Genomic DNA, 57671 nt, shown 5'->3' on the forward strand with positions numbered 1-57671 from the left:
ACAATCATATGATTGTTCAGTTTTAATTAATAAATTTAATCCTTTAATAATCTGTATCGACTATTTAGGACTAGACACTCATTGAGAATCAAACTTTTTCGTAATGTGAAAATCTGTTTAAATTGACCTTAGTTTTTAAGTCATGAGATTATCACTCTATTAGGTTATTATCGAAACTTCTCGTAATGACTGATTCTTTTAAGCTTCCTCAATCAACACCCATTCCCCTTTAGCAATTAAAGGTTCGGCTTGTTTGTACTTTAAAGTTTTGTTTTCACCATTCATAACGTGCTTAATAGTCACACGGTCGTTACGTCCAATTTTTGGTTTATCACGTACAATGGTTTCCACCACTTCTTGTTGGCGTTGTGTATTTCCTGCAGCTCTATTTTGTGCAGAACGCTCATCTAAATTAGGAATTTCGTCTTTTTGTACGTTAAGCTTTTCTTGCTTTCTAGCTCTAGCTTCTTGGATGGTGTCTTGTGTTTCTTGAGGCAATTCACCTTTAAATAAGAATGAAATAACATCTTTATTCACTTCATCAATCATCGCTTTAAATAACTCAAAAGACTCAAATTTATAAATCAATAAAGGATCCTTTTGCTCATGAACAGCCAATTGCACCGATTGCTTTAACTCATCCATTTTACGTAAATGTGTTTTCCAAGCATCATCAATAATCGCTAATGTAATGTTCTTTTCAAAATCGTTAATTAATTGCTTACCTTGAGTTTCATAAGCCTTTTCAAGGTCAGTAACCACATTCAAACTCTTAACACCATCAGTAAAAGGTACAACAATACGCTTGAATTTATCGCGCTGATTTTCATATACATTTTTAATTACTGGGAAAGCAATATCTGCGTTACGCGCCATTTTTTCTCTGTAATGTTCAAAAGCGGCTTTGTATATTTTTGATGTAATCTCTTGAGCCGATAATTTTTCAAATTCATCTTCAGTAATTGGAGAGCTCATTGAGAAATAACGAATCAATTCAAACTCAAAGTTTTTAAAATCGTTAGCACCTTTATTAGTTTCAGCAATGCCTTCCGAAGTGTCGAAAATCATGTTTGCTAAATCGACACGTAAACGTTCTCCGTTTAAGGCGTTGTAACGACGCTTGTAAACCACCTCACGTTGGGCATTCATAACATCATCATATTCTAATAATCGCTTACGAACACCAAACTGATTTTCTTCAACTTTTTTCTGCGCACGCTCAATAGATTTTGAAATCATAGAATGCTGAATTACTTCGCCTTCTTTCAATCCCATTTTATCCATCATTTTAGCAATACGCTCAGAACCAAATAAACGCATCAAGTTGTCTTCAAGAGACACGTAAAATTGTGAACTTCCTGGATCTCCTTGACGACCAGCACGACCACGTAACTGCCTGTCTACACGACGCGAATCATGACGCTCGGTACCTACAATGGCTAATCCACCAGCGGCTTTAACTTCGTCAGATAATTTAATATCCGTACCACGACCTGCCATATTGGTGGCAATAGTTACTTGTCCTGCATTACCAGCTTCAGCAACAATATCAGCTTCACGTTTATGCTGTTTTGCATTTAATACGTTGTGCGGTATTTTACGAATACTCAACATTTTACCAAGTAATTCAGATATTTCAACCGATGTTGTACCAATTAAAACCGGACGACCTGCTTGAGATAGTTTGGTAACCTCTTCTATTACAGCATTATATTTTTCACGTTTTGTTTTATAAACCAAATCCTCTCTATCATCACGAGCAATAGGGCGGTTGGTAGGTGTTTCAAGAACATCTAATTTGTAGATTTCCCAGAACTCGCCAGCTTCTGTTAATGCCGTACCTGTCATACCAGACAGCTTACGGTACATTCTAAAGTAATTTTGTAATGTTACAGTTGCAAAAGTTTGAGTGGCGTCTTCAATTTTTACATTTTCTTTCGCTTCAATCGCTTGGTGTAATCCATCAGAATAACGACGGCCATCCATAATACGCCCCGTTTGCTCATCAACAATCATTACTTTATTCTCCATTACCACATACTGTGTGTCTTTTTCAAATAAAGCATAAGCTTTTAGTAATTGGCTTAGCGTATGGATACGCTCAGATTTTACTCCAAATTCTTTAAATAATTCTTCTTTAAGCGTCGCTTCTTCTTCAGCCGAAAGGCCTTGTTTTTCAATTTTATCAACCTCAAGGCCAATTTCTGGTAAGATGAAAAAATCTGGATTATCCTTTCCAGAAATGTATTCTACACCTTTATCCGTTAATTCAACTTGATTATTTTTCTCTTCAATAACATAGTACAATTCCGCATCAACCTTTGGCATTTCGCGGTTATTGTCTTGCATATAAAAATTCTCAGTTTTTTGAAGTAGTTGTTTAACACCTTCTTCAGATAAAAACTTAATAAGTGCTTTGTTTTTAGGAATACCTCTGTAAACACGTAACAACTGAAAACCACCTTCTTTAGTGTCACCGTCTTTTATTAATTTTTTAGCCTCGGCTAAAACTCCAGTTAAATATTTACGCTGTACAGAAACAATATCGTCAACTTTAGGTTTTAATTCTGTAAATTCATGGCGGTCACCTTTTGGAATAGGCCCAGAGATAATCAACGGTGTACGCGCATCATCAACTAATACAGAATCGACTTCATCAATAATACCAAAATGGTGCGGACGCTGTACTAAATCGTCTATTGAGTGCGCCATATTATCGCGCAAATAATCAAAACCAAACTCGTTATTGGTACCATAAGTAATATCTGCATTATAGGCTTTTCTTCTTGCTTCAGAGTTTGGTTGGTGGTAATCAATACAATCCACACTCATACCGTGGAACTGAAAAATAGGCGCCATCCATGCGCTATCACGTTTTGCTAAGTAATCATTTACCGTTACTAAATGCACACCTTTTCCTGCCAAAGCATTTAAATAAACAGGTAGTGTAGCCACTAAGGTTTTACCTTCACCCGTTTGCATTTCGGCAATTTTACCTTGGTGCATCGCTACACCACCAATTAACTGCACATCATAATGTATCATGTCCCAAGTAATTGGTTTTCCCGCAGCATCCCAAGAGTTTGCCCAAACCGCTTTATCGCCATCCAAAACTACATAATCTTTTTCACCAGAAACACTTCTGTCAAATTCATTTGCAGTTACAGTAATAGAGGTGTTATTTACAAAACGTTTAGCAGTTTCTTTAACTACAGCAAAAGCTTCAGGTAAAATAGCATCTAAAACATCTTCGGTAATTTTGTAAGCCTCATCTTTTAAGCGGTCAATTTGTTCGTAAATTTCTTCACGTTTATCAATATCTTCAGTAGTTTCAGCTTTTTCTGTTAAATCAGCCATTTGCTTATCAACATCCGCATTAGCTTCAGCAATTTTTGCTTTAAACTCAGCAGTTTTAGCTCTTAATTCATCATGAGATAAAGCTTCTAGTGCAGATTCAAAAGCTTTGATTTTATCAACATATGGAGATATAGCTTTAACGTCTTGTTTGGCCTTATCGCCAACAAATATTTTTAATACAGAATTTAAAAAACTCATGAGTGTAATTTTATATATTTTATCTAGGATTACCCTAGGTTTTCGTTGTTACTAATATTGTCTTTTAAAAGACATTCAAAGATACATTTTAGAACAAAAAAAAAAGCCTCAAATCGAGACTTTTTTAAATATTCTTTATGCTTTATTAATATTCATCTTCATTCCAGAGGTAATCCTCGTCGGTAGGGTAATCAGACCAGATTTCTTCAATAGAGTCATAAGAGTCTCCTTCATCCTCAATAGATTGTAAATTTTCAACAACCTCTAAAGGTGCTCCTGTTCTAATAGCGTAATCTATCAATTCGTCCTTTGTCGCTGGCCAAGGTGCATCACTTAAATACGATGCCAATTCTAATGTCCAATACATTTCTTAGTGTTTAATTTCTGCAAAAATAATTTTTTAGTTTAAACACACAAGAAAAAAATGAATTATTTAATCAATAATTATAAGAACGTATTCTTTTGTACTCTAAACACCTACAAATTATTCCTGCGGGTTAATAATAATTAAGCAAAATCACTCTTTATTAATAAAATTTTGGCGTTACCACAAGGGTCGGGCTTTACGTTCCAAGTCCTCGCACCTCCTACGTCGGGCTGTGGGCTATCCACTTCAATCCCTAACGCGGGCAAGTCTGCAGTCATCAGTATACAGTCAACAGTTTTTGTTTTTTGCATACTTTTTAACTTCAAACTTCTGTCTTCAAGCTTTTTACTTTTTCTCAGGAATCCACTTAACTTCATTTGCTTGCAAATCAGATGACAACTTTCGTGCCAATACAAAAAGATAGTCAGAAAGACGGTTTAAGTACGTTAAAGCATTTGCCTCAAAAGGTTCTAAATCATTAAGTGCAGAGGCTAAACGTTCCGCTCTACGGCACACACAACGTGCTATGTGACAGAATGACACCGTTTGATGTCCACCAGGCAATACAAAATGCGTCATTGGTGGTAAAGCGCCGTTCATGGTATCCATTTCCTGCTCTAAAAGCTTAATATCTTCAGTAGAAATTTTTTCAATATTTAAACGTTCCTTACCATTTTTTAAAATCGCCTTTTCAGGATCAGTTGCCAAAATAGCCCCAACAGTAAAGAGTTTGTCTTGAATAGTCATCAACAATTTTTGGTAATGCAAATTAATATCCTGATCACGAATTAACCCCAAATGCGAGTTTAATTCATCAACAGTTCCGTAGCTTTCAATTCTTATATGGTGTTTTGGTACTCGTGTTCCACCAAATAATGCTGTGGTACCTTTGTCTCCTGTTTTAGTGTAAATCTTCATATCACGAAGTTATAGTATTTTTAAGAGTTTTACAAAGCCTATAAAATCAATAAAAGTTGTTAATATCTTCTTTGTAAATTAAGATTTATCCTGTTAATTTGTAAGTAATTTATGGATTGAAAAAATTAAATTTGTTATAGCTATAACAACAACTCTCTTATTATGAAAAAATTCATATTACTACTACTCGTAATTACATTTTCATTAATTACTGAAGCACAATCACATATTGGGTTTCTTTCAGATAATTACAGTGGGGTTCACGGCGTTATTTCTAACCCAGCAAATATTACCAATTCTCCTTTTAAAATTGATATAAACCTTGGTGGAGTCAGTGTTTTTGGAAGCAATGATTATTTTGGAATAAATATATTAGATGCGACAAAAGATGGTTATAATTTCGATTTGGAGTCAAAAAAACACCCTAAGGATGCAAATAGCGGATTTATAAATGTCGATGCTTTGGGGCCTTCATTTATGTTTAATATTAATAAAAAAAGCACTTTGGCAATCTTTACAAGAGCTAGAGCTTTTGTTAATGCAAATGAGCTTAATGGTACCACAATAGCCTCGATAGATGATGATACAACATACGATTATAATTTTGAAGAGTCTTATTTCAACATATTAGCTCACTCTTGGGCGGAATTTGGTGTTACTTATGCAAGAACGGTTTTAGATAAAGAGCAACACAGTATAAGTGGAGGTTTAACTTTAAAATATTTAAAAGGTTTAGGAAGCGTTTTTACCTTAGGAAAAGAGATTGTAGTTGATTATGATGATGACGGTACAGACCTTGGTGGTGGAGAAACAACAGGTAGTATATCAACTAGCGGAAATTTAACTTATGCACGTTTTGCTGATTTTGATAATGATAATTATGATTATGAAACACCTGATAATGCTAGTGGCTTTGGCGTTGACCTTGGTGTAGTTTATGAGTGGAGGCCAAGTTATGGTGATTATAAAGTTAATGATTCTACTAATAATAATTTCAACCATAAAAATGAATACAAATTAAAAATAGGAATATCTGTTACAGATATAGGTTTTGTAGATTATAAAGACGGTAAAAAAGAAGCTTTTAATATGGCGATTTCCGATTTGAATGAAGATAATTTTGATGGAACCGATGATATAGGAGATTTTCTAAATACTTATTTTACAAGAGCTAATACTGCAACAGGTTATAAAATTGATTTACCTGCAGCACTTCATGTAAATGTTGATTGGAATATAAATGGTAAAATGTATTTAAATTTAAATACAGATTTTTCATTGATGTCTGAAAGTAGAATAACGGCAAACAGAGTGTCGAATGTAGTGTCATTAACACCTCGTTATGAAAGCAAATGGTTTAGTTTTTATTTGCCTTTAAGTGTTATTGAAAATAATGGTTTTAGAATGGGTGCAGGCTTCAGAGCGGGACCATTGTATGTTGGTTCTGGATCTCTGATTTCTGCCTTTACAAGTGATAATAACCGAGGAGCAGATGTTTATGCAGGGATGAAAGTACCTATTTACCATAATGTTCCTAAGGATAAAGATGGTGACGGTATTATTGATAAACTGGATGATTGCCCAGAAATACATGGGTCAGTTGAAAATAATGGCTGCCCTTGGCCAGATACCGATGAAGATGGTGTATTAGATAATGTTGATGAATGTCCACAGGAAGCAGGTCCAGAAGATAACAAGGGGTGTCCATGGGGAGATAAAGATGGCGATTTAATTTTAGATAATGTAGATGCTTGTCCTGATTTATTTGGTCCAGAAGAAAATAATGGGTGCCCATATAAAGATACCGACGAGGATGGTGTATTAGATAAAAATGATGATTGTATTGATCAAAAAGGTACAGTGGCTAATAATGGCTGCCCTGAAGAAGTATTACAAAAACTTCAAAAAACTTTAAATGATTATGCTAAAGTTATACTGTTTAATTATGGAACATCTTCTTTAAGCAAGGAGTCTGATAAAGTGTTGTTAGATATTATAGCCGTTTTAAAAGTATACCCTAATGCTTCATTTACTATTGAGGGACATACTGATAGTATTGGTAGTTATAAGTTGAACAAAATACTATCTGAGAAAAGAGCTAATGCCGTTAAAGATTATTTGGTTAAAAACGGAATAGATGCAAGTAGATTGTCTGCCATAGGATATGGGGAGAGAAGACCAATTGCGACTAATATGTATAAGCACGGCAGAGCTAAAAACAGAAGGGTAGAAATTAACCTAGTTAAATAAAAGTTGTCTCAACTTATGTTTATTAACACGCTGAGATTTTTATATTAATTCATTTACAAATTAGTAACTATCAATATTTTATATTTTAAAAAAATCACAATCTAATACTCTTATTATTAGTTGTTTACGTTATTTTTTCGTGATAAAACACATGGTAATATGCGTTTTGTCGATAAAATTATTACTTTTGTCGATAAAATATATTTTAACCTAAACTAAAATTATGAAAAAAATTACTTTGGCGGTAGTGTTTGTTGTAAGTTCTTTTTGTGTGAAAGCACAGTCTTATATCGGATTTCTTACTGATAACTACAGTGGTGTAAATAGTGTTATTTCCAACCCAGCAAATATTACAGATTCTCGTTTTAAAACTGATATCAATTTAGTTGGTGTTAGTGTGTTTGGAGGAAATGATTATTATGGCGTAAACGTATTGGACGCTATTAAATCTGATTATGATTTTGATTTGAATGCAACAAAATCTCCAAGCAGCGATAATAATATTGGTCTTTATCAAGATGTTTTAGGGCCCTCTTTTATGTTTAACCTAAACGCAAAAAGTTCTATTGCTATTTTTACTAGGGCAAGGTCTGTAGTAAATATTAATGAAGTTAATGGAAACACAATTGATGCAATTGATGATGATGAAACAGAAGATTTTATAGTAAACGAAGGCGATTTTAATGCTTTTGGACAAGCTTGGGCAGAAGTGGGTTTAACCTATGCTAGAGTATTTATGGATAAGCAGCAACACTTTTTAAAGGGTGGATTATCATTAAAGTATTTACAAGGAATTGGCAGTGGTTATGCCTATGGTAGAAATGTTAATGTAAATTATGATGCAGATGGCACCAACCTTGGAGGTGGAGAAACCACAGGAAGTATTAATTCAACTGGAGAGATTACATACGGGCGTTTTGATGATTTCGATAATGATAATTACGATTATGATTTACCAGAAGCTACTGGTTTCGGAGTTGATTTAGGGGTTGTATATGAATGGAGACCAAATCATGCCGATTATAAAACTACAAATGCTGATGGTACATCTTATGTTCATAAACATGAAAATAAATACAAATTAAAAGTTGGACTTTCTATTACTGATATTGGAAGCATAAATTATAAAAATGGTGTTCAAGAAACATTTAATATTGCTAATACAGGTATTAGTGAAGAGGACATTGAAAATGCAGAAGATATTGATGACGTTTTAAATACTTTATATACCCAAACTGGTTCTGAAACTGGATACACAGCAGCTTTACCAATGGCAGTACATTTAAATGCAGATTGGAGCTTTAATAAAAGATTTTATATTAATTTAAATACAGACTTTTCTCTTGTTTCTAAAGATAAGGAAAATGCCAGTCGTATTTCAAATGTAGTGTAATTAACACCACGATTTGAAAGTAAATCTTTTAGTTTTTACTTACCTGTTAGTATAGTTGAAAACAGTGGTTTCCAAGCAGGTTTAGGTTTAAGAGCGGGGATATTATATATTGGGTCTGGGTCTGTTTTATCTGCTCTTACAAGTGATAATTCTAAAGGTGCGGATGCTTATGCAGGTTTAAAAATACCTATATATCAAAGAAAACCAAAAGATAAAGATGATGATGGCGTTATTGATAAATTAGACGGATGTCCTAAAGAAGCTGGTCCAATAGAAAATAATGGTTGCCCGTGGGGTGATAAAGATGAAGATACTATTTTAGATAATGTGGATGAGTGTCCGGAAGAAGCAGGACCAGAAGAAAACAGAGGTTGCCCATGGGGTGATAAAGATGGGGATTCTATTTTGGATAATGTTGACGCGTGCCCAGAAGCTGCTGGTCCAGAAGAAAATAATGGTTGTCCTTGGCCTGATGCTGATGCAGATGGTGTTTTAGATAAGGATGACGAATGTATTGATGTTGTAGGTACGGTTGCTAATAATGGTTGTCCTGAAGTTGAAGAAGCTGTAGTGATAGAGCCAGTAGTTACTAAAGAGGTTCAAAAAATCTTAAATAGTTATGCGAAGACAATTTTGTTTAACTCAGGAAAATCTTCTGTAAAAAAAGAGTCTAATACTGTTTTAAATGAAATTGTTGGTATTTTAAAAGAATATCCTTCAGCAAAGTTCTCTATAGAAGGACATACTGATAGTATTGGTAGTAGTGTTTTAAATAAGAATTTATCAGAAGCTAGAGCAAGTTCTGTAATGACTTTCTTGATTGAAAGAGGTGTAGCTTCTAATAGATTAACCTCAAAAGGTTATGGTGAAAGTAAGCCAATTGCAACAAACTCTACAAAAGCAGGACAATCTAAAAATAGACGTGTTGAGATTAATTTAGTTAAGTAGCCAAAACTGTTTTTTTTGATTAAAATATAGAATCCCAGAGTATAATAACTCTGGGATTCTTTGTTAATCAAGTTTAAATTCTAATATTAAAATGTTCCTTGACTTGTTCTTTTCTGAAGAAAGCAAAACCCCAGAAAAAGGTGTCGATTGTTACCGTAACTTTGGAGTGGGCTTTTATGGTTTCCCATGCCTCAGTCATACCTTCAGACCAATAAATATCATCAAAAATAAAAACAGAATTATTGTTTACGGTTTCTAGCAGTGTTTCAAAATACTTTAAAGTTGCTTCTTTTTGATGATTACCATCAAAGAATATAAGGTCGTAATTATTTGAGTTAAGTTTTTCAACTTCATCATTAAAATTCCCCGTAATCAAAGAAATATTTTTTGCTTTAAGTTTTTTTAATTGAGCTTTAAAAAAATCTGAAGTTTTATGGCAACCTTCAATTGAAGTAATATTGGCTTCGGTATGTCCTAAACTCATCGCATGGGTCGAAATACCCAACGAAGTACCTAATTCTAAAATATTTTCGGGTTTAAGATAATTTGTAATTCTATAAATCAGTTTAGCTCTTTTATTTGCTGTACCAGCATTTTTTGCAATATTGGAAACTAAACGTTCTTGTTGTTTCATGATTAGAGAGCCTGCCCCTAAATCGGTTACCTTAATTTTAGACTTGTTTTTTAGTAGAGATTTTCTATACTTTAAAATCGTGCTATAAGCCTCAAAATGTGTTTTATCATAAAAACATTTAGTCACTAAATCATACACAAAAGGCGAATGTACGCCATGTTGATTGGTTGATTTAAGAAGGAATTTCATGTATTGAGTAAATTGATAAAACATGATTACTCTTCTAGTTTTGAAGACAATTCAAACCACCGTTCTTCCTTTGTTTCAATAGTATCAATAATTCCCTGAAGCTTGTCCGAGAGTTTATTAATATCATCTTGAGTTAGATCAGGATTATTAAATTTGCTCTCTAATTGTTTTTTATCAAAAGTCAAAGAATTCAATTTACTTTCAATATTTCTTAGTTCTTTTTCTTCGTTAAAAGATAGCTTAGAAGCTTCATTTTGTTTCCAAGATTGTTTCTCTTTTTTGTCTTCTGTATCGGTTGTGTTTGAAATTACTGGTTGGCTATCTTCGTAAATTCTATAATCAGAATAATTTCCTGGAAAATCTTCAATAATGCCTTCACCTTTAAAAACAAATAAATGGTCAATAACCTTATCCATAAAATAACGATCGTGCGTTACAACTATAATGCAACCAGGGAAATCTAAAAGGAAGCTTTCTAATACATTAAGCGTTACAATATCTAAATCGTTTGTAGGCTCATCAAGAATTAAAAAATTAGGATTTTGTATTAAAACCGTACATAGATACAAGCGTTTACGTTCGCCACCACTTAGTTTTTCAACAAAATCGTATTGCTTCTTTCTACTAAATAAAAAGCGTTCTAAAAGTTGTTGCGCACTAATTTGTTTTCCTTTTTTTAATGGAATATAATCACCAAATTCTCGAATAACATCAATAACCTTTTGTTCAGGTTTTATAGTGATGCCATTTTGAGTGTAATAGCCAAATTTTACAGTATCTCCTTTTATAACTTTACCTGAATCTGGTTTGTCAGTTTGCGTTAAGATATTTAAGAAAGTTGTTTTTCCGGTTCCATTTTTGCCAATGATGCCTATGCGTTCCCCTTTTTTGAAGGTGTATTCGAACGCATCAAGCATAGTTTTATCTTTAAACGCTTTAGATACTTTGTGGAACTCTAGAATCTTACTTCCTAAACGTTCCATATTAAGTTCTAACTGGACTTCGTGGTCGTTTCTGCGTTGATGTGCACGGTGCTTGATATCTGCAAAATCATCGATTCTAGATTTGGATTTAGTTGTTCTTGCTTTAGGTTGACGACGCATCCATGCTAATTCTTTCTTAAAAAGTTGTTTAGCTTTCCCTGTTTCAACAGCTTCACGTTCAATTCTTGCTTCACGTTTTTCTAGATAATACGAGTAGTTGCCTTTGTAACTATAAAGTTGGCCTTCATCTAATTCAATAATCTCATTACAAACACGTTCTAAAAAATAGCGATCGTGGGTTACCATAAAAAGCGTAATGTTTTCTTTGGCAAAAAACGCTTCTAACCATTCAATCATTTCTAAATCTAAATGGTTTGTAGGCTCATCTAAAATTAATAAATCAGGTTTATTTATAAGCGCATTGGCTAAGGCTAATCGTTTTTTTTGTCCGCCAGAAAGCACGCTTACTTTTTGATTTAAATCTTCAAGTTTTAGTTTGAAAAGTATTTGTTTGTAAAGAGTTTCAAAATCCCAAGCTTGGTGGCGTTCCATAGCATCAAAGGCCGTTTGGTAGGTTTCAGTGTCTTCAGGATTTAAAAGTGCTTTCTCGTAATTCGAAATAATTTTTAGTATGGGGTTGTCACTTGCAAAAATGGTTTCTTCAATAGTTAATGCATTGTCAAATTTTGGGTCTTGGGATAAGAAGGATGCCTTAATGTCTTTTCTGTAAATAACGTCTCCTGTATCTGCAATATCATCACCAGACAGAATATTTAAAATAGAGGTTTTGCCGGTGCCGTTTTTAGCTACAAAAGCTATTTTTTGGTCTTTGTGAACACTAAAAGAAATGTTTTCAAAAAGTGTGAGTTCACCGTAAGACTTTGATATGTTTTCTACTGTTAAATAATTCAAGAGCAAATATTTTTTGCAAATAACGGACAAAAAACCAAAAAATACGTCATAAGTTTTATTCTTCACTGCTAAAACTTATATTTGTGAGAAATCAATTAGCCTCAATATGAAGAGTTATTTACTTGTCATTTTTTTAGTTATAAGTGTATTTTGTACCTCATGTATAACTAATAGGGATGTTGTTTACTTACAAGATAAAGGCGATGGAAGCGGTAACGAACAAGTGTTAACAGAACTACCAAAGCCTTACAAGGTTCAAGTTAATGATATTTTGAGTATTAATGTAAAGGCCTTAGATCCTGAACTTGTTGGTATATTTAACCCTATTGAAGGTACAAAAACATCTACTACTAATGGGGAGTTATATTTTAGTGGTTTTACAGTTGATTTACACGGTAATATTGAATTCCCAATTTTAGGAAAAATCAATGTTTTAGGTTTTACTATTGCTGAAATAAAGACTAAAGTTAAAAATGCCCTTTTAAAAGATTATTTTAAGGAAACGGCCGAAATTTTTGTAACTGTAAAACTTGCTGGATTGAAATATACTGTTACAGGTGAAGTGTCAGGTACAGGCGTTTATACTTTATTTCAAGACCGCGTAAATATTATTGAAGCATTAGCAAATGCAGGTGATATTGCTCAAACTGGTGATAGAAAAGATGTTTTGGTGGTTAGACAATATCCAAATGGACAAAAAATCCATCATATAGATTTAACAGATATTAAAGCTATGCAATCACCGTTTTATTTTATACAACCTAATGATATTATTTTAGTTAAACCATTAAAACGAAAAGCTTTAGGGGCTGGACAAACGGCAATACAAAACATAACTACTATAGCTTCAATTTTATCTGTGTTAGTTTCTACATATTTTTTAACACGGAACCTTTAAATATTTGACTAAATTATGGAAGAAGAATTCGATATTGCAGAGTCACAATCGCAACCTTCATTTGATATTAAAGCATTTGTAATTAGGGTTTTAAGTTATTGGAAATTATTTATATTATTTATTGGCGTAGGAGTATTTATTGTTTACCAGCAAAATATTAGAAAGCAGCAATCGTATAGGTTAAGTACGCAGATTTCAATAGAAGAAGAATCTAATCCTTTATTCACATCAACAACTAGTTTAACGTTTAATTGGGGAGGTGTTTCAGGAAAAGTACAAACTATTATTACATCCTTACGGTCGAGATCTATTCATGAAAAAGTAGTTGATAATCTTCAATTTTATATTACTTACTTAAAACAAGCCAGATTTAGAAAAGATGATATTTATAAAGCATCTCCAATACGAATAAATTTAACTCCTAATTCAAATCAGTTATTAAATAACCCGATTAGAATTACATTTCTTGAAAATAACAGATTCCAGCTTTCAATAAATTTTGAGTCTAGTTTAGCAAGAACACAAAATTTTGATAGTAAGAAAAGATTTAATCTAGATGTTCCTGTAGGAGAATTTCAGAAACAATTTACTTTAGGAGATACCATAAGACTTCCTTACGTAAATGGCGTTATTTATTTGGCAGAAGATCGTGTTGCAGAAATAAATGACGAATACTATATTCAATTTAATGATTTTGATGCTGTATCAGCAAAGTACAGAAATGGATTAGTTATTGATAACCCTAGAAATTCACCAACACTAAATTTAAGCCTCGTTGATGTTAATAAGGCTAAAATTGTCGATTACCTGAATGAAACTGTTTCTGTTTTAAGTGAAGATCAACTAAATAGAAAGAATCAATTTGTAACCAATACCATAGAATTTATTGATAACCAATTAGACAGAGTGAAATCACAATTAACTCTGAATGCAGATTCTTTAAATAACTACAAACAGAAAAATAGAATATTTGATTTAACAAGCGAAAGTGTTGCTATTAATGGTAAATTAACATCGCTTGAAACAGAAAAAGATGATATAAATAGAAAGCTAGCGTATTACAATAGTTTAGATACTTATTTGAAAACGAGTAATTCATTTACCGATGTTCCTGCTCCTTCAGTTTCAGGAATTGATGAAGGGAATATACTTACTAATGTATCTAGAATAAATGCTTTATCCGTACAAAAGTCTAAATATGGAGCAACAGTTAGAAAAGATGCCACGATATTTGCAGACTTAAATAGGGAAATTGAAGGGTTGAAAATGGTTCTTATCGAGAATATTAATTCTGCGAATAACGAGTTAAAAAGGGAACAACAGCTAATAAATAACAAAATAGCTATTGAAGATGCCAAAATTAGAAAGCTTCCCAAAGCCCAACAAAAATTATTTGATATAGAAAGACAATATGCACTTAGCGAAAAAACATATAACGTCTTTTTGGCAAAACGTGGTGAAGCAGATATTATAAAATCGGCAAGTGTTTCAGACATTGTAATAATAGACCCAGCAAAAGATACGGGAGCAACACCAATAGATTTAAAATTGAGCTCAAGATATTTATTCGCTGTTATTGGTGGGCTTTTGCCTCCTTTACTATTAGCTTTTTTGCTCACATTTTTAGATAATAAAATACATAACCCTCAAGTGTTAGAAAACTTATCGAGCATTCCATTGTTAGGTGTCGTAGGGAAAAACAATTTGGAAAATAATATGGTTGTGCATTTAAAACCAAAGTCAACAATAGCCGAGGGATTTCGAGCCATACGATCGAGCCTACAATATTTTTATAAAAAACACAATCTAGAAGGTTCAAAAACAGTTATGGTTACTTCATCAGTTAGTGGAGAGGGGAAAACGTTTTGTTCTATTAATATTGCTACGGTTTTCGCTATGAGTGGAAAAAAAACAGCTTTAGTAGGTTTAGATTTAAGAAAACCAAAAATATTTGGAGATTTTGAAATTAAAAATGATATTGGTGTTGTTAATTATTTAATAGGTCAACAAGATTTTAATGCAGTAGTTCAGCAAACTAAAGTGCCTAATTTAGATGTTATAACTTCGGGTCCAATACCTCCAAATCCATCAGAATTATTGATGAGTGATAAAATGGATGATTTGATAAGTTATTTAAAACAATCTTATGATTTTATTGTATTAGATACCCCACCTATTGGTCTTGTTGCTGATGCTTTAGAGCTCACAGAATATGCTGATGCTACAGTTTATGTTGTTAGACAAGATTATACAAAAAAAGGTATGCTCAGCTTAATTAATAATAAATACGGTAAAGGAGAGATTGCAAATTTAAGTTTTGTTTATAATGGCTACAATCAAAAAGGAAAATATGGCTATGGCTATGGCTATGGCTATGGCTATGGTTATGGTTATGGTAGTTATGGTAACGGATATAATGATGATGGCTCGTATAAAAAATCATTCCTTTCTACTATTAAATCATTTTTTAAAATAGGAAAAACTTAAAAAAATATAATAATTAGCTATATAATACTTTGAATACTAAAAACGAAAATTGGCTCTATACTATTTCTCCAAAACAGAAGCTTATAGACTTCAATTTTAAAGAAATTTGGAGGTATAAGGATTTAATGTTTCTGTTTGTAAAACGAAACGTGGTTACATTATATAAACAAACTATATTGGGACCGTTATGGTATTTTATACAGCCTTTATTTACGTCTGTGATTTTCACTCTAGTATTTAATAATATTGCTAACATTTCTACGGGAGATGGTATTCCATCATTTTTATTTAATCTAGCTGGTATCACGTTGTGGAACTATTTTAAAGAATGTTTAATAGGAACAAGTGATACATTCAGGAAAAACCAAAATATTTTTGGAAAAGTATATTTTCCAAGAGTTATAATGCCCATATCGGTGGTGGTTTCAAATCTTATTAAATTTGGAATTCAGTTGTTGGTATTTGTATGTTTCTATATCTATTTTATATTTTTCACTAATCAAGCAACTCAAGTATCCATACAAAATGAATTATTTTTATTACCGTTACTTGTTTTTTTTATGGGGCTAATTGGTTTGGGATTAGGTATGATTATTTCTTCAATGACTACAAAATATAGAGATTTATCTTATTTGGTAACATTTGGGGTACAATTATTAATGTATGCTTCAGCAATTATGTATCCGCTAGATTTAATAAAAGAGAAGGTAGCTGATGGAAGTATTCCTAAAATAGCAGGAGTTTTAATAGAATATAACCCTATAACAATAATTATTGAAGCCTTTAGGTTTATTACTTTAGGTGTAGGTGATTTTTCTTTTTCAAAGCTCATTTATGTAGTTGCAGTTAGTTTGTTATTATTTTTAATGGGGTTGATTATTTTTAATAAAACAGAAAAGAGTTTTATAGATACGGTATAATGAAAGAAATACAGAGCGAAAGCATTTCAAATATAAATAAGAACAGAGATTTTTATGATAATAAGTATAAAAGTGTCAATGTAAGTGGGCTAATAAAAACCTTAAATAATCTTGATGCATTCTTAAAGGATGCTACCACAACAGATATTAGTTGGGTAGGTATGTATATCAATAATTTTAAAGATACTGTTAAAGGAAAAAAAATAATGGAGTTGGGTTGCGGTAATTGTGCTAATGTTGCTGTTTTAGCTGCTTTAGGAGCTCAGGTTGTTGCTAATGATATTTCTGATTATAGTGGTGATATTATTGAAGCTTTAAATTTAAATTACAAATTTGAATATGATATAACATTTTTAAAAGGAGATTTTACTGGTCATGATTTGTCAAAACAATCATTAGATATGGTTATTGGTAAAGCTTTTTTACATCATTTAACACTTGAGCATGAACTAGAAGTTGTTAAGAAAATTAGTCAGGTTTTAAAACCAGATGGAGAAGTTCGTTTTTTTGAACCTGCAATAAACAGTACGTTTTTAGATACTTTGCGTTGGGCAGTACCAATGGATGATAGACCTTCTAAATTATTCAACCCAAGAGCCTTTAAAAAATGGGAAGATTTAGATCCACATCCACATCGCGATAATAGTTCGAAGCATTTTAAAAGTTTAGGGCAACAATTTTTTAGTAATGTAGAGATTATTCCCCTAGGCGTATTTGAACGTTTTTATCGCATTTTACCGTTTTCAACAAAAACCCTAAGAAAATATAGAAGAGTGGCTTTAAGGCTAGAAAAGTATATGCCAAAATTTATACAATATTTTGGAGCGAGAAGCCAAACAATAATTTATAAAACACCAAAAGTAATAGGGGATGTCTGATGTTATTTTAAAGGCTACAAATATTTCTAAACAATATCGCTTAGGCCTTGTTAGTTCTGGCACCTTAAGCCATGATTTAACCCGTTGGTGGTATAAGGTAAGAGGAAAAGAAGACCCTTTTTTAAAAATTGGTGAGGCCAATGACAGAAGTACTACCGGGAAAAGTGATTATGTTTGGGCATTACAGGATATTAATTTTGAAGTCAATCAAGGTGAAGTTTTAGGAATTATTGGTAAAAATGGTGCGGGTAAATCGACTCTTTTAAAAATACTTTCTAGAGTTACTAGTCCTACCACAGGCGAAATAAAAACTAGGGGGCGGATTGCGTCATTACTTGAAGTAGGCACTGGTTTTCATCCAGAAATGACTGGTCGTGAAAATATTTATCTTAATGGTGCCATTTTAGGAATGACTAAAAAGGAAATTCAACAAAAGGAAAATGAAATTATTGAATTTAGTGGATGTCAGCGCTATGTTGATACACCAGTAAAACGCTATTCTTCTGGTATGCGCGTTCGTTTGGCATTTGCTGTTGCAGCTCACCTAGAGCCAGATATTTTGGTAATTGATGAGGTATTGGCTGTAGGTGATGCAGAGTTTCAAAAGAAAGCAGTTGGTAAAATGCAAGATATCTCAAAAGGAGAAGGACGTACGGTGCTGTTTGTTAGTCATAATATGGCCGCGGTAAAAAGTTTGTGTACCAGAGCCATTGTTCTAGAACATGGGAAAATAGCTTTTGAAGGAACTGTGGATAAGGCAGTTTCGTTTTATTTAGATAAGCATTCTCAGAATCAAGATACAGGTAAAAAATGGGATGAAAATAATGAAGATATTCCCTCTGGAGAGAATATTAAATTATTATCTGCATTTGTTATTTCTGAGAATGAATATGATATTTCTTGTCCTACGTATATTGAATTTGAATATGTATTGGCTGATGCTATTGAAAATTTCAACCTTAGCCTAGTTTTAAGTACTTCAGATAATGTTCCAATTTTCAATTCTATATCACCTGTTATAAACATTGAAAAGGGTGTGCATAAAACAAGATTGATATTGCCTGAAAATTTTTTAAATAATTCGCTATATAGTGTTCGAATTCTTTTTGTGAGAAATTCAAAGGCCATTTTAGATATCGAAGATGTTTTGTTATGGGAAGCAAAGGAAGTTATGAAACGTAATATCGATTGGTATGGAAATATTATAGGTCAGATTAGGCCTCAGTTAAAATGGCAATTTGATTAACGAAGGTATTATGAAGGATTACAGGAATTTAAAATTAAGTACAAATAATATTGATACATATTTTCCATTAGCAAAAAAAGTAGAGGTAATTACAGAGATTTGTAGACAATATTTTTTCGGTGATTTGTTGGATATTGGTTGCGGTGAAATGCCATATAAGAATTTGATTTTTGATTTAGGGAATATTAGTACATATACAGGAGTAGATATAAAAAATGATGTTTATCAGGACAAAATAAAACCGGATATATTTTGGGATGGAAAAGTTTTGCCAAGCACAAATAATAGTTTTGATTGTTCTATTTTAATCGAAGTATTAGAGCATGTTCCAGAACCAGTAATAGTTTTAAAAGAAATACATAGAGTTTTAAAAAAAGACGGGAATTTGTTTTTAACAGTGCCTTTTTTATGGAATTTACATGATGTCCCGTATGATGAATATCGATACACCCCTTTTGCATTAAAGCGTTTGCTTAAGGAAGCAGGTTTTGAAATTATAAAAATGGAAGCGCTTGGAGGGTGGCATGCTAGTTTGGCTAGTATGCTAGCCTTGTATTCAAGAAGAGCTTTATCAGGTAGAAAAAGAAAGTGGTCATCGATTTTGCTAAAGCCAGTAGTTTCTTTTTTGCATAAAAAAGATAAAAAAATGAATAAAACTAAATTTACTGAAAGTCAAATGATTACTGGTATTTGGTGTGTTGCTAAAGCGATTAAATAAAATTAAATTGAAAAATAAAATAAGGGTAACTAAGACGTTTCTTCCTCCTCAGGATGAATATCAATCCATTTTAAGTCGGGCATGGGACAAAAATTGGATAACTAATCGTGGGGTTTTAGTAGAGGAATTAGAAAATAGCCTTAAAACTTTTTTAGAGGTCTCTAATTTAATAGCAACAACTAACGGGACTTTACCATTACAAATTGCTATTAAAGCACTAAATTTAACAGGAGAAATTATTACAACACCTTTTAGTTATGTAGCAACTACTTCGAGTATTGTTTGGCAGGGGTGCACTCCAGTTTTCGTAGATATTGATCCTGAATATTTCACAATAGATGAGACTAAAATTGAAGCCGCAATTACTAAAAACACATCAGCAATTTTGGCAACTCATGTTTATGGTAACCCCTGTAACGTCTTGGAAATTGAAAGAATAGCTAAGAAACATCAGTTGAAAGTTATTTATGATGCTGCACATAGTTTTGGTGTTCGTTATAAAGGAAAATCCATATTTAATTTTGGTGACGTAAGTACATGCAGTTTTCATGCTACGAAAATATTTCATACAGGAGAAGGTGGAGCTATATTTTGTAAAAACAAGTATTATGACGATATGTTTAATTATCATAATTTTGGTCATAACGGAGAAGAGGAATTTCATGGTTTGGGTATCAATGCTAAGATGAGTGAACCTCAAGCTGCTATGGGGCTTGCAATGTTGCCTTATTTGCAATTAATTTTTAAAGAAAGAGAAGTATTAACGAATTTATACAATTCCAAACTTAAAAATTCTAGAATAGAATTATTGAAAATACGTGAAGGAACCGACTGGAATCATAGTTATTATCCCGTAATTTTTAAAACTGAATCACAATTACTAAAGGTTAGGCTTGAACTTGAAAAAAGAAATATTTATCCCAGAAGATATTTTTTTCCCTCATTAAACAAATTGCCATATTTGACCTATAAAAGCTGCCCTGTAAGTGAAAAAATTTCTGCTTTGGTACTATGTTTACCTCTTTATCCTGGTTTAGAGGAATCTGAAGCTAACATTATAACAGATATAATTAATGCCAATGTATAGTAAAATATTAATAATTAGTGATAACATATTTTTATGCAATAAGTTTGAGGCCATTATAAGTGCTTTGAACCTCGATATTGAATATCATTTTGCTATTAGTCCATATTCCAATTTTAAGCAGTTTAAATCGTTGTTTGTTCAGGACTTGAAGATTTATGATTTAACAAAAGAAGCAGATGTTGGCAAAATAATTGGAAATTACGATTTGGTGTTTTCATTGCATTGCAAACAACTATTCCCAAAAGAAATGGTCAGCCAAGTAAAATGTATTAATATTCATCCAGGGTATAATCCAATAAATCGAGGGTGGTACCCACAAGTTTTTGCTATAATTAATGATTTAGAAGTTGGAGCAACAATTCATGAAATTGATGAATTGTTAGATCATGGGCCAATTATAGCTAGATTAAAGGTTGAAAAAAGTAATTTGGATACTTCTGAAAAGTTATATAATAAGATTGTAAATGCTGAAATTACTTTAATTGAAGAAAATCTAAGATCTATTATTGAAAATAAGTATGTTACGTTTTTACCAGAACAGGAAGGTGTACTTTATTTAAAAAAGGATTTTAATGAGGTCTGTAAACTTGATTTAGACGAAATGTTAACAACAAGAAAGTTAATAAATAAGTTAAGAGCCTTAACACATGGTGATTTTAAGAATGCTTACTATATAGATGAGTCAACGGGTAAAAAAGTATTTATTAAAATAGAACTTGAACTTGAAGAATAAACTATTTTATGGAAAAAAAGCGTCAAATAATTCATGTTTTTGATGATGATAAATTTATAGATTCAGCTATTGCATTATTTGAAAGTGTTTTTCCAAACAAATCAATCTATTATGTCATTTCTAATAAAAGGATTGAATCTTTTAAATATGTAAAGTCTAATCAAGTAGAGCCTATATGTTTGGATGAAAATGCTCATTATGAAGAATTTTCAAAACTAATTAATAATTCAGTTTCAAAGATTATTTTCATTCACGCTTTAGATAAAAAAAAACAAAAATTAACTCGTTATTTAAGTACTGATGTTGTTAAGGTTTGGTTTGTTTGGGGATATGATTTATATAATAAATGGAAACCTTTAGAACGTAAATTATACGGCAAGAAAACCTTATCTTTTATTGATAAAAGGAAAAGCTCAAAAGAACGATTAAAGGAAGTGCTTTTATATAAGTTTGATTTATATAAACGTTTTAAGAATTATTCTCAAATATATAATTCAAATTATTATAAAACCGTGCATGAAATAGATGTTTTCGTACCGGTAATACCTACAGAATTTGAAATTATTTCTTCGTTAAATACAAGATTAATTTACGCTCCATTCAATTATGTTTGTTTAGAGCACACTATTGGAGATAAAATGAATAATAGTGTTCAAGGCAAAGAAAATATTCTTGTAGGTAATTCGGCTAGTGCATCTAACAATCATGTAGAAGTGTTTGAAAAACTATCTAGAATAGACTTAAAAAATAGAAAAGTAATAGTACCCCTTAGTTACGGCGGTAGTAAGGAATATCTTGATTTTGTTATAAAAAATGGCAATAAATTATTAGGAGATAATTTTCAACCAATTCTAAGTTTTATGCCTTTGGAAAAATATAATAAATTAATATTAAGCTGTGGGCATGTTATATTTAACCATATAAGACAACAAGCCGTTGGCAATATTATTACAATGGGTTATGTTGGAGCAAAATTATATTTTAATAAAAATAGTGTGGCATATAAATATTATAAATCTGTTGACTTGGAGATTCATAGCATGAATGATGTAAACGACAAGAATCTTAATAAACCCATGACAAAAAAGGGATTTAAGAATAATCAAATGATTTTAACAGGCCTTTATTCTCTTGAAAATGTTCAGAATAAGATTAAAGAACTTTTTGAAATTGTATATCGAGTTTCAAAAACTAAAAAACGGGATCTTTAGTAGTGAATAGTGAGCCATTAATATCAATTATTATCCCTACTTACAATAGGGAGAATACAATTGCTGAGACACTAGATAGTGTATTATCGCAAACGTATGCGAATTGGGAATGTATTGCGGTTGATGACGGAAGTACGGATAGTACGATTAATATACTTGATGTGTATAGTAAAAAAGACAGCCGTTTTCAGTATTTTCAAAGACCAAGTCATAAAGAAAAAGGAGCTAATTCATGCCGAAATTATGGTTTTGAAAAAAGCAAAGGGAGTTTTATACAATGGTTAGATAGTGACGATTTATTATCGAAATTTTGTTTTGAAAAACGAGTGCAAACAATATTAGAAAAGCAATTAGATTTTGTTGTTGCAAGTACAGCATATTTAAATAATAATAACTCTAAAGAGGAGATTGTTAATCAAGACTCAGAACATGTTACGAACGAGGATTATCTAATACAGTTTTTAAGCTATAATTTACCTTGGTGCATTCTAAGTCCAATGTGGAAACGAAGCATTATTAGTGAATTTCATTTTGATGAGAATTTACAGCGTTTTCAAGACGTAGATTTTCATATTCGAATATTAGCATCAAACAAGTTTAAATTTGATAGGCTATATGAGATAGACACGTATTATCGTATTGGGCTTAATAATCCAAAAGGAGACTTACACGTAAAAAAAGTATTGAATAGTTTTGTTCCTTTTTTTAATAAAATTCAACCTTTAACAGATTCTAATCCTCGGAAAAAGCATTTTAGAACTTTTGTTTCTACGTTTTTATTTTCTCAAGGCTTTCCAAATTTTATTCTTTTTAAGGAAGAAGTTAAAGCTATTTTGAAAATAATTTATAAATCAAATACTTATAATTTATATCAAAAAGGGTTAGTTGCAATTGAAAGTTTTATTTTAGACAAAAAGTTATACAAAATAAAAGGGATAGGTTTATATAGATTAAGAACTTGGATAAAATCTCAACTCTTACCAACATGAATAATGATTTAATTTCAATAATTGTTCCTTGTTATAATCAGGCTGAATATTTGCCTGAAGCATTACAATCTGTTTTAAATCAAACATATAATAATTGGGAATGTATTATAGTAAATGATGGGGCTACCGATAATACAGAGACTGTTGCCCAAGAATGGCTAGCAAAAGACAGCCGCTTTAAATATTTTAAAAAAGAAAATGGCGGGTTAAGTAGCGCACGTAATCTAGGTATTGAGCAGGCTAAAGGTGAATATATATTACTATTAGATTCGGATGATAAAATAAATGAGACCTTAATCGCAAAGGCGCTTCCAGAATTTAATAAAGATGATAATATTGGGGTAGTAACGTATTGGTGTAATAGATTTATTGATAATACTATTATTGATGTTTTTAAACCTGCAGGAGGAAATATTACCAATTTTCTTTATAAAAACTCAGCCATTGGGACATCTATGTTCAGAAAAAAATGTTGGAAAATTATTGGCGGTTATGATGAGGAAATGAAAAATGGTTATGAAGATTGGGAATTTTATATTCGGCTAACTCAAAAATGGAATGTATTTGTTATTCCTGAGGTTTTACTTTACTACCGCCAGCATGCCGTTTCAATGAGAAAAGTGGCAGTTAACAATTATGATACAGAAATAAGGAAATATATTTTCTTAAAGCATAAAGCATTGTATATTGAAAATTATGAAGAAACTATTACCCACTTATTAAATAATGTAGCTAAAAATAAAGGATTAGAAATAAAGAGAATAAATTCTATTGATTATAAGTTAGGTAGTATAATATTAAAACCACTCAGGTTTATTAAAAAGCTATTGAAATGAAAACTAATTCAATGGTCACAATAATAATGGCAACTTATAACAGAGCCAATTATATTGCAGAAACTTTGCAGTCTATACAAAATCAAACCTATTCAAATTGGGAGTGTTTAATTATTGATGATGGAGGAACAGATAATACTTTAGAAATAATATCACCAATTCTAAAAACCGATAATAGATTTCAATTTTTTAAAAGGTCTAATAATTATGAGAAGGGTTTGCCAGGGAGTAGGAATTTTGGCTTAGACAAAGCTAAAGGTGATTATGTGATTTTTTTTGATGATGATGATATTGTGCACCCTCAAAATTTAGAGCTTTGTGTTAAAGAATTAAATAATTCAGAATTTGATTTTTGTAGATATGTTAGAGCAGTATTCGTTAAGGATTTTAATTATGATTTTGATTTAACAACAGCGTATACTAAATTTCAAATAGGTGTATCTAATTTAGAAGCTGTCATTAAGAATGAACTTCCAATAAATTCTTGTGCCATAATGTGGAAAAAAAAATGTTTTGAATCGAATAGGTTTACTGAGCATTTAATGTATGCAGAAGAGTGGGAATTATATTCAAGAATCCTTTCTTCTGGATATAAAGGGGTGTCAATAAATAAAACTTTATTTTACGGAAGAAAACATGCTGAATCTAATACAGGAGAATTTTATAAGGGAAACCCTAAAAGGATTCAATCAAAAAAAGAAGCTATACTTTTAATATTTAAAAATTTGATCAATAAAGATTTATTGTCTGAAAGTTTATTAAAATATTTAACAGGCTTGGCAATCATACTTAGAGATTATAAATTATTAAAAAAATTATTATTACTTGACAAAACTAAAACACAGACCAGTTTGTTTATAAAACTTAAATATTTGATGTACCCAATTTGGAAGCGTTATAAAAAAATTTGAAGTTATGTCTATAACTTCAAAACAAACAGCAGGGCCATTTTTTAAACTATGAGTAAAGCATCGTTGAAAATATTAATAATAACAGAGTCTTTGGATGTTAATGCAAATAGTGCAGCCAAGGGACGTTTGGCTCTTATAAACAGTTTTAAGTTAGCAGGATTTTATCCAGAAGTATATCATTATACCCAAAAAGAGATACGTATTGATGACGTAAAATGCACCCCTGTTTTCGAGGAGAAGTTTAGTGCAATGTATCTGTTAAGTAGGTTGCATAGATTATTTTTTCGTTGGTTGAAAATAGATATTGGTAATATTACAAACATTCTGTTTGGGTTTTCTTTTGGTTTTTTTAATGATAGAAATAGTGTTTATAAAGCCATAAAAAAAGTAGATATCGAACAATATCAAATGGTATGGACATTTAGTCAAGGCTCTAGTTTTCGTTCACACGCTGCTTTATTAAAGCTCCCAAAATGGCATAACAAATGGTATGCTTATGTTCATGACCCATACCCACATCATTTGTATCCCAGACCCTATAATTTTATTGAATATGGCTATAAAAAGAAGCGATATTTTTTTATGGATATAACAAAAAAGGCATACAAAGTGGTATTTCCAAGCTTACTTTTAAAAGAGTGGATGGAAAGTTATTATATAGATGTTAAAGAAAAGAGTCTTATTTTACCACATCCATTGGTTACAGCTAAAAGTAGTAAAGATAGCTTGCCCGAGTATTTTGATAGTAATAAGTTTAATGTTTTGCACGCAGGTAATTTATTGAATTTGAGAGACCCACTTCCATTGGTGGAGGCCTATCAAAAATTTTTAGAGATAAAACCTGAAGCTAAAAATGATTCCGCTTTATTATTTATAGGAAAAAAGTCAATTTTTCAGGATTATTTAAATAAAAAACGGCAATATATACCGCAGCTTTATATAAGTAAAGATTATGAGGATTTCAATAAGGTTTTCAGCATGCAGCAATTTACATCTGTTAACGTTATTTTAGAAGCTAAATCTGAAATTAGTCCTTTTTTACCAGGAAAGTTTCCACATTGTGTTGCTGCAAACAAACCTATTTTACTTATTGGCCCACATTATAGTGAATGCAAGCGTCTCTTGGGGAATGATTATTCCTATTTATTTGATTTTGATGATATTGAAAAACTAACAAATAGTATTGTTTTTTTGTATGATACTTGGAAACAAAATTCAAATAATTTGACACTTAATAGACCTGATTTATTACATTACCTTTCGGCAGATTATTCAAAGGAAATTTTAATAAGTGAACTTTAAAAAAGAAAATAGTTAAATGAAAATTTTAATGGTTTCAATGTCGTCAATTCATTTTTTCAGATGGACTAATCAACTAAAAGATTCTGGTCATGAGGTATATTGGTTTGATATAAATGATGGTAACAGAAAAGTTGATGCTATTTCTTGGGTAAATCAAATTGTAGGTTGGAAACGCATTTGGGATTTCCCAGGACGGTTTTTTATAAAAAAAAGATTTCCGAATCTATATAAAAAAATACAGTTTTTTAATGACCGAAAAACATCTAAAGTATTTGAAAAACTTATTCAAGATATAAAACCAGATATAGTGCAAAGCTTTGTTATGTACATGTCTTGTGTTCCCATTTTGAACGTCATGAAAAAATATCCTGATATAAAATGGATTTATTCTGCTTGGGGAAACGATTTATATTATTATCAAAATGAACCAAAATATTTAGAAGGAATACGTAAAACATTACCTCAAATAGATTATTTGTTTACAGATTGTGAGCGCGATTACCACATAGCAAAAAATCATGGTTTTAAAGGCAAATATTTAGGAACTTACCCTGGAGGAGGCGGATATGTAATTTCAGATTACGAAAATTTTGTTGAGCCTTTTGAAGTTAGAAAAATAATTTTAATAAAGGGGTATCAGCATAAATTTGGACGCTGTAATTTGGTGTTAGATGCTATTTATGAATTAAAAAATTATTTAACTGATTTCGATATTGTGGTATTTTCAGATAACGAGTTAGTTCGAAAACATATAGAATTTAAAGGGTTTAATTTATGGGGTAATTTTAAATGCACTGGGAAATTGACACATAAAGAATTGCTAAAATTGATGGGGCAAGCTTATATTTACATTGGTAGTTCTATATCTGATGGTATGCCTAATACATTATTAGAGGCCATAATAATGGGAGCATATCCTATTCAGTCTAACCCTGGTGGCGCAACTTCTGAAATTATTAATGATGGGCAAAATGGTACTTTAATTCATAATAGTGAAGATGTTTCAGAAATTAAAAATAAAATAGAATTTGCCATAAATAATGAGCCTCTATTGGAAGAAGCTTTTAAACTCAACAGAAAATTGCGTCATACTTTGGAGTATTCTACAATTAAAAATAGAGTTTTAAAAAAATATAATGAACTAGAGCATAACACTATTAATTTATAATTCGTAATACAAAATGGGGCTTACAAAAAATATGTGCGAATTAATTTTAAGTGCAAAACTTAAAAGGCATATTAACTTAGGTAAATTAATTATGGTGGGGCGTCAAAACCTGCATTTAAGTCAAGAACAATTAGGGGTAAGCTTAAAGAAGTTTGGATATGCTATTAATAATATTTCTAAAATATTAAATAAGGATAATACTTTTGCAGATGCTTTTTTTGAAGAAATAGGAGGAAAAGAAATTCATTCTATTGATGCTTCAGATTATGAAGATGCAACTATAATTCATGATTTAAATGAGCCGCTTAAGAATAAGCACAAAAACCAATATTCACTTGTGCTTGATTCAGGAACTTTGGAGCATGTTTTTAATTTCCCTCAAGCCATAAAAAATTGTATGGAATTGACTCAAATTGGTGGGCATTTCATGGGCATTTATCCTTGTAACAATTTTTTTGGACATGGTTTTTATCAATTTAGCTCAGAACTTTTTTATAGAGTTTTAAGTAAAGAAAATGGGTTTCAAATAATTGATGTTGTAATTTTTGTTGATGAAATGGGTACCACGTTTTATAATGTACCCGATACAAGTGAAAAACATCAAAGAATTCAATTTGTAAATACCAAGCCAGTTTATATATATGTATTAGCCAAAAGGCTGGAAGAAACTAAAATGTTTGAACATCAACCTTTGCAAATGGATTATGAGCAATTAAAATGGAAAGGAAAGCGGGAGAGTTTAAAAAAACAGACAAAACAAAAACCTTTTAAACACTATATTCCAGTATACTTAAGAAATATTTTAAAAGCTATATTTAATAAATCAAAACAACCCGATAGTATTCATTTTAAAAAGTCTTACTTTTCGGTTTATAATTTGAAATCTGATTAATAAATTTTTAAAATGAATCCTGCTTATACAATCTTATTCGCTTATAGAAATAGAGACCCAAATAGGGTTAAGCTATCTTTGCTATCACTAAAAAAGCAAAAGCGAATAAATTTTGAAGTCGTTTTTATAGATTATGGTAGTACGCTCGATTATTCTAAAAACATAAGCGAGGTAGTCGGGAATTTTGAATTTTCAACCTATTGCTATATTGGTCATAAGGGCTTATTGTGGAATAAAAGCAAGGCTCTTAACTACGGAATTACTAAATCTAAAACTGATACTATTTTTATAGCAGATGTAGATGTGCTAGTTGCTCCCAGTTTTTCAGTTGTTATAGAATCGTTAATAAAACCAAATCAGTTTTCCTTATTTAAAATAGGTTATTTGCCAGAAAGTATTTCTTCAGATACTATTGAAAAATCAAGTTTTGAGGAGTTAAAACCAAAGCATTACGGAGACACTTTTGGTATAGGTTTATTCCCTAAAAAAGCTTTAGAAAAAGTCAATGGCTTAGACGAGTTTTTTCATTTTTATGGTTCTGAAGATGAAGATTTAAATTTTAGATTAACAACCGCTGGTTATAATATGAATAGATGTGAATCAAATTTATTATTGCACCAATGGCATGAGAGATACCCTCAAAAAGCTAAAGAAGAATTGACAATAACACCTCGTTTGTCAAATATTCAGCGTATAAATCAAAGACATTTTTTAAGACATAAAGAAAATCAAGAATTTACATTAGGTGAAGTAGAAAATAGAAAGTACTACACAAAGTCAGATTTCGAAATTCTTAAAAACCCTTCAAAAATAATTGAAATAGATAATATTGAGGCAAAGGTTATTCATGTTTTGAATTATGAACTAAGAACTATTAAAGGTGATATTGCTCAAATTGTATTCAAAGAATCTACATACTATAATTCTTCAAAATACAAAGTTAAATCAGTTCTTAATAAACAGTCGCAGCCCTATTTATCAATGAAACAAGTGAATGATTTGGTATTACAAAAAGTGCTTTTCGATTATAGAAACCATAATTATATTTATGAAGTTTCTAAAGACCTAAAGATTATTGAATTCACTATAGATTTAAGGAATTAATGATTAACCGTAAAAAAATACGATTGTTTTGGTGGAGTGAATCTCTACTTATGGGGAAAGCTAAAGAGAATTATGGAGACGTTTTAGGTAAATATTTAGTCGAAAAAATATCAAATAAAAAAGTGGTTTTTTCACAACCCAAAAAATTTAGTATCCTTGATTTTTGGCAGCCTATTTATGTTACGGCAGGAAGTATTTTGGCGCATGTCAATAAAAAATGTATAGTTTGGGGTAGTGGAATTATTAATCAAAACCAAATAGTAAAAGCAGCGAAATTTTTGGCAGTCAGAGGGCCAGAAACTAGAAGGGTCTTAATGAGTCAAGGTTATGATGTACCAGAAGTATATGGGGACCCCGCGTTGCTTTTACCAAATTACTATAATCCTAAAGTAGATAAAAGCTATACATTTGGTATTATACCTCATTATGTTGATTACGCATTTGTTAAAAATAAATTTGGTCATTTAAAAGATGTTTTGATTATTGATTTAATGACTAATAGTATTGAAGACACAACAGGTCAGATACTACAATGCAAGTATGTTATGTCCTCATCTTTACATGGAATTATAGTTTCTCATGCTTATCAAATACCAGCGTTATGGATTAAGTTTTCAGATAGGCTTTTTGGTGATAATATTAAGTTTAAAGATTATTTTAAATCCGTAGCAATAGAACCGTATACCCCGCTTGGAATTGAATCATTTAACGCTAATGAAGATACTGAAAAGTTATTCAAAAAAGATGAAGCACTTCCAGATCATAATGTAGTTAATTATCTTAAGATAGGCTTAATAGAAGCTTGTCCGTTTAAGTAAGTAAAATATGTATAACTAAAGCTGTTTTCCTTTTATTTCATTCAGATAAATTATTAAATTGCCATATCTCAAATGAATAGTTGGATAGTATGAGTTTAATAATAGCTGAAATTGGTCAAGCACATAATGGGAGTATTGATAGTGCTCATAGTTATATAGATGCTTTGGCAAAAACTGGAGTGGATGCTGTTAAATTTCAGACCCATATTGCAGATGCAGAAAGTAGTATTTACGAACCATTTCGAATAAAATTTTCAGATCAAGATGCAACTCGTTTTGATTATTGGAAACGTATGGAATTCTCACTTAATGAATGGAAAGATTTAAAAAAGCACTGTGATGATGTTGGGCTAGAATTTATGAGTTCGCCATTTAGTAACGCAGCTGTAGATTTGTTAGAGCAGGTTGGTGTTAAGCGTTACAAAATAGGTTCAGGAGAGGTTACTAATTTTTTGCTTTTAGAACGAATTTCGCAAACAAAAAAGCCTGTTATTTTATCATCTGGAATGAGTTCTTTTATAGAACTTGATGCTGCAGTAAATTTTTTAAAAGAGAAACATATCGAAACTTCAGTTTTGCAATGTACAACGGCATATCCTACACAACCAGAAGAATATGGGTTGAATGTAATAACAGAATTGAAAGAGCGTTACAACATTCCTGTTGGATTTTCTGATCATTCTGCTAAAATTGAAACTTGTGTAGCAGCTTTTGCTCTTGGAGCAGAAATATTAGAATTTCACGCGGTTTTAAATAGGCAGGTTTTTGGTCCAGACACGACATCTTCATTAACCATTCAAGAAATAGAAGTGCTTGTAAAAGCGCTTAGAAATATAGAAATTGCAAATCAATTTAACATTGATAAAAATGATACTAGCAAATTTTCGGAATTGAAAGTAATTTTTGAAAAATCACTTGCAGTAAATAAAGATTTAGATAAAGGACATATTATTGAGTTTGAAGATTTGGAAGCTAAAAAACCAGCTAATAAGGGAATGAAAGCATCAGAATTTAGGCGTGTTATAGGAACTCGACTTAATAGAGATATGGTACAATGGGAATTTTTAAATAATGAAGATATAGCATAATGGCAAAACGAAAAATATGTGTTGTAGTTACAGCAAGACCTTCATATAGCAGGATAAAAACGGCCTTAACTGCCATTAAAAAACATCCTGATTTGGAATTGCAACTGGTCATTGCTGGTTCTGCATTATTAGATCGTTATGGTAATGCCGTTGACTATATAAAAAAAGATGGATTTAATATAGATGCCAAGGTTTTTATGGTGTTAGAGGGTGAAAATAAAACCTCTATGGCAAAAACTACCGGTCTAGGTGTTATGGAGTTGGCAACTGTTTTCTATAATTTAAATCCAGATGCTGTGGTTACTATTGCAGACCGTTTTGAAACTATTGCAACGTCTATTGCTGCGGCTTATCAAAACATTCCATTAATACATATTCAAGGGGGAGAAGTTACGGGTAATATAGATGAAAAAGTAAGACATGCTAATACTAAATTAGCAGATATCCATTTGGTGGCGTCTAATGATGCAGAAGCGCGTTTGCTAAAAATGGGAGAGGATGCCGATTATATATTTAACACAGGTTGTCCATCAATAGATATTGCAAGCGAGGTCAAAAAATCTCCTGAATTAGGTTTTAACCCAATTGAAAAATATGGTGGTGTAGGAAAGGATATAGATTGGGAAAAAGGGTATTTAGTAGTTATGCAACATCCTGTAACTACAGAGTATGATGAAGCTAGATTGCATGTCACAACAACTTTAAAAGTTGTACACGAATTAGGGATTCCAACATTTTGGTTTTGGCCTAATGTAGATGCGGGGGCGGATGGAACTTCAAACGGAATTAGATCATATCGCGAAATACACCAACCAGAGAATATTCACTTTTTTAAGAATATGATTCCTGAAGATTTTTTAAGATTGTTAGTGAATAGTAGGTGTCTTGTCGGTAATTCAAGCGTGGGTATTAGGGAGTGTGTTTTTTTAGGAGTTCCAGTTGTAAATATCGGGACAAGACAAAACGGAAGAGCAAGAGGCGAAAATGTAATTGATGTATCTTACGACAGCGAAGCTATTAAAAAAGGAATCAATAACAGATTAAAAAATTCTGATGTTATTAATAAAAGTACCATTTATGGTGAAGGGAATTCCGGAGAAAAAATAGCTAATATTTTAGCCGACGTTAAACTTCGTTTTCATAAAACCATCTCATATTAATGAATATTTTAGGCATTATACCTGCAAGAGGAGGCTCTAAAACCGTACCAGGCAAAAACATAAAGCTATTAGCTGGTAAGCCACTTTTGCAATATACTGTGGATGTTGCTAAAGCATCAAAACACCTGACCAAATTAATTTTAAGTTCTGATGATGATAGAATTATAAGCATTGCCAATCAGTTGAAATTAGAGGTGCCCTTTAAAAGGCCTTCAGATTTAGCACAAGATAAATCGCCAACCTTACCAGTTATTCAGCATGCCCTAAATTTTTACAAAGATCAGGGGATTTATTTTGATGCGGTTTGCCTATTACAAGTTACAAGTCCTTTTAAAACTACGGAGTTTATAGATAATGCCATTAAAAAGTTTATTGAAAGTAAAGCAGATGCCTTGGTATCGGTTAAAAAAGTACCAGATGAATACAATCCGCATTGGACATTTAAAGCAAACGATAATGACTGTTTAGAACTTTCAACAGGCGAAGAAAAAATTATTTCAAGACGACAAGATTTACCTATTGCATATCATAGAGACGGTATTATTTATTTAACAAAAACCAAAGTGCTTTTAGAACAAAATTCACTTTATGGCAAGACTTTGACTTATATAGAATCGCCTTTAGATAGCAATATTAATATTGATACTTTTGATGATTGGAATCAAGCTGAAGATTATTTAAAAAACAATAAACTATAGTTTAGTGCCTAACTCTAAAAAGAAAATATTAATTTTAATAACTGACGGAGTTAGTTTAAGGAACTTTGCTTATACAAGTTTTTATAAGAAGGGATTAGAAAATAATTATGATGTTGTTTTTTGGAATAATACACCATTCAATTTAAGTGATTTAGGCATAAATCATATCCCACTTACTAATTCTCGATTACATAAATACACTACAATTCTTAAGAATGTTCGTAAACGTGTAGAACTTAATTGCTACAGGAAACGTTTTGATGACACTATTTATTCAAAATATTCATTTCCATTGCCTATTAATAATTTTAAAAATATAATTAAAAGTATTATAACTAAAATTTTAATTATTCTATTCAATTCAGAAAAAGGATTGACATTTATTAGAAATCAAATTAATAGATTAGAATCGAGTACAGGCTATTATCAATCTTGTAAAACGCTATTAGAATCTCATAAGCCAGATATTGTTTATTCTACTAGTCAGCGTTCAGCTTTAGCTATAGCACCTATATTAGCCTCAAAAGCATTAAATATTCCAACTATAGGGTTTGTTTACTCGTGGGATAATGTACCAAAAGCAACTTTGGATGTCGTTACAGATTTTTATCATGTATGGAGTAATTACATGAAGGGTGAGCTTTTAAAATATCAGCTATTCGTTAAAAACAAACAAGTTACAGTTACTGGAACTCCACAATTCGAACCTCATTTCAATAACGATGAAATACTTTCTAAGGAAGAACTTTTTAAAACCTATAGTCTAGATTTCGGTAAAACATATTTATGTTACAGCGGAGATGATGTTACAACATCTCCAAAAGACCCTTTGTATTTAAGGGATGTTGCACTAGCAATTAGAAAACTAAATACCGAAGGACATAACTTAGGATTGATTTTTAGAAGATGCCCAGTTGATATATCAAATAGATATGACTCTGTAATAAACGAATTTAAGGATATTATAACTCCTATTGAACCAATTTGGAGAACAGAAGGGCAAGTTTGGAATACCATTTTGCCAACGGTTGAAGATTCTGTATTGTTGGCGTCTTTAGCGGTATACTCGGATATTGTTATAAATTTAGGGTCTTCTATGGTTTTTGATTTTGCTATACATGGTAAGCCTTGTATGTTTATGAATTATAATTATTTTAATACTGAAGAAAAACCAGAAGAGGGTGTTTATGTGTATGATTATGTGCATTTTAGGTCTAAACCTTCAGAAGATGCTGTAGTTTGGTTAAATCATCCAAATGAAATTTCAGAAAAAATTGAAAATCTATTAAATGATTCAGGTAAAACTATTAGTGCTGCAAAGGCATGGTTTAATGTTATAAATAAACAACCCGCAAATTTAGCTTCAAGTTCTATTTGGAAAGAGATAAATGCAATTAACAAATAATAAAATTCAAGCTAAAGTATGTTTTTTAACTCTATTGCTTTTTTAATATTTCTTCCTACTGTATTTTTCTTGTATTGGTTTTTGTTAAAAAAAAGCCTTAAGCTTCAAAACATTCTTTTATTAATTGCTAGTTATTTTTTTTATGGCTGGTGGGACTATCGTTTTTTATTGCTTATCGCTTTGAGTACTGTTATTGATTATGCTATTGGTTTAAAATTGCGAGATGAAACGGTTGACAAAAAGCGGAAATACTTATTAGCTGTAAGTTTAGTTTTTAATTTAGGCATGTTAGGCTTTTTTAAATACTATAATTTTTTTGTTGAAAGCTGGATTGATTCATGGTCATTATTAGGTGTTGAAATGCATGCATCCACAATGCAAATTGTACTTCCTGTGGGTATCTCTTTTTATACATTTCAAACCTTGAGTTATACTATAGATATTTACCGAAAAAAGCTAACACCAACTACTAACGTTGTGAATTTTGCAACTTTTGTGGCGTTCTTTCCGCAGTTGGTTGCTGGCCCTATTGAAAGAGCAACAAACCTCTTGCCTCAGTTTTCAATAAAAAGGACCTTTAACTTAGAACACGCAAAATCAGGAATTCATTTAATTATTTGGGGGCTGTTTAAGAAAATAGTAATTGCCGATAATTGTGCGACTTACGTGAATACCATTTTCGATAATTATCAAGAGTTAAATACTTTGACATTAGTCATAGGAGTCGTGTATTTTGCTTTTCAAATTTATGGTGATTTTTCTGGATATAGCGATATAGCCATTGGAACAGCACGACTCTTTGGATTTGAATTGATGCAGAATTTTAACTACCCGTATTTTTCTAGAGACGTCGGAGAATTTTGGAGAAGGTGGCATATTTCACTCTCAACTTGGTTTAGAGATTATTTATACATTCCAATGGGAGGTTCTAGAACAATTAAAAGCAAGCAAATTAGAAATGTATTTATTGTTTTTTTGGTAAGTGGGTTTTGGCACGGAGCAAACTGGACATTTATAATTTGGGGTGCATTGCACGCTCTGTTTTTTATTCCATTATTGTTAAGGAAAAAGAATAGAAAAAACTTAAATCAAGTTTCAGAACACAGTATTTTGCCTTCATTTCGAGAATTACTAGAAATGTTATCAACTTTTGCATTAGTAGCATTAGCCTGGGTGTTTTTTAGGGCTAATAATATTTTAGAGGCATGTAATTATATTAAGCGATTAATAACTAATTTAAATTTTAATATAGAATATTTAAGTATTGAAAATTATAGTTTAGAAATGTTGCTTCTTATAACTATATTTATAGGAATTGAATGGTTTCATAAACAAAATGAACATCCTTTTTCAGGGTCATATAAATGGTTTAAGATTATTGGTATTTTATTAATGATTTTGACTTTGGGTGTATATTCTAACCATCAAGAATTTATTTATTTCCAATTTTAATGAAGCAGTTTTTACTATATATATTAAAAATTATCGTGGCGCTCATTTTAATGATGTATACATTTGATAGAATTTACTCTACGACTTTCAAGAATAAGAATCCAAGAAATAAAGTTCATAAAATACTTCAATTAGAAAATAAACACTATGATATGGCCTTTTTGGGTTCATCTAGAACTGAATGTCATGTAGATTGTGAGTTAATTGAAGAAATAACAGGAAAATCATGTATCAATTTAGGTATGTCTGGTGCAAGTTTAGGAGATATGTTAATATTGTTGTCATTAGCAGAAACCAATAATATTACATTTGAAAGTTTAGCAATACAAATAGATTATAATTTTTATAATACTGGACTTTCAAACACCTTTAAGGCTAATTTAGTTCCCTTTATTCAAAATCCTATTGTAAAAAAAGAGCTAAATAAGGATAATGACAATTTTTATTACAATAATATTCCATTTTATAGATATATGAAGTATGATAAAATTGTTGGTTTTAGAGAGTTTTTTGCGACACTTTTTAATAAAAAACCAAGAAGCGAAATTAAATTTGGTTTTAATCCTAAGAAAGGACAGGGTTTAGCAATTCACGGTAAGTTGCCTGATAGTTTTGTACATACCAATAGAGAATTGGAAGCAATAAAAGAATTAGCAGAAAGAAATGAAACGAAGCTCCATCTTTTTACTGCACCGTATTGTCAGAATATAAATAATAGAATAAAACTTTTAGAATTAAAAAATGATATACCAACAATATTAAGTTATGTTAATGTTTTTGATAATAAAGAAGGGTATTTTTTTGATTGTGCACATTTAAATCATGAAGGGGCTAGGGAATTCACTAAAATATTAATTAAAGATATTTCTAAATTAAGCGAATGAATATAGCCTTTATAACTCCTGAATATCCGCATAAAAACTTGAAGCGTTCGGCAGGTTTAGGTTCAAGTATTAAAAATACAGCTACGTCTCTTGCTAATACAGGACATGATATTACAGTATTCGTGGTTTTTCAAAATGAAGAAAAAGTATTCACTGATAATGGTATAAAAATAATTTCAATTTCACGTAAAGGATACAAGTTTTTTGGATGGTATTTGGAGCGTAAGCACATACAGAAAATAATTCAAAAAGAAATTCAAGAAACCAATATAGGTGTATTAGAAGCACCGGATTGGACTGGAATTACTGCATTTATGTCATTTACAATTCCGTTAATTATTCGGTTACATGGTAGCGATACTTATTTTTGCAACCTTGAAGGACGGAAACAAAAACGAAAAAATCATTTTTTTGAAAGAAAGGCTTTAAACCAAGCTGATAAAATAGTGTCGGTAAGTACATTTACAACAAACCTGACGAAGAAGTTATTTAACTTAGAATGTGATATAGAAACCATTTATAATGGTATTAATACAGATATGTTTAAACCTATTGGAACAAAAATAAAAACTGGTCAGATTTTGTATTTTGGAACAATTATAAGGAAAAAGGGTATATTAGAATTGGCAAGTATTTTCAATAAAGTTATTGCGCTCCATAATGATGTAAGTTTACTTTTAATAGGTAAAGATGTTAAGGATGCATTTGAAAATAAATCAACTCTCGATATGTTTTTGGGACGTTTAACAGAAAAAGCGAAATCTAAAGTAACACATTTAAAAGCGGTGCCTTATAGAGACATAAAAAACTATATTGGTCAGGCTCAAGTTGTGGTTTTACCTAGTTTTGCTGAAGCTTTCCCAATGACATGGCTTGAAACTTTAGCAATGGAAAAAGCTTTGGTAGCTTCAAATATTGGCTGGGCAAAAGAACTCATGGAAGATGGAAAAACAGGATATTTGGTAAATCCTAAAAATCATGATGAGTTTTCAACTAAAATTATAACCCTTTTAAAGGATGAAGAAAAAAACAAACGATTTGGAATTAATGGCAGAGCACATGTTATTTCTAATTTTTCAACTTCTGTAATTCTTAAAAAAAACATTAATTTTTATAAGTCGCTACTTCCTAAAAATGATTAAACTCAGTACATATATAACACAAAGCGGTGAAGTCCTATTGTATAACGGAGCGCCAGATTTAGAGATACTTGAAGAGTTATCTATGGGTTCCGGAGATTTATGGCACAGTAGTTTAGATCAAGGTTTTGAAAATTGTTTTCAAGAATTGGTATATCATTCTGCGGTATATTGGTGGTTTATAAATGATTTTAAAGGGGTAGACACATGTGTTAGTTGGAGAATGAATGTTCATAACTTTGTTGTTAGAGCATCTGTATGGGAAGTTTTAGGAGGTTTTGATAATCAATACTCTAATGATATTATCAGTGGATTAGATTTCGGATTTAATTTGATAAGAAATTCAGGTGGTGTTCCGCTTTATGTAAAAGGGTTATTTCCAAAAGAGGTAGTTAATGTTTCAATTTCAAAAGAAGATAGGTATTTGTTTTTTTTGAAAAATTTCAAAAAGCATCATAGTTATTATATGCTGTTTAGAAAGTGTTTTAGTTTCTTTTCAGAATATAAAACTTTAAAGAATGCTTCTAAAAAAGTATCTAAAGAGAAAAATAAAATTCTTTCTTACAGGGACTTAAAACCTATAAAAGGGAATCCTACAGTAAGTTTGGTTATTCCAACAATGAAACGTCAGGAATATACAGAACTGTTGTTACAAGACCATAATACACAGTCATATCTAATTAAGGAGGCTATTATTGTAGATGCAACTCCAGAAGAAGAACGAGATGCAAAATATTATAATCCAGAAAATTTCAAATTTAATGTTATAGTAAAATGGCAAACAACTAAAGGAAGCTGTCGTGCTCGAAATGAAGCTATAAATATGTGTTCGGGTAATTATATTATTTTTGCTGATGATGATGTACGTGTATTACCAGATTTTGTTGAAAACCACATTAGGTTATTGCAAACTTACAATGTGAGTGCATGTAATGGGTTAGATATTATGGCAGATAACACGAATCAAAACCTTAATGATTTAAAGGAAAAGTTGTCGACTTTAAACCATGATAGATGGAAAGTTGGTGTTGCTCATTTATTTAGTAACGCTAATGCTTGTGTTAAAAGAACAGTTGTAGAAAAATTAGTGGGTAATGATGTTAATTTTGATGGTGGTTATGGAGAAGACGCCGATTTTGGTCTAAGGATTTTAAAGTTGGGCGAAGTATTATTACACAATCCATTTTCGCCTAATTTACATTTAAAACCACCAGTGGGAGGTTACCGGTTTTGGGGTAATCAGTCAAAAATACTTGGTAAGAATCGCAAGATTCAACCATGGGAATTGGATAAACCAGTGAAGAATATTCGTCCAGTACCTAGTCCAACAATCACATATAAATTCTTGAAGCATTATACGTCAACGCAAATTAAAGAATGGCGTTGGAAACATTTTTTTATATATCTTTTTAAAAGAGAAAAAAAAGAAATTATTTTGAGATTGTTAAAATTGCCGTATAAATATTTACAGTTTAGCAAATCTTTAATGTATGCAAAACGATTAATAAAAAAAGGAGAACAATTTAAATAGTATAATTAGTATTATACAAAAACTAAAAAAAATCAATGAGCGGCACATTCAGTAAATTATCAATTATAATTCCAGCTTATAATGAAGCTTCTGCTATTCACCAAATTTTAAATAAAATTAAAGATGTTGAGCTATTAGGAAATATTAAGCGTGAGCTAGTTATTGTAAACGATTATAGTACTGACGGAACTTCTGAAGTCATAAAAAAATATATTAGCTCGAATGAAGACTTAAATATCAAGCTTTTTGAACACGAAAAGAATAAGGGTAAAGGTGCTGCATTGCATACAGGAATTAATAATGCTACCGGAGATATTATTGTTATTCAGGATGCCGATTTGGAATACGACCCAAAGGAATATAATGTGCTTCTAAACCCAATTTTAAATGGTTATGCAGATGTGGTTTATGGTAGTAGGTTTATGGGAAGTAATCCGCATAGAATTTTGTTCTTTTGGCATAGTATAGGAAATAAGTTTTTAACATTCTTTAGTAATATGATGACCAATTTAAACTTAACAGATATGGAAACCTGTTATAAAATGTTTAATGCAGATATGCTAAAATCGTTAAGTTTAAAAGAGAATAGATTTGGTTTTGAACCCGAAGTAACAGCAAAAATATCAAGAATTCACAAGGTAAGAATTTATGAGGTTGGAATTAGCTACTATGGTAGAACTTTTGAAGAAGGTAAAAAGATTGGATGGAAAGATGGTTTTAGAGCCATATACTGTATTTTGAAGTATCGATTTTTTAAATAATGATTAAATATTTAAGTAAGCCATCTTTTATAGCATTTGCATTTTTATGCCTCTTGTTGCCTAAAATTTATTACTTAGTATTATCTAATAGTAACGGGTTATATAAACCTGAAAAGGCGTATAATAGTGGTGATGCCTCTCACTATTTGAGAATTGCGAAAAATATTAATGAGTTTAATGTTTTTTCAGATAATAATTCTGAAAACCCTACAGAAAGTGCCACCTGGCGACCGCCACTATGGCCTTATGTTTTGGCTTTGTTTTTTTTTGTAACTAATAACATTTTAGGTTTAATTATAGCGAAATCTATTTTTGAGTTAATACTGCTTGTAATGGCTTTTTTATTGTTAAAGCGTTTTAAAAACATTAAACCCATTCATTTGTTACTTTTTTTAGTAATCTTAATAGAGCCTTATTATTTAAAGTATTCAATAACATTTTTGTCAGAAAGCTTAACTTCAATTCTAATACTTTTATTGGCATTGTCTTTTGTGTTGTTTAATGATTCAAAAAAGTATAGTATTATTGTTCCCTTATTATCAGTGGTTATAATTCTTTGTCATCCAGTTTCAATATTCTTCGTATTAACACTATTAGTTATCTATGGTCTAGTTGGGTTAAAAAAACACCCAATAAGAATGGTAGTGCATGCTCTGTTAACCATTGGATTAATCGTTTTATGGCCAATTAGAAATCAACAAACCTTTAGGCAGGGTATATATTTAACGGCATCTCAAGGGGCGACATTTTCTAAAGGGTGGAATGAAAATGTAATAACGAATTATACTAATGTTGATGGTGATTTAGCTGATGAAGGATTAAATTTAAAATACGTAGATAATATAGAAAGTAAGCCTAGAAATTCGATTTTAACACTAGGTAAACTTTATAAAGAGGGTACTGCCATTTATATTAAAAGTTTGAACTTCAGAGATTTTTTTAAGATTGTTTTTATTAAACTGAAATCTAATTTCAATCCATTTCCAGAAAAGGCAAAAGCAGGAAATTTAGAGACTTTAGCAATCGGTTTTAGAATATTATATGTTGTTTTATTTTTACAATGTTTAATCAGAATTTTTAAGCATAGGCAGTTAAAGACCAAATCAGAAAAAGACAAGGTTTATTTAGTGGTTTTTGCAATTCTAATCGGCCAAACATTAATGTCTATTTATATTTATACAGGTTTACGTTTTAATGCTATATATAGCCTTACTTTATTATTTAGTTTTATATATCTTAACAAAGAATATCTTTTGAGCTTAAAGAAAAAAGTCACTAATACTTAAAAGGCTACGTTATGAATTTTACCTTAATTGTTTGTACTTATATGCGTAGTGAACCTTTGTTGAAACTACTTTTTTCAGTGAAGGAACAAATTTTATATCCAAACGAAATTTTAATTATTGATGCCTCTTTAAATGGTGAGACTAAAAAGACTATTACGAATAATAGCTTTGAGAATTTAAAATATTTTAAGGTTGAAGAGGATAATAGAGGGTTAACTAAGCAACGAAATTACGGAATCAATTTAGTTTCAAAAGAATCAGAAGTGATATGCTTCTTAGATGATGATGTTATTTTAACACCTAATTATTTTAATAATTTAATAGAAACTTATAAGAAGTATCCGGATGCATTAGCGGTAGGTGGGTATATTACCAATGAAGTTGAATGGGTGAAAGCATCAAATAAAAAAACAACTGATAAGTTTTATTATGATGGTTGGGAGCGAAATGAACCTTCTAGATTTAGGTTAAGAAATAAATTTCATTTGCAACCAGACCAACCACCTGGTTTTTTACCAAGTTTTGCTCACGGAAGATCTATTGGTTTTTTACCCCCATCTGGCAAAATATATAAGGTAGAACAGATTATGGGAGGGGTTTCTTCTTATAAAAGAATGGTGTTTGATACTTTATCATTTTCTACTTATTTTGAGGGCTATGGCCTTTATGAAGATGCCGATTTTTCGCTACGTATAGCAAAAAAGGGTAGCCTATATATTAATACAAGCGCACAATTGACCCATCATCATGATGCTTCAGGTAGACCAAATAAGTTTGTTTATGGTAAAATGGTTGTTAGAAATGGTTGGTATGTATGGCGTGTAAAATATTCTAAACCGAGTTTTAATTCACGTTTAAAATGGAATTTAACCGAGTTGTTATTGTTGGCTGTTAGGTTTTCGAATACTTTCACAACGCCCTATAAAAAAGAAGCATTTACAGAAACTTTGGGAAGAATTGTAGGATGGCTATCTTTACTTTTTAATACCCCTAAAGTTAAACCATGAGGTTTCTAATTATCACACATGTTGAGCATAAAGAGGAAAATAATACCTTTTCTGCCTATGCGCCTTATGTTCGTGAAATGAATTTATGGTTAAAGCATGTTAGCGAAGTCATTATTGTTGCTCCACAAAGTGATAAAAGTAAAAGTGTAATTGATTTGGCCTATCTACATGATAATATAAGCTTTAACCTTGTCGCGTCAATTAAATTTACAAGTATAAAAAGCGCAATTTTTTCAATAATTAAAATACCCTCAATTTTAATTAATATTTTTAAAGCTTGTAAAAAAGCAGATCATATTCATTTAAGATGCCCTGGAAATATAGGACTATTGGGTTGCTTAGTTCAAGTGTTTTTTCCTAATAAAATTAAAACAGCAAAATATGCTGGAAATTGGAATCCAGCTGCTGTTCAGCCTAAAAGTTATAAGTTTCAAAAGTGGTTGCTTTCAAATACATTTCTAACAAAAAATATGACTGCTTTAGTTTATGGTGAATGGAAAAATCAAACTAAAAATATTAAAGCATTTTTTACAGCTAGTTTTTCGAATCAAGAAAAGCGAGTTTCTGAAATTAGAGATTATTCAACAAATTTAAAATTTGTTTTTCTTGGGAGTTTGGTAAATGGAAAACGTCCGTTATTGGCTATTCAAATTGTTGAAGCCTTAATTAATCAGGGTGTAAATATAGATTTTGATATTTATGGTGAGGGCATTTTAAAACCAGATTTGCAAAATTATATAGTTGATAATAATTTGGAAGGAAAGGTTAGGTTATTAGGAAACAGAAATCAATCTGAAATTAAACAGGCACTAAAAGAAAGTCATTTTTTAATATTACCATCAAAATCTGAGGGTTGGCCAAAGGCAGTTGCTGAAGCTATGTTTTTTGGTGTAGTACCAATTGTTACTGAAATTTCATGTGTCCCTTTTATGCTAGATTTTGGTAAGCGGGGTATTTTAATACCTCCAAATAAGGAAAAGGCTTTTTCTATTATCTGGGAAAGTTTAAAAGATACTAAGAATTTAAAGATAATGTCAAATAGTGCCAGTGAATGGTCTCAAAAGTATACTTTAGATGTCTTTGAAACAGAAATAAAAAAAATATTAAAACATTAAATGCGCGTATTACAATTAATAGATTCTTTAGATGTTGGAGGTGCCGAACGTGTAGCTATAAATATTGCTAATGGTTTATCTGTTGAGATTGAAAGTTCTTTTTTATGTACTACTCGCAAAGAAGGTGTTTTGAAAGAAAGTCTTTCTCCTAATGTGGGTTATTTGTTTTTAAATAAAACTAAAACTATTGATTTTGCAGCCATAAAACGTTTAAATAAATATGTTAAAGAATATAGAATAAATATTATTCATGCACATTCCAGTTCTTTTTTTTTAGCAACGATTATTAGGTTTTTAAACCCTAAAATTATTATTATTTGGCATGATCATTATGGAAATAGTGAATTTCTAGAAACTAGAAAATATAGTGTTTTAAAGCGGTGTTCTAAATATTTCTCTCATATATTCAGTGTAAATAAACCACTTAAATTATGGGCGTCAAAAATATTAAAGTTTAAAAACGCAACGTATTTACCAAACTTTGCGGAGGTAAACAAAACACTTAAAAGCACTACTTTATCTGGAATATCTGGTAAAAGAATAGTGTGTTTAGCAAATCTACGACCTCAAAAAGATCATATTACTTTACTTTTGGCTTTTAAAGAGGTTTTAAAAAAACATCCAGATTGGACGTTGCATTGCGTCGGCAAAGATTTTATAGATAGTTATTCTAAGGCTATTGAAAATAAAAAACAAGAGCTTGGCTTAAAAGAATCTGTTTATATGTATGGCAGCAAACTAGATGTGTTTAATATTTTAAAACAAGCTGAAATTGGAGTTTTATCATCTAAATCTGAAGGCTTACCTTTAGCCTTATTAGAATATGGTTTTGCCAAATTAGCAGTTGTGGCTACTAGCGTAGGTGAGTGTGTAACTGTAATCTCAGATAAAGAAAACGGCTTATTGATTGAAGCTTCATCATCAATAGAAATGGCAAAGGCATTATTGTTTTATATTGAAAATGAAGATTTGCGGCATACATTTGCAACACGTTACAATAAGCATGTTGAAGAATACTATTCGCAAACCGCACAAATAGAAACTATTTTAAAAATATATAACACCTATATTAAAAATAATTGAAAAGCTTTAATTACATAAAGAATATTTTTTTGCACATTTTAATAGGCTTTAGTATTTTTAATTTTAGAGCGCTGTCAAAAGTATATTTAATAGCCATTTTTATTTATTTTATAATTCAAATTTTAAAAGCAAAACCATCCGAAAAGGCTTTAAAAGTTTTGATGGCTTGCAGTTATGTGGTTGGTGCAGAGGTGTTTTTAAGAATGACAGGTGGCAGTCTTTTATACGAAACTTCAAAGTATTTGGTTATTTTGTTTACATTGGTAGGACTCTTTACTGTTAAGTCAAGTAAGGTAGCTATCCCTTTTGTAGTCTATGTTCTTTTGCTTATCCCAGGCATATTCGTTGCTGGATTTAGCGCAACTGAAGAAACTGAATTAAGAAAAGCCATAGCATTTAATTTAAGTGGACCAGTCTGTTTAGGTATTGTCTCTATTTTTTGTTATAAACTTAAAATAAATTATGAAAATATTCATAAAGTGCTATTGAATATGGCTTTGCCAATGATATCAATTACAACATATTTGTTTCTTTATACACCAGATCTTCAAGAGGTAATCACAGGTACAGGTTCAAATTTTGCTGCCTCAGGGGGTTTTGGGCCAAACCAAGTATCGACTGTACTAGGGTTAGGTATGTTTGTGTTTTCAATACGTTTTTTTATGCTTTCTCCGACTTTATTTTTTAAATTGGTTAATGGGTTTTTATTAGCAGTAATGAGTTTTAGAGGTATAGTTACATTCAGTAGAGGGGGGGTGATAACTGCGTTATTTATGATTGCAGTGTTTATTTATTTTTATTTCAAGAGAGTGAATAAAAAAGGCAAGTTTAGAATTAGTCGATTAGTAATTGTTTTTGCAGGTTTAGGGTTGTTAATATGGCTGTTTTCATCCATTCAAACTAGCGGATTAATTGAAAACAGATATGCTAACAAAGATGCAATAGGCCGGGAAAAGGCTGATGTTTCTACTGGACGATCAGATTTAATCTTTTTTGAATTGGAAGAGTTTTTTAAAAACCCAATAGTAGGTGTAGGTGTAGGTAAAATAAAAGAATTAAGACTAAAAAGAGAAGGTGTTACGGTGGCTTCTCATAATGAAATGAGTCGTATCTTATCAGAACATGGCCTATTTGGGTTAACAGCTATTTTAATTTTATTACTAACACCTTTGTTTTTGAGGATAGGTAATAAATCTAATTTCTTTTTTTATTCCTGTTACATTTTCTGGTTTTTAACTATAAATCACTCATCAATGCGTATTGCGGCGCCAGCATTTGTATATGGTCTTTGTTTATTAGATATTCAGTACAAAACTAATCGTGTTAAAAAAGTACAACAATTCAAAAATAAAAAACAATCAACTTTAATAAGTCATTGAAAACCTTAATATATATTGGTAATAAATCTGGGGTTAGTAAACGTGCTAATTTATCATCTATTGATGTGTTAGCCCCTTTATTAGTTAAGGCGGGTTATACAGTTTATTCTGCATCTAAAAGTGAAAATAGAGTTGTTAGATTGGTAAGTATGTTGTGGACGTGCTTTAAATATAGAAAAAAAGCCGATTATGTTCTTATTGATACCTATAGTACACTCAACTTCTATTATGCTTTTTTTGTGAGTCAATTATGTCAAGTTCTAAAATTGAAGTATTTGCCAATTCTACATGGAGGAAATCTGCCTGAAAGACTTAAGTCATCTTCTAATTTATCTAAATCTATATTCAATAATGCATATATAAATGTAGCACCTTCAATGTTTATTAAATCTAAATTTGAAGCTTCTGGATTCAATAATGTTATAAACATACCAAATTCAATAGAACTAAAAAATTATCCTTTTAAGGAAAGAACTTTTGATAGTATCAAGTTGCTTTGGGTGCGTTCTTTTTCGAAAATTTATAACCCTTTATTAGCAATTGATGTTATGAAGGCTTTTGAAAATGAATACATTAAGGTTAAACTTTGCATGGTTGGTCCAGATAATGATGGAACTTTACAAGACGCTAAGAAGTATGCTGATAAATTGGATGTTGATGTTCGTTTTACTGGAAAATTGTCAAAAAAAGAATGGATTGAGCTTTCAAAGGAGTATAATATTTTCATTAATACAACAAATTTTGATAATATGCCAGTGAGTGTTATCGAGGCAATGGCTTTGGGGTTGCCTGTAATTTCTACAAACGTTGGGGGGATGCCTTTTTTAATTGAAAACGATAAAAGTGGGATTTTAGTAAAACCAAATTCTTCAGAAGCTTTTGTTGAATCAATTAAGAAATTATCGAGTTCTGAAGATTATGCTCAAAACATAATACAAGAAGCACGACTGAATACCGAAAAGCTTGATTGGGAAATTGTTAAAAAACAGTGGATTAAAGTATTGAAATAATTAACTCTTAATAGAATTTTACTTGTTATATTTATAGTCTCTCTATTACCTCCTTGAAAATGTCTAAAAGTAGCATCCATTTTAATATATCAGAGCGTAAAATACTCTTGCGTATTTTTGATATTTTATCAATATTGTTTGTGCTATATTTTATTAGTAATACATTTGATTTTGATTATTTTACATTAACAAAAGATAAGTGGGCGTGGGCATTAGTCCTTATTCTTTACGTTTCTATATTCGGCACTGTTTTTGAATTGTATGATTTGCAAAAAGCAAGTAAAATTGAAAGGATAGCTACAGGAATTGTTTTTACCGTTTCTACAACCGTTTTATTCTATCTTTTAACACCATTTTTAACACCAGAGTTGCCTGATAATAGGCTGCAAATCCTTTTCTTTTATTTTGCAATTCTTATTGCTCTGTTTATTTGGAGAATGGCATATATAAGTTTTATTGTCTCTCCTAGATTCTATAAAAAAGTTTTAATTATTGGTGAAACATCAAACATTGAAACTATTGTTGACGCTTTTAAAAGCTCAGACCCTAATTATAAAATTGTTGGTTTTATTAATTGCGAAGTTGATAAAATTGCAGCTGTTAAGTATAATGCCATTCCTGAGTATGGTCCTAAACAGATTAGAGAGATTATAAAAAAGGAAAATTTATCTGAAATAGTTGTAGCTAGTTATAATTCAGAAAACATTACTTCTGAAATTTACTATACATTGATAAAATTACTTGAAGAAGGGTTTCCAATTAATGAATATACACAAGTATATGAGGGGATGACCCAGCGGGTACCAGTTCAGTTTGTTGGTAAAGATTTTTATAAATATTTTCCCTTTAGCAGAAGTAACCAGAATAAGCTATACTTGTTTTTTCATCGTGTTTTTGATGTTTTAATATCGTTAGTAGGAGTTATTATTGGAGTTGTATTATCACCAATTATTTTATTAGGTAACCTTATTGGTAATAGAGGGCCTTTATTCTATTCTCAAGATAGAATAGGTAAAAATGGTAAGGTTTTTAAGATTATTAAGTTTCGAACTATGATTAAGAATGCTGAGCAATCTGGTGCGGTTTGGGCAAAAAAAGGAGATGCAAGAGTAACACCTTTTGGTAAATTTTTAAGACATTCAAGATTAGATGAAATTCCTCAATTTATAAATATATTAAAAAGTGAAATGAGTTTGATTGGCCCTAGACCAGAACGGCCATTTTTTGTAAAAGAACTTTCAGGAATGCTTCCGTTTTATGAAACAAGGCATATTGTTAAACCTGGACTTACAGGTTGGGCACAGGTAAAAACAAGATATGCTGCCTCAATTGATGACAGTTTACTTAAACTGCAATATGATTTATATTATATTAAGCATAGGAGCTTTTTTCTAGATATGAATATCTTGATAAAGACTTTGAGTACTATTATCTTTTTTAGAGGGCAATAAAAATTTCGTAATCCAATTTACTGTTTGTTGAAATGTTTCACTAAAAAGATATACCTGAAAAATAAGGCGATAAGTAATGGGGTTAAACCAATAGCAAAAACTTGAACTCCTATTAACCAATGTAGTGTTAAAAGACAAAGAAAAATTATTAATAACTTAATATACTTTACAAACCAAGCACTTACCTCTTTTCTAAAAAATTGACCAATAACTAAAATATTAAGTGCAAAAGCCCAAAGCAGATTGTAGTTTTGGTGGGTTCCTGTATGATCTGTAGCAAACCATAACAATAATATAAATACACCTATTAAGCCTGTTATTGAAAAAAGTGCTATATCTAACCATTTGGTATGTTTTCCTTTTTTTGAGTCATTGTATGTAATGTAAATGATTAACAAACCGATGACTCCCAAGATAAAAAGTGGACTTAATAAAAATTGACTGGCTATAGGCGTTTCCTTTTTAGAATATATAGTTTGATTTAGTTTTACTAAAGGTTTTTTGCTGTCTCCAATCGTAGCATTTTCAAAAAAACTATATATGTTTTTAGGTAAAAACATATGGTTTTCGGGAGTTGCTTTTTTGTCAATTACCGAGCCAAGTGCTAAATCAATACCTAAACTTCCCCAAGAATTTCTATTCAAATTGTTTTGAATTAAAGTTCTGAACGTAGCATCTTTAAAATTATTTGGAGTATTAAAAGTGGTCGTATTGTTTGACGTAATATTAATTACATCTTTAATTTTTGTGGCACAATTATCATAAAAAAACTCGTATAAATAGCGTCTATTTTCAGGTTTATAATTGTTTATTAAATAATCATAAAGGTTTTGTTTTTGGGATTGTGATAAATTTAAAACTTGCTCTTTAATACTTCTATTGTAGTAGTTGTAAACTTGATAAAATCTCTTAAAATCAGTTTTATTTATAAGGTAATTAAGTTTTCCTTGCGCAAATTTTAGATAGAAATTTGGGGCGTCAAAATCGTATTCGCCATAACCATAAACCACATCTAGTCCGTTATTCGTATCTCTAATCCTAAAAGCACTATGGCCAAAAGCATCATTTAACGAATTCCCAGGGCCAACTGTGAGCACGCTAATCTCAGCTTGAGAAGTTAATTGGTTTTGTTGAGCAAAGGAGATGTCAACAAGAAAAAAAAGAAGTATAAAAAGTGTAAAATTGTGCTTCATTATCTAAATATACTAAAATCAAGCTTTAGTGAAAACACATTGGAATAGAGTGCACCACTTTGGTCTCCAATATCGGTAAACGCATAATCAATTTGAATACCGTTGTATTTAAAACCTAAGCCAAAACTAGGTTGAAATGTTAATTGTTCTTCGTCAAATTGTTCTTCGTTTTGAAAATTTCCAAGTCCCCCTCTTAAATATACCATATCAATATAACCAAATTCGAACCCTAATGCTGGATTTATACTGGCAAATGATGTTGAAATGAGATCGTTATTTTCTTCAAACCGAACATTTAAGTTAACCGATGTTAAGAGTGTATAATCAACATTAAAATCAACTAGCTTTGAAATTCCAATTTGTAATTTAGGAATAGTAATTTCAGTACTTTCTGGCAATTCTTGGTTCTGGCCTTCAACCGCATTACTAATAGTTGCAAACTCATCTTCATCAATGGCCCAGGCATTAAACGTAGTGGTTATATCTCTGGCCATAATACCAAACTTCCAATCATTATTGGTTTCAAACTGAATTCCAAGATCTAAACCAAAACCCCAAGAGGAAGCAAAATCACCAATAATTCTTCGGATAACTTTTGCATTTATTCCATAATTAAGACCATTTAGGGGTAATGCTCGAGCGTAAGAAAATGTTAAACCGTAATCTGCAGCAGAAAATAAACTGATTCTATCGTAATTAATATTGCCTTCTGCATCAATAAGTTGCGTGGTGTTTAATATGTCATCAACAGCAAAACGAATTAGCGAAATACCAACCGCACTTCTGTTATCTAAAGGCATTGCAAAAGCTGCATAATCATAATTAGCAATATTTGCGAAATAACTGGAATGCATCAAAGATAATTGGTTGTCTTCGAGTTTTAAAAGACCAGCAGGGTTCCAATACCCCGAATTTACGTCGGATGTGTGAGAGGTGACTGCACTACTCATTCCCAATGCAGCAGCATCCACACCAATATTCATAAACTCATTGGAGTATTTCCTAACAGTTTGACTAAATAAAGAAGCAGATAAAACACAAAATAATGTGGTGATGTAAAGTCTCAATCGCAATTTTTTTACAAAGATGCACATAATTTACATTCTTTAAAACTTCAAAATATAATAGATATTGCTTTAGACTCAATTTGTTTGTTATTTTTACAAAATTAAAATACATTAATATGAAAAAACATATACCTAATGCACTTACGCTTTTAAACTTATTATGCGGAAGTATAGCTGTGATTCTTGCAGTTAATAGTCATTTTGTTTCTGCAGCTTTATTTGTGTTTCTGGGTATATTTTTTGATTTTTTTGATGGTTTTGCAGCTAGAAAGCTAAATGTTCAAAGTGAATTGGGTTTGCAATTAGATTCGCTTGCAGATATGGTAACTAGCGGATTAGTTCCAGGTATTTTTATGTACAAACTTTTGAGTTTAACAGTGGATATGCCTGAAATATCAAATGATTGGGATTCTATCGTGGGATTTGAAGGATTCAAAATAGCAATTTTGCCATTAATGGGTTTACTAATAACTCTAGCTTCTGCTTATAGGCTAGCAAAGTTTAATATAGACGAAGATCAGCAAAGTTTCTTTAAAGGCTTGCCAACTCCTGCAAATACCTTATTAATTATTTCATTGCCTTTAATTATAGAATTTCAAAATAGTGATGCTATTAACACAATTATTCTAAATAAATGGTTTTTAATTGGGCTTACGCTTTTAAGCTGTTATTTGCTCAATTCAGGTATTAAGTTGTTTGCTTTAAAGTTTAAAGATTACAGCTTTAAAGGAAATGCAACCCGTTATATCTTTATTATTTTATGTTTAGTATTGCTTATAGTTTTACAATTTGCTGCAATACCAGCTATAATATTACTTTATATAATCATGTCTGTTTTAGATAATTTAACTTCAAAATAAATTTTTACTCATGTTAGAAAACATTTTTACCTTATTAATGTTAGTACTTTTACAAGCTGTTTTAGGGTTTGATAACCTCCTATATATTTCTTTAGAAAGTAAAAAGGCTCCTGATTCAGATCAAAAAAGAGTTCGAAAAGTTGGTATTCTTATAGCTATAGGCTTAAGAATTGCTTTGCTTTTTATTTTAGTTTCTGTTATTGGTTATTTTCAAACACCATTTTCTTGGTTAACAGGAGGTATTGATGATGTTTTGAAATTTGCATTTAACGGGCACAGTTTAATAGTTCTTGCTGGAGGCGGATTTATTATTTATACAGCGATTAAAGAAATTTGGCATATGATTTCTACAAAAGATTTAAGTCATGATGTTGAAGGAGATTCAAAACGAACTAAATCCCCGAATGCGGTTGTTACTAGTATTGTTATTATGAATTTGGTTTTTTCTTTTGATTCTATTTTAGCTGCTATTGGTCTTACTAGTTCTATTGAAAACTCAACAACAGCATTTATTATTATGGCAATAGCTATTGTATTTAGCGGTTTGTTAATGTTGGTGTTAGCAGATAAAATCTCTGTATTTCTGGCTAAAAACAGAATGTATGAAGTATTAGGGTTATTTATACTTTTTATTGTTGGAATTATGCTAGTAACCGAAGGTGGGCATTTAGCACATTTAAAAATATTTGGTAACGAGATTGTACCAATGAGTAAAACAACGTTCTATTTTGTTATTGTAGTTTTAGTGATTGTTGATGTGGTTCAAGGACGCTATCAGAAGAAGTTGTTGACTGAGCAGAATGTAAGTAAAAATTATAAAAAGTAATTTATTTTTTATATTTACAATTAAACATCTAATAACTTCATTAAAAATAAATAATAATGGCAGATGCAAAAATCACATGGATTCACCGTCTTAAAGAAGGTTATAAAATAGCAAAAAGGCCTATTGCATATATTATTATGTTTATAGCTGTACTATTGGAATCTCCTATTGTAGAATTTTTGAAAGATGAAGATAAGCGTGCTGTACAAGTAGTTATGCTGATTTTTTTATCTCTTATTTTGATGCAAATGATGTTTGAGATGTATGAGAAAATTATTAAAGAAGATAAAGGTTTGAATTTGATGGCTTCAGGTGAATTGCATAAAAAGATTGAATCAATCATTCAAAAAGAAAAAAGCGTTAATATAAAATATATTGGAGTTGCAGGTAGAAATGGTTGGAATAATGTATTATCAAAGCTTATTGATGAAAACAACCCAAATTCATTAGTTTCGAATAGAACCAAATTTACCATTGATGTAGGGTTATTGAATCCTGAAGTCCAAAAAGATAACTCAGGTATATATGAACGATTTGGAGAAGTAGAGAATATTTCTAACTCAATTAAAAATGCTTCAGGATATATTTCCGATGTTTCAATTTCTGGCTCAGAAATTAGATTGCATCACTATAGCCACATGCCTAATATGTTAGGTTTTTTAGTTAATGATAATTATTTGTTTGTAACATATGCTTTTTGGGAAAATTATCACGGTAAGATGACTATTCGAGGAGGTGGAACAGAATATTTTGAATATGATAAAAATGATGAATTTGGGGGGCAAGAAGTTATTAGGAGATTTAATGGTTGGTTTAGTTATATTTCTAAATCAACAAATGGCTTAGCTACTAATAATGATTATAAATCTGCACAAATTCAGGATGATTAGTAAAGGGATAAGAGGTGTGGTGTAATGTTTCTAGGAATTTATGTGAATTCTGCTTTTATATTAGTTATAAGCAATGTTAATTGTGAATAGTAAAAATAATAAAATATGCCTAAGGCTTCTAATCCCTAATCTTCTTTTTACGTAATTCGAAATTCTGTCCTAAATATACTTTTCGTACCATATCATCGGCTGCAAGTTCTTCAGGAACACCATGCTTTAAAATACCACCTTCAAACATTAAGTAAGTTCTGTCTGTGATAGCAAGTGTTTCTTGTACGTTATGATCGGTAATAAGAATGCCAATATTCTTTTTAGTAAGTTGCGCTACAATACGCTGAATATCCTCAACAGCAACAGGGTCTACACCTGCAAAAGGCTCATCTAATAGAATAAAATTAGGGTCGGTAGCTAAGGCACGCGCAATTTCTGTTCTACGGCGCTCTCCACCAGATAATAAATCGCCACGACTTTTACGAATATGCCCTAAGCTAAACTCTTCAATAAGCGATTCCATTTTCATGTTTTGCTCTTTTTTACTCAATTTTGTAAGTTGGAGTACACTTAGAATATTATCTTCTATACTGAGTTTTCTAAAAACAGAAGCTTCTTGTGCTAAGTAGCCAATACCGTTTTGTGCACGTTTGTACATAGGGTATTTGGTAATTTCGGTATTATCAAGAAAAATATGACCACCATTGGGCTTAATTAAGCCTACTATCATGTAGAAAGAGGTTGTTTTACCAGCACCGTTTGGTCCTAATAATCCAACAATTTCCCCTTGATTTACTTCAAGAGAAACACCTTTTACTACTTTTCGTCCGCTGTAGGACTTCATTAAATTTTCTGCTCTTAGAATCATGGGTGCAATTACGGAAATTTTAATTAATTGTGGAAATTGTTACTGTGGTATAACGCTTTATTAACCTTTTTAATTGTTAAATAGACTTGATTTTAGAGTTAGTGCTAATTTATGATAGGTTTTTAGTTGGCGGATATGTGCGTTAGGGATTGAACGGCATGTTTGAAATCCCCGACGAAGGAGGGATTGAGTAGTGAAAGCCCGACCATTTATAATCCTTTAAGGTTTTTAGAAACCTTAAAGGATTATAAATGGTAACGCCCAAAATTAATTTGTAAAATAATATTAGGCTCGTTTTTCTTTTTTCTTTTGATTTCTGATGACGATTTTAGAAATATAAATACTTACTTGGTATAAAATTATAATGGGGATGGCTACTATAACTTGACTTGTAATATCTGGAGGTGTTATAATTGCTGATAAAATTAATACAATAACAAGGGCGTATTTTCTGTATTTTCTTAAAATTTCTGGGGTTACTAAACCAATTTTTGTTAAGAAATAGATGATGATAGGTAGTTCGAAAATTAATCCTGATGCTAGTGCGGATGAGCGCACTAATGCAATGTATGAACTGATATCTATTTGATTATCTACTCTTGTAGAAATACTATAATTGGCTAAAAAGTTTAAAGATAATGGGGTTATAATATAGTAGCCGAAAAGCACACCAATAAAGAATAGCATAGATGAAATTATTATAAAACCGCGAGAATGTTTACGCTCATTACTGTGTAAACCTGGACTAATAAATTTCCATAACTGATAAATTACGTAAGGAAAAGAGATGATGAAACCACCTAAAATGGCTGTCCAGATATCTGCTGAGAATTGACCTGCCATGGTTCGGTTTTGTAAAATCATTGGCATTTCTTCGGCACAAAATGTGGTGTCTACACCAATTAATTTTGCGGTTTGGCAGAGTATGTTATAGGTTGGGAAACCCATATTTAGCGGGGCGAAAATAATTTGATCAAACACAAAACGGCTGAAAATAAAAACTAATGTAGCTACAATAATAACTGCAGTTATTATTCGAATTAAGTGCCAGCGTAAATCTTCAAGATGGTCTAAAAAAGACATCTCATTAATATTTTTTTTAGCCATTATATAATGCCTTCTTTTATTAAATCGTGTAAATGTACAATACCTGCATATTTACCATTTTCTTCAACTAATAACTGAGAAATTTCGTTTGTTTCCATAACCTCTAATGCATCAATAGCCATTGCTTCAGCCTCTATGCGTCTTGGATTTTTACCCATAATGTCTTTTGCTGTTAAGCCAGAAAAACTATCCACTTTGGTTAACATTCTACGTAAATCACCATCGGTAATAATACCAACAATAACATCATTTTCTACAACTGCAGTAACCCCAAGCATTTTCTCTGTGATTTCTACAATAATATCTTTAATATTTGTTGTAGGCGTTACTTTTGGTTTTTCGTTTACTGAAGATATATCTTTAACACGTAAATATAATTTTTTTCCTAAGGCGCCACCTGGGTGATATTTAGCAAAATCGTTGCTGGAAAAACCTCTTAACTCTAACAAGCAAACCGCAAGAGCATCTCCAATAACAAGTTGGGCTGTTGTACTTGTTGTTGGCGCCAAGTTATTTGGGCAAGCTTCTTTTTCAACATAAGTGTTTAAAACATAATCTGCATGTTGTCCTATAAAGGACTCTATGTTTCCTGTTATGGCAATCATTTTATTTTTTGCGCTTTTTATAAGCGGAACAAGTACTTTTACCTCTGGGGTGTTTCCGCTTTTTGATAAAAAAATGACAACATCATCTTTAAGAATAAGTCCTAAATCACCATGAATAGCATCTGCAGCATGCATGAAAATAGCGGGTGTTCCAGTAGAATTTAGAGTAGATACAATTTTGTTTGCAATAATGGCACTTTTACCAATACCAGTAATTATAACACGCCCTTTTGAGTTGTAAATGAGTTGGGTAGCCTCTGCAAAATCGTCTGTAATTAAACTCGATAAGTTTAAAATGGCTTTGCTTTCCATTTCGATAGTATGCCTTGCAGTATCAATAATAGAACTTTTGTTTTTCAAAATTTGTTATTTTTGAGTTGATGTTTAAAGATTTTGTTATCTTTAGTGTTAATCAAATTGAAATTTGTTGTAATTTGAAAATTAGTTACAAAACTAACGAAAAAAATATGAGGGTTCTCTAAATGCTTTATGAAATTAACTAATCATAATTTCTGCTCTCTTAGAGATATAATCAAAAAATAATTTTATACAATTCATGTCAATATCAAAAAGTGACTTGCATGCTGCTTTAAAAAAATATTTTGGATTTAGTAAATTCAAAGGACTTCAAGAAAGTGTTATAGAAAGTTTATTAGCAGGAAAACATACATTTGTAATAATGCCAACAGGCGGGGGTAAATCATTATGTTACCAATTACCAGCATTAATGGAAGAAGGTACAGCCATTGTGGTTTCTCCACTTATAGCGTTAATGAAAAACCAAGTGGACGCTATAAGGGGCGTTTCAAAAGAAAATGGTGTGGCACATGTGCTAAACTCTTCTCTAAATAAAACCGAGATAAAGCAAGTTAAGGAGGATATAGTAAACGGTATTACAAAATTACTATATGTAGCTCCAGAGTCGCTTACTAAAGAAGAGAATGTTGAGTTTTTAAGAACCGTGAAAATATCGTTCATGGCCATTGATGAGGCGCATTGTATAAGTGAATGGGGACATGATTTTAGGCCAGAATATAGAAACCTACGTCATATTATAAAAAGGATAGGAGATAATATACCAATTATTGGGCTAACAGCTACAGCAACACCGAAAGTACAAGAAGATATAATTAAGAATTTAGGTATAGGTGATGCAACTACTTTTAAAGCCTCATTTAACAGACCTAACTTATATTATGAAGTGAGACCAAAAACAAAAAATGTAGATGTCGACATTATTCGTTTCATAAAACAGAATGATGGAAAATCAGGCATAGTTTATTGTTTAAGTAGAAAACGTGTTGAAGAGTTAGCACAGGTACTTCAAGTAAATGGAATAAATGCGGTGCCTTATCATGCAGGATTAGATGCTAAAACGCGCTCTAGTCATCAAGATAAATTTTTAATGGAAGATGTAGATGTGGTGGTAGCAACTATTGCATTTGGTATGGGAATAGATAAACCCGAT

The 57671-nt window shown here is 31.0% G+C and carries 50 protein-coding genes and 1 pseudogene (1 of these 51 running past the window's edge); 41 read left to right on the forward strand and 10 right to left on the reverse strand.

The annotated features are described in order from the left end of the window. Positions 1-198 precede the first annotated feature (198 nt). The 3 genes from secA to Q0870_RS13725 all read right to left on the reverse strand — a co-directional run bounded on the left by secA (position 199) and on the right by Q0870_RS13725 (position 4840). Positions 199-3555, reverse strand: coding sequence for a preprotein translocase subunit SecA (gene secA / locus Q0870_RS13715; RefSeq protein WP_298556264.1), 3357 nt, complete (start codon positions 3553-3555; stop codon positions 199-201). A gap of 145 nt (positions 3556-3700) precedes the next feature. Continuing rightward, entirely contained in the window at positions 3701-3922 is a 222-nt protein-coding gene (locus Q0870_RS13720) for a DUF2795 domain-containing protein (RefSeq protein WP_019387375.1), read from the reverse strand. 345 nt (positions 3923-4267) lie between these two features. Beyond that, positions 4268-4840, reverse strand: a complete 573-nt coding sequence (locus tag Q0870_RS13725) for a cob(I)yrinic acid a,c-diamide adenosyltransferase (RefSeq protein ID WP_298556266.1) — start codon at positions 4838-4840, stop codon at positions 4268-4270. A gap of 162 nt (positions 4841-5002) precedes the next feature. Between Q0870_RS13725 and Q0870_RS13730 the strand changes: the two genes are divergently transcribed. The 4 genes and pseudogenes from Q0870_RS13730 to Q0870_RS13745 all read left to right on the forward strand — a co-directional run bounded on the left by Q0870_RS13730 (position 5003) and on the right by Q0870_RS13745 (position 9431). Further along, complete coding sequence (locus Q0870_RS13730) at positions 5003-7090, forward strand: DUF5723 family protein (protein WP_298556268.1); 2088 nt, start codon at positions 5003-5005, stop codon at positions 7088-7090. Between the two features lie 223 nt (positions 7091-7313). Then, complete coding sequence (locus tag Q0870_RS13735; protein ID WP_298556271.1) at positions 7314-8483, forward strand: DUF5723 family protein; 1170 nt, start codon at positions 7314-7316, stop codon at positions 8481-8483. Between the two features lie 189 nt (positions 8484-8672). Next, a pseudogene (locus Q0870_RS13740) lies at positions 8673-8747 on the forward strand (hypothetical protein); the annotation flags it as partial. A 63-nt stretch (positions 8748-8810) separates the two neighbouring features. Continuing rightward, positions 8811-9431 (forward strand): OmpA family protein, encoded by a 621-nt coding sequence (locus Q0870_RS13745; protein ID WP_298556273.1) that lies wholly within the window; start codon positions 8811-8813, stop codon positions 9429-9431. A 73-nt stretch (positions 9432-9504) separates the two neighbouring features. Here the strand turns inward: Q0870_RS13745 and Q0870_RS13750 are convergent, their stop codons facing one another. Then, positions 9505-10254: a class I SAM-dependent methyltransferase gene (locus tag Q0870_RS13750; RefSeq protein WP_363317971.1), complete on the reverse strand. Its 750-nt coding sequence runs from the start codon at positions 10252-10254 to the stop codon at positions 9505-9507. A 26-nt stretch (positions 10255-10280) separates the two neighbouring features. Next, positions 10281-12149 (reverse strand): ABC-F family ATP-binding cassette domain-containing protein, encoded by a 1869-nt coding sequence (locus Q0870_RS13755; RefSeq protein ID WP_298556277.1) that lies wholly within the window; start codon positions 12147-12149, stop codon positions 10281-10283. A 106-nt stretch (positions 12150-12255) separates the two neighbouring features. Here Q0870_RS13755 and Q0870_RS13760 point away from each other — a divergent pair, with 106 nt between their 5' ends. From Q0870_RS13760 to Q0870_RS13920, 33 genes are all read left to right on the forward strand, one after another. Then, positions 12256-13047 (forward strand): polysaccharide biosynthesis/export family protein, encoded by a 792-nt coding sequence (locus Q0870_RS13760; protein ID WP_298556279.1) that lies wholly within the window; start codon positions 12256-12258, stop codon positions 13045-13047. A gap of 15 nt (positions 13048-13062) precedes the next feature. Next, a complete protein-coding gene (locus Q0870_RS13765; protein WP_298556281.1) occupies positions 13063-15534 on the forward strand; it encodes a tyrosine-protein kinase in 2472 nt (823 codons plus the stop codon). 29 nt (positions 15535-15563) lie between these two features. Further along, on the forward strand, positions 15564-16454 hold the full coding sequence (locus tag Q0870_RS13770) for an ABC transporter permease (RefSeq protein ID WP_298556283.1): 891 nt from the start codon (positions 15564-15566) through the stop codon (positions 16452-16454). Continuing rightward, a complete protein-coding gene (locus Q0870_RS13775) occupies positions 16454-17332 on the forward strand; it encodes a class I SAM-dependent methyltransferase (RefSeq protein WP_298556285.1) in 879 nt (292 codons plus the stop codon). The genes Q0870_RS13770 and Q0870_RS13775 overlap by 1 nt, the downstream gene beginning before the upstream one ends. Then, positions 17325-18578: an ABC transporter ATP-binding protein gene (locus Q0870_RS13780; protein ID WP_298556287.1), complete on the forward strand. Its 1254-nt coding sequence runs from the start codon at positions 17325-17327 to the stop codon at positions 18576-18578. Before Q0870_RS13775 ends, Q0870_RS13780 begins: the two co-directional genes overlap by 8 nt. Beyond that, positions 18571-19296 (forward strand): class I SAM-dependent methyltransferase, encoded by a 726-nt coding sequence (locus tag Q0870_RS13785; RefSeq protein ID WP_298556289.1) that lies wholly within the window; start codon positions 18571-18573, stop codon positions 19294-19296. Before Q0870_RS13780 ends, Q0870_RS13785 begins: the two co-directional genes overlap by 8 nt. Before the next feature lie 7 nt (positions 19297-19303). Beyond that, positions 19304-20383, forward strand: a complete 1080-nt coding sequence (locus Q0870_RS13790; RefSeq protein ID WP_298556291.1) for a DegT/DnrJ/EryC1/StrS family aminotransferase — start codon at positions 19304-19306, stop codon at positions 20381-20383. After that, the gene (locus Q0870_RS13795; protein WP_298556293.1) at positions 20376-21116 is read left to right on the forward strand and encodes a dTDP-4-amino-4,6-dideoxyglucose formyltransferase; all 741 of its coding nucleotides are present in this window, start codon (positions 20376-20378) and stop codon (positions 21114-21116) included. The genes Q0870_RS13790 and Q0870_RS13795 overlap by 8 nt, the downstream gene beginning before the upstream one ends. Positions 21117-21124: 8 nt before the next feature. Then, on the forward strand, positions 21125-22327 hold the full coding sequence (locus Q0870_RS13800) for a TDP-N-acetylfucosamine:lipid II N-acetylfucosaminyltransferase (protein ID WP_298556295.1): 1203 nt from the start codon (positions 21125-21127) through the stop codon (positions 22325-22327). Positions 22328-22329: 2 nt separating this feature from the next. After that, positions 22330-23316: a glycosyltransferase gene (locus Q0870_RS13805; RefSeq protein ID WP_298556298.1), complete on the forward strand. Its 987-nt coding sequence runs from the start codon at positions 22330-22332 to the stop codon at positions 23314-23316. Then, positions 23313-24152 (forward strand): glycosyltransferase family A protein, encoded by an 840-nt coding sequence (locus Q0870_RS13810; protein ID WP_298556300.1) that lies wholly within the window; start codon positions 23313-23315, stop codon positions 24150-24152. Before Q0870_RS13805 ends, Q0870_RS13810 begins: the two co-directional genes overlap by 4 nt. Further along, the gene (locus Q0870_RS13815) at positions 24149-25063 is read left to right on the forward strand and encodes a glycosyltransferase family 2 protein (RefSeq protein WP_298556302.1); all 915 of its coding nucleotides are present in this window, start codon (positions 24149-24151) and stop codon (positions 25061-25063) included. The genes Q0870_RS13810 and Q0870_RS13815 overlap by 4 nt, the downstream gene beginning before the upstream one ends. Positions 25064-25111: 48 nt before the next feature. After that, positions 25112-26365 (forward strand): UDP-glycosyltransferase, encoded by a 1254-nt coding sequence (locus Q0870_RS13820; protein ID WP_298556304.1) that lies wholly within the window; start codon positions 25112-25114, stop codon positions 26363-26365. A 16-nt stretch (positions 26366-26381) separates the two neighbouring features. Then, the gene (locus tag Q0870_RS13825; protein ID WP_298556306.1) at positions 26382-27533 is read left to right on the forward strand and encodes a glycosyltransferase family 4 protein; all 1152 of its coding nucleotides are present in this window, start codon (positions 26382-26384) and stop codon (positions 27531-27533) included. A 31-nt stretch (positions 27534-27564) separates the two neighbouring features. Then, on the forward strand, positions 27565-28425 hold the full coding sequence (locus Q0870_RS13830; protein ID WP_298556308.1) for a hypothetical protein: 861 nt from the start codon (positions 27565-27567) through the stop codon (positions 28423-28425). Between the two features lie 12 nt (positions 28426-28437). Further along, a complete protein-coding gene (locus Q0870_RS13835; RefSeq protein ID WP_298556309.1) occupies positions 28438-29529 on the forward strand; it encodes a galactosyltransferase-related protein in 1092 nt (363 codons plus the stop codon). Then, positions 29529-30347 carry a polysaccharide pyruvyl transferase family protein gene (locus Q0870_RS13840; RefSeq protein ID WP_298556310.1) on the forward strand — a complete coding sequence of 273 codons (819 nt, stop codon included), beginning with the start codon at positions 29529-29531 and terminating at the stop codon, positions 30345-30347. The genes Q0870_RS13835 and Q0870_RS13840 overlap by 1 nt, the downstream gene beginning before the upstream one ends. A gap of 89 nt (positions 30348-30436) precedes the next feature. Beyond that, positions 30437-31435: an N-acetylneuraminate synthase family protein gene (locus Q0870_RS13845; RefSeq protein ID WP_298556311.1), complete on the forward strand. Its 999-nt coding sequence runs from the start codon at positions 30437-30439 to the stop codon at positions 31433-31435. Continuing rightward, positions 31435-32595 (forward strand): UDP-N-acetylglucosamine 2-epimerase, encoded by a 1161-nt coding sequence (gene neuC / locus Q0870_RS13850; RefSeq protein ID WP_298556312.1) that lies wholly within the window; start codon positions 31435-31437, stop codon positions 32593-32595. The genes Q0870_RS13845 and neuC overlap by 1 nt, the downstream gene beginning before the upstream one ends. Next, the gene (locus Q0870_RS13855; protein ID WP_298556313.1) at positions 32595-33293 is read left to right on the forward strand and encodes an acylneuraminate cytidylyltransferase family protein; all 699 of its coding nucleotides are present in this window, start codon (positions 32595-32597) and stop codon (positions 33291-33293) included. The genes neuC and Q0870_RS13855 overlap by 1 nt, the downstream gene beginning before the upstream one ends. A gap of 4 nt (positions 33294-33297) precedes the next feature. Then, positions 33298-34698: a UDP-glycosyltransferase gene (locus tag Q0870_RS13860; RefSeq protein WP_298556314.1), complete on the forward strand. Its 1401-nt coding sequence runs from the start codon at positions 33298-33300 to the stop codon at positions 34696-34698. A gap of 18 nt (positions 34699-34716) precedes the next feature. Then, on the forward strand, positions 34717-36150 hold the full coding sequence (locus Q0870_RS13865; RefSeq protein WP_298556316.1) for an MBOAT family O-acyltransferase: 1434 nt from the start codon (positions 34717-34719) through the stop codon (positions 36148-36150). 35 nt (positions 36151-36185) lie between these two features. Further along, a complete protein-coding gene (locus tag Q0870_RS13870) occupies positions 36186-37034 on the forward strand; it encodes a hypothetical protein (protein WP_298556317.1) in 849 nt (282 codons plus the stop codon). Next, complete coding sequence (locus Q0870_RS13875) at positions 37031-38176, forward strand: glycosyltransferase family 4 protein (protein ID WP_298556318.1); 1146 nt, start codon at positions 37031-37033, stop codon at positions 38174-38176. Before Q0870_RS13870 ends, Q0870_RS13875 begins: the two co-directional genes overlap by 4 nt. Beyond that, the gene (locus Q0870_RS13880) at positions 38169-39704 is read left to right on the forward strand and encodes a glycosyltransferase family 2 protein (protein ID WP_298556319.1); all 1536 of its coding nucleotides are present in this window, start codon (positions 38169-38171) and stop codon (positions 39702-39704) included. Before Q0870_RS13875 ends, Q0870_RS13880 begins: the two co-directional genes overlap by 8 nt. Positions 39705-39739: 35 nt before the next feature. Further along, positions 39740-40465, forward strand: a complete 726-nt coding sequence (locus Q0870_RS13885) for a glycosyltransferase family 2 protein (RefSeq protein ID WP_298556320.1) — start codon at positions 39740-39742, stop codon at positions 40463-40465. Next, a complete protein-coding gene (locus Q0870_RS13890; protein ID WP_298556321.1) occupies positions 40465-41751 on the forward strand; it encodes a hypothetical protein in 1287 nt (428 codons plus the stop codon). The genes Q0870_RS13885 and Q0870_RS13890 overlap by 1 nt, the downstream gene beginning before the upstream one ends. Positions 41752-41762: 11 nt before the next feature. Further along, positions 41763-42758 carry a glycosyltransferase family 2 protein gene (locus Q0870_RS13895; protein WP_298556322.1) on the forward strand — a complete coding sequence of 332 codons (996 nt, stop codon included), beginning with the start codon at positions 41763-41765 and terminating at the stop codon, positions 42756-42758. After that, positions 42755-43873: a glycosyltransferase gene (locus Q0870_RS13900; RefSeq protein ID WP_298556323.1), complete on the forward strand. Its 1119-nt coding sequence runs from the start codon at positions 42755-42757 to the stop codon at positions 43871-43873. The genes Q0870_RS13895 and Q0870_RS13900 overlap by 4 nt, the downstream gene beginning before the upstream one ends. Then, positions 43874-44956: a glycosyltransferase gene (locus Q0870_RS13905; RefSeq protein WP_298556324.1), complete on the forward strand. Its 1083-nt coding sequence runs from the start codon at positions 43874-43876 to the stop codon at positions 44954-44956. It begins immediately after the preceding gene. A 29-nt stretch (positions 44957-44985) separates the two neighbouring features. Next, positions 44986-46335, forward strand: coding sequence for an O-antigen ligase family protein (locus Q0870_RS13910; protein ID WP_298556325.1), 1350 nt, complete (start codon positions 44986-44988; stop codon positions 46333-46335). Further along, complete coding sequence (locus Q0870_RS13915; RefSeq protein ID WP_298556326.1) at positions 46332-47345, forward strand: glycosyltransferase family 4 protein; 1014 nt, start codon at positions 46332-46334, stop codon at positions 47343-47345. The genes Q0870_RS13910 and Q0870_RS13915 overlap by 4 nt, the downstream gene beginning before the upstream one ends. 59 nt (positions 47346-47404) lie before the next feature. Further along, the gene (locus Q0870_RS13920) at positions 47405-48796 is read left to right on the forward strand and encodes a sugar transferase (RefSeq protein WP_298556327.1); all 1392 of its coding nucleotides are present in this window, start codon (positions 47405-47407) and stop codon (positions 48794-48796) included. 17 nt (positions 48797-48813) lie between these two features. Here the strand turns inward: Q0870_RS13920 and Q0870_RS13925 are convergent, their stop codons facing one another. Continuing rightward, positions 48814-49989, reverse strand: coding sequence for a DUF4105 domain-containing protein (locus tag Q0870_RS13925; protein WP_298556328.1), 1176 nt, complete (start codon positions 49987-49989; stop codon positions 48814-48816). Beyond that, the gene (locus Q0870_RS13930; protein ID WP_298556436.1) at positions 49989-50972 is read right to left on the reverse strand and encodes a PorV/PorQ family protein; all 984 of its coding nucleotides are present in this window, start codon (positions 50970-50972) and stop codon (positions 49989-49991) included. The genes Q0870_RS13925 and Q0870_RS13930 overlap by 1 nt, the downstream gene beginning before the upstream one ends. A 200-nt stretch (positions 50973-51172) precedes the next feature. On the opposite strand from Q0870_RS13930, the gene Q0870_RS13935 reads away from it, so the two are divergent. From Q0870_RS13935 to Q0870_RS13945, 3 genes are read left to right on the forward strand one after another with little or no spacing between them, the layout of a single operon-like run. After that, positions 51173-51916: a CDP-alcohol phosphatidyltransferase family protein gene (locus Q0870_RS13935; RefSeq protein WP_298556329.1), complete on the forward strand. Its 744-nt coding sequence runs from the start codon at positions 51173-51175 to the stop codon at positions 51914-51916. 10 nt (positions 51917-51926) lie between these two features. Continuing rightward, complete coding sequence (locus tag Q0870_RS13940) at positions 51927-52742, forward strand: tellurium resistance protein TerC (protein ID WP_298556330.1); 816 nt, start codon at positions 51927-51929, stop codon at positions 52740-52742. A 56-nt stretch (positions 52743-52798) separates the two neighbouring features. After that, positions 52799-53632, forward strand: a complete 834-nt coding sequence (locus Q0870_RS13945) for a hypothetical protein (RefSeq protein WP_298556332.1) — start codon at positions 52799-52801, stop codon at positions 53630-53632. A gap of 118 nt (positions 53633-53750) precedes the next feature. Here Q0870_RS13945 and lptB read toward each other — a convergent pair whose 3' ends face one another. From lptB to Q0870_RS13960, 3 genes are all read right to left on the reverse strand, one after another. Continuing rightward, complete coding sequence (gene lptB, locus Q0870_RS13950) at positions 53751-54491, reverse strand: LPS export ABC transporter ATP-binding protein (RefSeq protein WP_298556333.1); 741 nt, start codon at positions 54489-54491, stop codon at positions 53751-53753. A 285-nt stretch (positions 54492-54776) separates the two neighbouring features. Then, positions 54777-55598 carry a twin-arginine translocase subunit TatC gene (gene tatC, locus Q0870_RS13955; protein WP_298556334.1) on the reverse strand — a complete coding sequence of 274 codons (822 nt, stop codon included), beginning with the start codon at positions 55596-55598 and terminating at the stop codon, positions 54777-54779. Beyond that, positions 55598-56563: a KpsF/GutQ family sugar-phosphate isomerase gene (locus Q0870_RS13960; RefSeq protein ID WP_298556335.1), complete on the reverse strand. Its 966-nt coding sequence runs from the start codon at positions 56561-56563 to the stop codon at positions 55598-55600. Before Q0870_RS13960 ends, tatC begins: the two co-directional genes overlap by 1 nt. A gap of 196 nt (positions 56564-56759) precedes the next feature. Between Q0870_RS13960 and Q0870_RS13965 the strand changes: the two genes are divergently transcribed. Beyond that, positions 56760-57671 carry the 5' portion of an ATP-dependent DNA helicase RecQ gene (locus tag Q0870_RS13965; protein WP_298556337.1) on the forward strand. 1293 nt of this gene lie beyond the right edge of the window, so 912 of the gene's 2205 nt are visible here — the first part of the coding sequence; it begins with the start codon at positions 56760-56762; the stop codon falls past the right edge of the window.

The organism is uncultured Algibacter sp. (assembly GCF_947487575.1).
Classification (GTDB): Bacteria; Bacteroidota; Bacteroidia; order Flavobacteriales; family Flavobacteriaceae; genus Algibacter_B.

Excerpts from the sequence above, each read along its gene's own strand:
- Q0870_RS13945 (WP_298556332.1), top strand. The coding sequence starts at position 52,799 with ATGGCAGATGCAAAAATCACATGGATTCACCGTCTTAAAGAAGGTTAT.
- Q0870_RS13835 (WP_298556309.1), top strand. The coding sequence starts at position 28,438 with ATGAATCCTGCTTATACAATCTTATTCGCTTATAGAAATAGAGACCCA.
- Q0870_RS13780 (WP_298556287.1), top strand. The coding sequence starts at position 17,325 with ATGTCTGATGTTATTTTAAAGGCTACAAATATTTCTAAACAATATCGC.
- Q0870_RS13730 (WP_298556268.1), top strand. The coding sequence starts at position 5,003 with ATGAAAAAATTCATATTACTACTACTCGTAATTACATTTTCATTAATT.
- Q0870_RS13940 (WP_298556330.1), top strand. The coding sequence starts at position 51,927 with ATGTTAGAAAACATTTTTACCTTATTAATGTTAGTACTTTTACAAGCT.
- tatC (WP_298556334.1), bottom strand. The coding sequence starts at position 55,598 with ATGGCTAAAAAAAATATTAATGAGATGTCTTTTTTAGACCATCTTGAA.
- Q0870_RS13775 (WP_298556285.1), top strand. The coding sequence starts at position 16,454 with ATGAAAGAAATACAGAGCGAAAGCATTTCAAATATAAATAAGAACAGA.
- Q0870_RS13855 (WP_298556313.1), top strand. The coding sequence starts at position 32,595 with ATGAATATTTTAGGCATTATACCTGCAAGAGGAGGCTCTAAAACCGTA.
- Q0870_RS13925 (WP_298556328.1), bottom strand. The coding sequence starts at position 49,989 with ATGAAGCACAATTTTACACTTTTTATACTTCTTTTTTTTCTTGTTGAC.
- Q0870_RS13920 (WP_298556327.1), top strand. The coding sequence starts at position 47,405 with ATGTCTAAAAGTAGCATCCATTTTAATATATCAGAGCGTAAAATACTC.
- Q0870_RS13825 (WP_298556306.1), top strand. The coding sequence starts at position 26,382 with ATGAAAATTTTAATGGTTTCAATGTCGTCAATTCATTTTTTCAGATGG.
- Q0870_RS13725 (WP_298556266.1), bottom strand. The coding sequence starts at position 4,840 with ATGAAGATTTACACTAAAACAGGAGACAAAGGTACCACAGCATTATTT.
- Q0870_RS13820 (WP_298556304.1), top strand. The coding sequence starts at position 25,112 with ATGAGTAAAGCATCGTTGAAAATATTAATAATAACAGAGTCTTTGGAT.
- secA (WP_298556264.1), bottom strand. The coding sequence starts at position 3,555 with ATGAGTTTTTTAAATTCTGTATTAAAAATATTTGTTGGCGATAAGGCC.
- Q0870_RS13765 (WP_298556281.1), top strand. The coding sequence starts at position 13,063 with ATGGAAGAAGAATTCGATATTGCAGAGTCACAATCGCAACCTTCATTT.
- Q0870_RS13900 (WP_298556323.1), top strand. The coding sequence starts at position 42,755 with ATGAGGTTTCTAATTATCACACATGTTGAGCATAAAGAGGAAAATAAT.
- Q0870_RS13865 (WP_298556316.1), top strand. The coding sequence starts at position 34,717 with ATGTTTTTTAACTCTATTGCTTTTTTAATATTTCTTCCTACTGTATTT.
- Q0870_RS13885 (WP_298556320.1), top strand. The coding sequence starts at position 39,740 with ATGAGCGGCACATTCAGTAAATTATCAATTATAATTCCAGCTTATAAT.
- Q0870_RS13935 (WP_298556329.1), top strand. The coding sequence starts at position 51,173 with ATGAAAAAACATATACCTAATGCACTTACGCTTTTAAACTTATTATGC.
- Q0870_RS13890 (WP_298556321.1), top strand. The coding sequence starts at position 40,465 with ATGATTAAATATTTAAGTAAGCCATCTTTTATAGCATTTGCATTTTTA.
- Q0870_RS13845 (WP_298556311.1), top strand. The coding sequence starts at position 30,437 with ATGAGTTTAATAATAGCTGAAATTGGTCAAGCACATAATGGGAGTATT.
- Q0870_RS13750 (WP_363317971.1), bottom strand. The coding sequence starts at position 10,254 with ATGAAATTCCTTCTTAAATCAACCAATCAACATGGCGTACATTCGCCT.
- Q0870_RS13830 (WP_298556308.1), top strand. The coding sequence starts at position 27,565 with ATGTGCGAATTAATTTTAAGTGCAAAACTTAAAAGGCATATTAACTTA.
- Q0870_RS13720 (WP_019387375.1), bottom strand. The coding sequence starts at position 3,922 with ATGTATTGGACATTAGAATTGGCATCGTATTTAAGTGATGCACCTTGG.
- Q0870_RS13930 (WP_298556436.1), bottom strand. The coding sequence starts at position 50,972 with ATGAATATTGGTGTGGATGCTGCTGCATTGGGAATGAGTAGTGCAGTC.
- Q0870_RS13840 (WP_298556310.1), top strand. The coding sequence starts at position 29,529 with ATGATTAACCGTAAAAAAATACGATTGTTTTGGTGGAGTGAATCTCTA.
- Q0870_RS13880 (WP_298556319.1), top strand. The coding sequence starts at position 38,169 with ATGATTAAACTCAGTACATATATAACACAAAGCGGTGAAGTCCTATTG.
- Q0870_RS13735 (WP_298556271.1), top strand. The coding sequence starts at position 7,314 with ATGAAAAAAATTACTTTGGCGGTAGTGTTTGTTGTAAGTTCTTTTTGT.
- Q0870_RS13810 (WP_298556300.1), top strand. The coding sequence starts at position 23,313 with ATGAATAATGATTTAATTTCAATAATTGTTCCTTGTTATAATCAGGCT.
- Q0870_RS13800 (WP_298556295.1), top strand. The coding sequence starts at position 21,125 with ATGGAAAAAAAGCGTCAAATAATTCATGTTTTTGATGATGATAAATTT.
- neuC (WP_298556312.1), top strand. The coding sequence starts at position 31,435 with ATGGCAAAACGAAAAATATGTGTTGTAGTTACAGCAAGACCTTCATAT.
- Q0870_RS13815 (WP_298556302.1), top strand. The coding sequence starts at position 24,149 with ATGAAAACTAATTCAATGGTCACAATAATAATGGCAACTTATAACAGA.
- Q0870_RS13795 (WP_298556293.1), top strand. The coding sequence starts at position 20,376 with ATGTATAGTAAAATATTAATAATTAGTGATAACATATTTTTATGCAAT.
- Q0870_RS13875 (WP_298556318.1), top strand. The coding sequence starts at position 37,031 with ATGAATATAGCCTTTATAACTCCTGAATATCCGCATAAAAACTTGAAG.
- Q0870_RS13895 (WP_298556322.1), top strand. The coding sequence starts at position 41,763 with ATGAATTTTACCTTAATTGTTTGTACTTATATGCGTAGTGAACCTTTG.
- Q0870_RS13760 (WP_298556279.1), top strand. The coding sequence starts at position 12,256 with ATGAAGAGTTATTTACTTGTCATTTTTTTAGTTATAAGTGTATTTTGT.
- Q0870_RS13905 (WP_298556324.1), top strand. The coding sequence starts at position 43,874 with ATGCGCGTATTACAATTAATAGATTCTTTAGATGTTGGAGGTGCCGAA.
- lptB (WP_298556333.1), bottom strand. The coding sequence starts at position 54,491 with ATGATTCTAAGAGCAGAAAATTTAATGAAGTCCTACAGCGGACGAAAA.